This window comes from Candidatus Chloroploca sp. Khr17 (assembly GCF_004138165.1).
In the GTDB taxonomy this organism is placed as follows: Bacteria; Chloroflexota; Chloroflexia; order Chloroflexales; family Chloroflexaceae; genus Chloroploca.
In genome coordinates, this window is record NZ_RYFF01000045.1 from 1 (window position 1) to 43,224 (window position 43,224).

Genomic DNA, 43,224 nt, shown 5'->3' on the forward strand with positions numbered 1-43,224 from the left:
GTCGTGTCAGGTAACACTCCATGTACACCCTTCCGTGAAGGTTGGCAAGTTTATACCCAAGCAGAAACGGCGGTCAGGCCGGAATAACGAAGCGCCTTGGTGACGGGGTGCGTCCTAATGCCACTGCGTAGTCCCTAATGTGTATCGGTCTCTGGCGGCTAACGTCAGTGATCACCGGGCCGGCTTCGCCGGCTCCGGTGCATCACCTTGTTGGGCGTTTGTATTGTTTACAACAAAATGATTAACAATGACTATATCACCTAAATCTGCTCTGTATAGTGCGACGCCGCACGGTTGCCGCCTAGCCACGATCCTGGTCGGTGCGAGGCCCACTACTGTTCAAAGAAGCTCACGCGAAGGCATCGCCTGTGACGACCACCGCAGGTGTGGGTTGCGGTTCAGGCTGGGGCGGGGCGGCATCGGGTCCGCTGACCAGACGGTACTGGCTGGTGTCAGGATTCCAGCGCAGGCCAAAGCCCTGCGCGTAGCCCATGCCATCACCGTCGAGCGGGATGGCCGCCAGCGGGGTAGCCTCGTCGAGCGGCGTGGCGATGAAAAAAGCCGCTCGACGACCGCTGACTCCAGCCAGGGTCGCCAGCACCATGCGTTCCGAACGAACCTCGGTCGGGCTGATTGTTGCCAGGATGCGCAGGCTGCCATCCTGCGCCTGAATGATCATCGCCTCCTGGGCGACCCGATCGTAGGCATCGTAGCCTGGGCGATCAAACGTCGCCCGATCGGGCACAATGGTCGAAGGTAACACATAGACCTTCTCGTTCAGGCCGTCACCGTTGAAATCGCCCTCATAAGCCACTTGCCACGCGGGGCCAGGCCAGTTCGGCTGGACGCCAGGCGTCATCAATTCAGCCAGTTCGAAGCCGCCTTGGGCCGAGGCCGAGCGAATGATGAAGCCGATCGCCGACGGGCGACCCTGCGTATCGAGGGGCACCAGACGCAGTGGCGCCGACGGGTCATCGTGGGCCAGCGCAAAGCCCTGGGTATTGAAGGTAGGGCCGCCTGACACAAGGGTACTTTTACAAACCTGTTAGGTCTGCTATATAATCAACCCAACGTATCTCTACTACCGAGGTGAAAACAACATGTCTTTCAGTGTCACCCAAGCCAGGAAAATAGCTCTTCAGTACAGTGATGATCAAGGGGACGAAGCAGGTCTTGCCGGCGCCTTTGCTCAGATATGCAGCTTGTAGTCTGGGAACTACATTTCCCGGTCGCGCCGCCGACCACGAAGAACCCTCACGAAGAGACGAAGACTGGCTTTGTGACGCACGTATTCGTTGCTTCGTGGCCACAATTCGTGGACGGCTGAGGACCCCAGAAAAGTTAATTCACAAACTAATGAGTGCCGAAAATTGTGTCGGAGCACTGCTTGAACGATATATCGACTCGGTTCCCTGTTGTTCAAAACGCCCTCTCTGCATGCGCTCAAATTGCTGCATCCAGAGCGCGTCATTCGTGTTGCGATAGCGTGAATAGTTGAATGACGCAGGCTCCTGATACGGTTCACCTCGCAAGAGGCTGATCACCAGGTGCCCGATCGCCAACCCAAGACTGCTTGGCACAGCGTTGCCTATTTGCCGGTATTGCTCAAGCAGTGGGCCAGCAACCTGCCAATCATCGGGGAATTCTTGCAGCCGTTTGTATTCTTCGATCGAGAGCGGTCGGTCTTCTTCAGGATGCGCAAGATCAGTCGCCGGCATCGCCGGATGCGTCACGAGGGTCGGGGCCGGCTTGTCCCAGGCAATGCGCCGCAAAAAGCCGGTTTTGCCACCACCGGCAAAAAAGGCTTTGCCAAGTGCTTCGCGTTGCAGATCCTCAGGCAGCGCACGCCAGTTTTGCCCTTCCTTGAGCATGCGATAATAGACCAGACGTTTCTCGGGAAAATCAATATGATGGTGCTCAGCGAGATCCGCCGTCGCATCACGAAATGTGCGCCAGGGTGGTAAGTCCAGCGCCTTATTTTGCGCATGCGTCGGTTGGAGGTAGGGTGGCCGTTTGCCATCGCGACTACAGACAATGACAACCCGTTCGCGTATTTGAGGGGTGCCAAAATGGGCCGCATTGTACAGGGTAAATGAGTAGGCGTAGCCGGCTTTTTTGATCGTGTCGAGCACAAAGTAGAGCGCGCCGCCAGGCAGTTCATCCAGGGCTAAATCAGGATAGGCTGGCCCGCGCAAGGTGTGCGGTCGGTGCTTCATCGGGCTTGAAAGCAAACCACGCACATTCTCGATGACAAAGTATTTCGGCTTGAGGGTTAAGGCTAGATCTACATAGGTCAGAAAGACGTTTCCTCGCTGGTCATGAAACCCGTTCCGTCGCCCGGCTGTGCTGAACGCTTGACAGGGCGGTCCGCCTACAATGAGATCGATGTCATCACTGCGTGTCAAACCAGCATAGTGCAGGATCTGCTCGGCAGAATAGTCAGTAATATCACCAATCAGGGGGATGTCTGGCTTGTTCCGGCTGATGGTCTCACGACAGTATTTATCAACTTCGCATGCTAGTTTGATCTCAAATCCAGCCCGTTCGAGCCCAAGATCAAGCCCCATTGCGCCAGAAAAGAAGCTGAGCGCAACGGGTCGCTTGCTTGTGTCAATGTGCTCTGTTCCCTGCAAGGCCTTGTCCCCTCGTCCAGTGCCAGCCAACCTCTTCGAGCCTCACCGCGCAGCCACCCGCCTCCAGATGCGCTGCGCCCAATCTGCAATCTAAAATCTAAAACCCAAAATCTAAAACCCAACTTCTTCCAACGCCGCACCAACCTCCGGCCAGAGCACTCGATGATCGGCGACGTTCTGGTTCCGGTCGGTGCGGACTTCGATCAGATGCAGCCCTCGCCCGCTGATGCCGGTCCTCACGGCGCGGCGGAAGCCCTCCCAGTCCTCGGCGAGCGTGTACTGCGCACCGTAGATCGCGGCCAACGGGGCAAAGTTGAGCCCGTGGGGGGTGCCAAAGAGCAACTCGAAGCGGTCAGTCTCGCTTGTCTGGGGCAGGAAGGAGAAGATGCCGCCGCCGTCGTTGTTGATCAGGATGATCGTCGCGTCAAGCTGGTGCAGTTTCGCCGCCAGCAAGCCGTTGGCGTCGTGGTAGAGCGAGATGTCGCCCAGCACCAGCACCAGCGGCTTCGCCCCCGCTGCCGCCATGCCAAGCGCCGTCGAGACGAGGCCGTCAATGCCGTTGGCGCCGCGGTTGCCCAGGATCGCGATCTCGCGCTCGACGGCAGGAAAAAAGGTGTCGCAGTCGCGAACCGGCATCGAGTTGCCCACAAAAAGCGTTGCCCCGTCCGGTAACAGTTCGGCTAGCGCCGCAAAGATGCCCGGCTCGTTGATGGCGGCGCGCTGCCGCAGCGCCTCCCCAAGCACACGCTGCGTCACGGCCTCGGCGCTGCGCCACGCCGCCGCCCAAGGCTGCGTCGCCGCCGCATCGGTCGCCTCGTGGCCCAGCCGCTCAGTCAGCGTCTGGCACAGCGTGACACTGTCGCACGCCAGATGCGTCGCCGCCAGGCTCGTCGGTTCACGCCAGCCGGCACCTTCATCAATGACGATCTGGTGCGCCGTCGCGTGGCGTTGCAAAAATTGCAGCACCGGCTTGGCCGTGGGCATCGCGCCAAAACGCAGCACAAGCTCGGGCGCAAAACGCGCCGCGAACGCTTCGTCACGCACAAACGCATCATACCCCGCCAACACCATCGTCCGGTCGTGCCGCCCACACCGCACCCCCGAAAGCGGATCGGCCAGCACCGGATAGCCCAGCCGTGCCGCCAGGCGCGTCACCACCGGCGCAAGCCCGGGCGCACACTCGGGGCCACAGAGGATCAAACCTCGCTCGGTCGTCGCCAACCGTGACGCCAAGGTCGTCACGGTCGCCTCGTCAAGCTGACGCGCCCCAACTCGAGCCTGCACCGTCGCCCACCGGGATGGCTGCTCAGCCGACCCAGCCGCATCTTCGGGGAAAAACCGGGGAGGCAAAAAGGCCGCCTGCGCCGGCCCCAGGGGCGCCCCAGAGCCCGTCGCTTGCCCTGCAAACAGATCCGCAAGCAGTTCGCGATCAGGCACCAACGGCTCACGAAATGGCAGATTCAGATGCACTGGCCCCGCCGGCGCAGCAAGGCTTGTCGCGATGCTCCGGGCGACCGTACTCTGCAGATAGCGCCGCAACCCCGGGCTCGCATCAGGTGTCGGCAGATCAGTCGCCCAGCGTGTACGCGACCCAAAGAGACGCACCTGATCGATCGTCTGCGGTGCGCCATTATCGCGCAACTCGGGGGGACGGTCGGCGGTCAACACGATCAATGGAACCCGGGCGAGGTCAGCTTCGGCGACCGCCGGCAAAAAATTGGCCGCCGCCGTGCCCGACGTACAGAGCAGCGCCGCAGGCTGACCGCGCTGACGGGCAAGGCCCAGCGCAAAAAAGCCCGCCGAACGCTCATCGAGGTGCATCCAGATCTGCGCCTGTGGATGGCGCGCCGCCGCCAGCGCCAGCGGCGTACTGCGCGACCCTGGACAAATAACAATGTCACGCACGCCGCCGGCGATCAACTCGTCAATCAACGTACCCACCCAGAGGGTCAGGGCACGAATGTGGTCATGTGTTGTCATAGGTTCCCTGCCCCCAGCGCCCCGAGCATCGCACGCAGCTTGATCACCGTCTCTTGCTCTTCGCGAGCGGGCTCAGAATCGGCCACAATGCCCGCCCCGGCAAAGAGGCGGGCGGTATACTTGCCCACGAGCGCCGAGCGAATCGCGACCGCAAATTCACCCTGGCCGCGTGCATCAATCCAGCCGACCGGGGCACCATACCAGCCCCGGTCGAGCGCTTCACGTTCACGAATCCAGGCCAGCGCGGTTTCACGAGGCTGCCCACCCAGGGCCGGCGTCGGATGCAACCGCTCGACCAGATCAAGCACCCCCGCCTGATCAATAATCTGCCCGGTCAACGGCGTATAGAGGTGCTGCACATTGCGCACCCGCATCAGCGTTGGCTCATCCGGGGCCGAGACCTGAGTACAGACCGCTTCGAGGGCAGCGCGCAACATCCGCGTCACCACTGCGTGCTCGCCACGATCTTTGGCACTCGCCAGCAACGCCTGCCCGAGCGCCGCATCCTCTTCGGGAGTCGCCCCGCGCCGGATCGAACCCGCCAGCGAACTGGCGAGCACCGTGCGTCCCTGCAGACTCACCAGACGTTCCGGCGAAGCCCCCAGAAACGTCTGACCACCACGGGCCACCGCAAAAATAAAGGTCTCGGGATAATCACGCCGCAGCGCAGCAAGGGTCGCCGCAGGATCAAAAGGATTGGCGGTATGCGCAAGCACCTCACGGGCAAGCACCACCTTTTCGAGCTTGCCCGCACGCAGATCAGCCACCGCGTCAGCGACCATCGCCTGCCACTCACCCGCAGGCAACGCATCACGCAGCGTCACCGCCTCACCGATGCGCGGCGCACGCCAGGCACGCCCGAGCAAATCGCGCAAGCGCCGCACTGCCGAAAGATGCAGATTGATCGACGACGTCGAAGGCCCAACCAGACCATTGACCGTCAGACTTGCCCGGTTGCCATCAGTGGCAAGGATCAAACGGGGCAGCAGCAACAGACCATCGGGATAGCCATCCCACCCGCCATCGCTCGGGCGCAGCGGATCAAAGGCAAACCCTGCCGCCGCCATCGGCCCACTGAAAGGCAACGCCGGATCGGCATCAATCGCCGCCGTCGCCATCAGATCACGCCACGCCTCAGCCGCCTGCGCAAAACGGCCAGGCCCACTGGCAGCAAAACTCCAGGCCGACCCAAGCCCCGCCACCGCCAGACCACGCGACGGCACACTCCAAAAGAGACGATTATGCGTCACCCCGATGCCACGAGCAAAGAGCGCCAGCGGATCGCGCACCTTGACCTCAGCCGTCACACTCACCAACACCGGACGACCAAGGCGTCGCGCACGTCGCCGCGCAAGCTCAGCCTGCTCTTCTATCCTGGGCACCTTGCGCAGCGCCGTTGTCGCAACACTCATCCCAAGCATAAGCACAACCACATTTCTGCACAACCGACAAAAAAGGGTAGCGACCGCTACCCTTCTTCATTATACCAAATTAATTCCCCCGTCCCCCAGAAAGCTTCACTTAGCTGGTCGCAACAGCCAGCTACGCTGGCTGTTGCGACCAGCACAAACCTGGGGTTTTTATGGCAATGCCCCCTCCATCTGACTCCATGCATTCTCAAAATCTTCGGCCACAAAACGCACATCGCCGATCTCAACCACCTGGCCGGCCACAACCTTGACCGTCTGCTCACGGCCAACATTGCGATAGCCAACCACCACCACCTGATCACCGGCTGGCACGTCACTCAGCATAAACCGCCCCGCCTGATCTGATAAACCAGCAAGAGGCGTGCCAAAGACATAAATCTCGGCCACAATGGGTTGCCCACGCTCATCATAGACAGCCCCCGCAATGGTACCTGTGCCAGCAAGCAACGCCATATTGCCGCTACGCACGAAGGTGACGGTTATGAGCACAAGACTCAGCAGACTCAAGCCGATGATGACATACCAGATCTGGCGGCGCTTGCGCGACGGATCTGGCGGCAATTTCGGCGGCATCCCATCTTTATAGGACTCAAGTGAAGGATAATCTTCCATTGACATTATGGAACCTCCTCACAGGTGCTCGGCTTGGCCTGGAAATCGCTGAAATTGAGCTGGGTACCATCATTTGCCAGCACACCAACGCCGCCACTGGCATAGGTCGAGTCACTGGTTTGCAAGATCTGTTTGCCATCGAGGTAAGCGGTAAAGGTATCACCTTCGACGGCAATACTCATATCTGGCGGGTTGTTCCAATCAATGCCTGTCGGCAAACTTACGAGAGCCCCAGGTATTTTAATTTGCTTGCCATTCACCCACTTACTGAAGTAGAGCTCGGTATCAGAGTTTTTATTCTTGCGCTCGATTTCAAACATGTAGCCATTCAAACCCTTTGGCCCATACTCAGATCGAAAAGCGACACCATAACCATTCCAGGAAGTCTTTGTATTGGTGACCTGCACACCCGACAGATCCAGCCGATAATCGCTATCGGTATAGCCTGGCAGCATACCAATGCAGAGCGGGCACACCTGATAGCCATCGGCCTGCTGGGTAATCCCACCCTTCCAGAATGAATTGGTAGGCGACGGATCCCAGGCTGTTCCTGCGCTTGCCACGGGGGTACAGGCCGACTCTTGGTCTTGAAAGAGGCCAGCAATCCGCTCAAAGACATCGTCCACCGAATTGCCCGTGGCAGAGAGTGCCGCCGCCGCAACGATGGCAATCAACGCAATCAGCAGGGCATACTCAACCAGGCCTTGCCCATGTTCGGTCTTTTTCATGCTCCTTTGCATACGAGACCTCCTGAAATGATCAGTGCGTTGCTGGGAATGCAGGCGGGCCGCCCGCGCTCCCGGGTCGCCCAACTCTAGACCTATTTGCCAGCGAGTTGTCCTAGCCCCAATACTTGTCAAATAAGCTCACGCGAAGACGCGAAGACGCGAAGACGCGAAGGGTTACGCTCACCTACGCAAAAACCTTTGCGCCTTTGCGCCTTTGCGTCAAATCAGCCGCCTTCTTTGCAAGGCATTGACCCTAGCCCTCTTCGATCGTCGAAAGTACACGGTGGGCACGCAGGGCCAGCCAGAGAGCAAAGTGTTCTTCAGCATTGTCGAGATCCATGCCACTGATATCTTTGATGCGTTCGAGGCGATAGAGCAGCGTATTGCGATGGACATGCAAGGCCCCCGAGGTGGCCCGCAGGTTCCCAAGGTGATTGAAATAGGCGTCCAGGGTCTTGATCAGATCAGCGCCCTGACGCTGGTCATAGTCAGCAAGCCGGGAAAGCGTCTCGCGATAGAAGGTCCAGAGTTCAGGCGTTTCACGCAGCCGCACCAGCAACCGATAGACCCCGAGGTCAGAAAAAGCCAAGACGCGCCCGGGGCCAAAGAGTTGGCGACCAAGCACCATCGCCTGTTCCGCCTCTTCGAGGGAACGTCGCCACTCGGCAAGCGTCGCGACTGGCGTTCCCGAGGCCAACAAGACCTGCGGATAATCGATGAGCAAGCGCTCGCGCAACTGGTCAACCAGTTCACGAGGACGCGCACTGGTTGCGGTTGGCAGCATACAGAGCACACTGCTTTCACGGCGCGAGAGCGGTGCCGGAATGCCACGACGGGTCAACTCATTCTGGATTGTCCCACTGAGCCGGGCAAGGGCCGACGGCCCGGCATCATCGATCTTCACCAGCACGGCCATATGCGGCACGGTCAGCGTATAGCCCAACTCCTGACCACGCTGCAGCGCGGCGGCGAGATCGCCCGGTGGCCCACTGAGGATATTTGAAACAAAATCGCCCCGAAGGCGATCTTCGGCGGCCTGGACGGCCTGTTCTTTGGCGAGTTCAAGGGCGAGGGCTGCCGCGCCACGCTGGGCCGCCTCACGATCCCAGGTATCCAGCGCTGTCCCAGCCAACGCCAGATAGCCAGTGGGAAAATCACGCGGCCCGATCAATTCAACCCAGATCTGCTGATTGAGCATCGAGGCATCACCGGCTGCCGTGGGGCGCAATGCCTGCAACGCGACCCGCGCCGAGCCACGACCGCGCTGGGCGCGCAACTCACCATTGGGCGCATAACACGCCACACTCTGACCAGTCCGTTCGGCCATGAGATCAAGCAAGCCAGGCAAGCCGGCCCCGGCCAGCGAGCGTTGCGTAAGTAGATCGTACAACTGCGCCCCGCGTCGCTCGAACTGCGCCTCGTAGTCACTCACCAGACGCGTAATCTCGCGTTCAACCTCGCGCAGATCGGCACCTTCAGGCAATTGCAGCAGGGGGAGGCGCGCCTCTTCCGCCGCCGTGACATCGTCGTTGGTAATCGTGCCCAACGCCACCACCCCAGCGACCGGAATCGGAGCCTGCCCAAGGCGGCGCACCAGAACAGCCAGGCTCAAGCGGGTATCAAGGGTACGGATCGCATCAACCGCGAGCAACGCAAGCTCACCACCACGCAATTCAGCGAAGGCAGGCAGTGTCGAACGCAACGTCGCCACCCAGGTGACCTGCCGTCCAAGACCGGCGCTACCAGCGGAAATGGCAGTTCCCAAGGGAAGGGCGAGTCGGAGCACATCGCGTACAGTAACCGAGGGCATGGGCTTACTTTATCAAGCACTTATCACATTAGCGGCTATTATACCACCGTAGCGATACAATTAAATTATTTGTGAAGGTCTCAGCCCATATCAGGGTGAAGCCTGACGGCCCGGATGATCAGGGGCTTCCTGTAGCGCAATTCCAGCTTGTGGCGGGGGTGTTACGCAAGCCACAGCTTGTCGTTTTGCCCTTAACGGGGGTAGTTGAACGATAGGCCGAAACTGCGGTCAGCAGAATCCTGCAATCCGGGGTACAATCTAGGCAAGGCAGGATGGGCAAGAGGGGGGCAGGGAATGAAAATCCTCCACGATCTTTCGATGTTGATCAATGCGACCATGCCGGTCTATGCGGGCGACGCGCCGGTGTGCCTTGAACCGCACTGCACCATTGCTGCCGATGGCGTCAATATTACCGCGATCAAGAACGCAACCACCCACTTCGGGACGCACATCGATCTGCCACGGCACATTTTTGCCGATGGGGCGAGCCTCGATGAGGTGCCGCTCGCCGATCTGTGTGGGCCTGCGCAGATCATCGCGATCGAGCATCCAACCGCGATTACCGTTGAAGAGGTTGCCTGCCATCGCTTCAAGCCCGGCGAGATGGTACTCTTCCGTACGCGCAATACCAGGGATGGCTTGCTTGCGCAACCTGCGTTCCATCATGATTATGTCTACCTGACGCCTGAAGCCGCGAGCTATCTGGTAGAGCAGGCGGTGCGGCTTGTGGGCATTGATTATCTGTCGGTCGACCCTCCGTATACGCCGTCCCTGCCTGCGCATCATATCTTGCTGGGGCATGGCGTCCTGATCCTTGAAGGGATCATCTTGACTGACGTGCAACCGGGAAAAGCAACGCTTCTCTGCCTACCGCTCAAATTGCAAGGTGTTGATGGCGCACCAGTACGAGCTGTTCTGGTTGAGGGGTAATGTGATTTTAGATTTTAGATTGCAGATTGCAGATTTTAGATTGCAGATTGCAGATTTTAGATTTTAGCTTGCCGCGTATGGCGTTCCGGCGTGCGCTGGCAGCACGAGCGATGCGGATTGCTCAATTCCAATTGGTGTAAGAGGGCACCAGACCGCGTCGTTGTGGACAAAGAGGAGAGTCTTATGAGCAACACCATTTCTACTTCAACCCCTCACCACCTTGCAAAAACACCAACTGGCATCTATGGGATTGATGAAATCACGGCTGGTGGCCTACCGCAGGGACGCCCGACGCTGGTTGCTGGTAGCGCAGGATGCGGCAAAACGCTTCTGGCCATGGAATTTCTCGTCCGTGGAGCGACCCTCTACAACGAACCGGGGGTCTTTGTGACCTTTGAAGAGAGCCCCGATGAATTAATGGACAATGTGGCCTCGCTGGGTTTTGATCTCGACGATCTGCGCGAACGCGGCCTGCTGTGGATTGAGCATATCTACCTTGAGCGCAGTGAAATTGAAGAGGTCGGGGCATACACGCTTGATGGGCTCTTCATTCGGCTTGCGCATGCGTTTGAGCGAATTGGGGCCAAACGGGTCGCCCTCGACACCCTCGAAGTGCTCTTCAGCGGGCTCCGCGACGAAGCGTTGATCCGCGCCGAGTTGCGGCGGCTCTTTCGCTGGCTCAAAGAGCGCGGGGTAACTGCGGTGGTCACCGCCGAACGCGGTGACGGCACGATCACGCGGCACGGGCTCGAGGAATATGTTGCCGATTGTGTCATCGTGCTCGATCACCGGGTCACCTCGCAACTCTCGACCCGCCGGATACGCATTGTCAAATACCGGGGTACGATGCACGGCACCAATGAGTATCCCTTTTTAATTGATCAACACGGATTCACGGTCTTTCCAATCACGGCGCTCGGCCTTGACTATGATGTAGGCACCGAGCGGATCAGCACGGGGGTAGCCGGGCTTGACGAAATGCTCGGGGGGAGTGGTTATTATAAAGGGAGTACGGTTCTGATTTCAGGGACGGCCGGGACAGGCAAAACGAGTCTCTCTTCAGCGTTTGCGGCAGCGGCATGTGCTCGTGGCGAACACGCGCTCTTTGTTGCCTTTGAAGAGTCGCCCGCGCAGATTATGCGCAATGTGCGCTCGATTGGGATCGACCTACGGCCTGCGTTTACCGAGCAATATTTGCATTTCCACGCCGTACGCCCGACCCTCGCTGGCCTGGAATTGCATCTTGCGACCATTACCGACCAGATCGCCCGCATCAAACCGTCCGTCGTCATTATTGATCCGATCACCAGCTTGATCTCCCAAGGCTTCAATAGCGAAGTACGAGCACTCTTCACCCGGCTCATTGATTTCTGCAAACAGCATGGCATCACGCTCTTGCTGACCAGCCTGAGCGAGATGGGTCAGGATCCCGAGGGAACCGATATTGGCGTTTCGTCGCTCGTGGACTCATGGCTGCTCGTGCGCAACCTTGAGATGCACGGCAAACGCAACCGCGGGTTGTATATCCTGAAATCGCGGGGTATGGCGCATTCCAATCAAATCCGTAAACTTGTGCTTTCGTCGGAGGGGATCAGTCTGATCGAAATACCTTCTTCCAGCCTACAGCTAACATCATAGGGAGGATCGATGAGTGAGCAGAATGGGTCAAAGCATCTACCGGATCTTCCGAGCGACAAAAGCGAGTTCTGGATCCTCCGGCTCTATGTGGCGGGGCATACGATGCGCTCACTGACGGCGATTGCCAACTTGCAGGCAATTTGCGAAGAGCATCTGCCTGACAAGCATCATATCGAGGTGATCGATGTGATCGAGGATCCTGAGCGGGCCAGTACGGATCAGATCCTGGCCTTGCCAACCCTGATTCGGGCCTTGCCCCCGCCGATCCGGAAAATCATCGGCGATCTCTCCAATACCGAGCGGGTACTCGTGGGGCTTGAAATTGCGCAACGTTCACCTTGACGCGCATACGCGTCAAGGTGGGTGGGTGGTTTGACGCAAAGGCGCAAGCGCTGGGTTCCCGCGTACGCGGGAATGGCAGGGGGCGCTAGCCCTTCGCAAAGACGGGAGGTTGACGATGTCGAGACTCCACGCTCTTGTTGTTTGCTGCGTAAGTATTGGTTTGCTTGTGTTGGCTGATCCCCAAGTGCGGGCCGCACCGTTCGTCCAGGCGCTTGCTACGTTCACGCCCACCCCAGCGCCATCGTTTACCCCTTCACCAGATACGACACCAACGCCCTTTGCCACCATTCTCCCTAGCCCGCCGCTTCCCTCATCACCGCCTGCAACGGCGACGATCACCGCCTCGGTGACAGCTACGGTTCGCCCTACGATGACAATGCCGCCACCTGAGGCCACGCGTGGCACCGTGACGCCACTGCCGGCACCGGCACAGGAGGTAGGTCTTGAGATCAGCAAGACCCTGCTTGGTAGTGATGAAGTTCAGGTCGGCCAGTACCTCACTTTTACGATTCAAATTCGCAATACTGGTTCAACCGTGATCACGGAACTTCCGCTTGTTGATGAGTATCAGACTGAGATCCTTGATCCGGTCGTTGCGTTGATGGTGCCGCCGCCGACGAGTCAAGAACCAGGTATCTTACGCTGGGCAAATCTGAGCGATACCTTTGGTGATTTTGCTCCTGGTGAGACGATCGAGGTGATCGTCGTCTTTCGGGCGATCACGATCGAGGATGAGGTCATCAATCGGGTGCGCGTCGAGGCTGGCGAAGGACTGGGAGGCGAAGGAGGTGCGGCGGCTGAAGATAATGCCGGGGGTACGATCAAGGGCGGGCGCATTGTGATCGAGAAGGCCCTTGTCGAGAGTTTTGTGCAGCTTGATACGCCGGTGATTAGCTTTACACTTTCGCTGCGCAACGACGGGTTCGCCGATATTGTCCGTGCGCCGGTCGTGGATTTCTACCGCCCCGATCTGCTCACCTTCACCGGGGCGAGTGTGCCGCCCGATTTCCATAATCCGGTGACTGGTGAATTGCGCTGGGATGATCTGCTGGCAAGCCTGGGCATCGAACGTCTGGCCCCACAAGCGATGGTCTCGTTTACGACGGCCTATCGGGTCAACGGGCCGATTGAAGATGCCGTCGTCAATCGGGCCAATGCGGTCAATGTGGCCGACGAGTTTGGCAATGCGGTCGTCTCACCCCGCGAGGCCGAGGTACGCATTCGCCTGCGTGGCCCGGGTGGGGCCGAGTTGCCGACACCAACACCAGTCGTTGCGCCGATCGAAGACGAGCAGCCGACCCCGGCCCCGGCCAGCGCGACCGCGACGGTGACGAGCACGGTTGCCCCTACGCCGACCCTGGTGACGACGACCCCAACGCCAACAACGGGGCCAACGCAAGGCAGTGCCGAGGCACTGCCAACGGAAGCAGCGGGCCAGCCTGTGACGTTGCCGGTGACAGGGGGGCGCGGGTTGACGACGGTGCCGGTCTTCATTGCGGTGCTGATCATGATCGCCGGAATTGCCTTGCGCTATGCAATGCGGCAACAAGGGTAACCGGGCGCGCGAGCGCCTCGGCCTCGGGGTGCGAGACACCCTCGCGCCCAGGCTTGGGCAGGAAGGCTAGGGCGGAGGAGGGCAGTGATGAAGCAGCAAAACAGCTACCGATGGTTGCGTATGTGGCGCTATGGCACCCTCGTGATCCTCTTTGCTCTGCTAAGTAGGTATCAAGATGGCATGCTGAGCGCCAGCGAAACAGCGCTTCCGCGTCAGCAGAAGAGTGTTGGTTCCAGTGTCGCTTTGATGAACCTGCCGCTTGTCTGGCAGCGTCCGTTCCTTCCATCCACTGAACAACGCCCCTCGCTCCTGAGCACGACCCTAGAGCAAACCGCGCTACCTTCGTGGTCTGCCAGGGGTTCAGCGGGGCGAGGGTTGAACGGGCAACCCTTTCAGGTCTGGATCCCGGTAATAGCAGAGGCACCAGGGCCACGCGCGAATTTGCGTTTTGGTGCAGATCGCGATGGTGACGAACTGCTTGAAGAAGGCACAAGCTTCAGCTTTGGTCTGACGACCCTCTACTATGCGGTTCGCATCACCGACAGCAGCGAGGGCCACTTTCGCGAAGAATGGATCATCAACGGGCAACGCCAACCAACGCTTGAGCGGAGTGGCCTCTTGCCGCAACCGGAAGGGGGCAGTTATCTCAGTGGCATCACGCTCAGCACGGGAGCTCCGCTTCCCATTGGCGTGTATGAACTCCATATTTTCGTTGATGCGCGCCTGGCAGGTATTGGGCGCTTGCAGATTCTGCCGTTGCCGTAAAGAATGCTTTGGACAGAATGTGCTATCATATGCGGAAACATCAAGAAGGTGAGAGGCGATCATGACGCAGGGGTCAGCTGAATGCCCAGTTGTGCTGGTAGGGCTGAGCGGGGCGGGCAAGTCTACGGTCGGGCCGGTGCTGGCGGCACGCCTTGGGCGTCCGCTCTGTGATACCGATGCACTTGTGGCGCACGCAGCTGCGATGCCGGTGCCCATGATTTTTGCGACCCACGGCGAGGCGATCTTTCGTGAGCGCGAGGCTGAGGCGCTCGCCAAGGCCCTTGCGGGTGAACTGGCTGTGGTGGCAACGGGCGGCGGCATTGTGTTGCGACCCGCGAATCGTCAGTTGCTGCGCGAGCATGCGTTTGTCGTCTGGCTTGATGCGCCCGATGGGTTGCTGCTGGCGCGCCTGCGCACCGACGCTGAACAACGCCCGCTCCTTGGCGCTGAGGCGGCCACCCGCCTCGCCACGATGCGGGCGGCCCGGGCGCACTTGTATGCCGAGGTTGCCCATGTGACGGTTGAGACGAGTGGCCTCACGCCTGAGACGATTGCCGATCAGATTGTCGCTGCGTATACAGATGCACTGGTGCGTGAGAGACGGAGTTGACTTCATGGCGAGGATTGAGATTCATGCCTGGTATCGCCAGTATCGCAAGCTGAAGGATCAGGCGGCTGATGCGATTCTGCTCTTTCGGTTTGGCGATTTTTATGAGACTTTTGATGATGATGCCAAGCTGATCGCCGAGTTGCTTGATGTGACGCTGACCCGCAAAGATTATGCGGTTGATAAGAGCAAGCCCCGTGATCAGCAGAAGCTCTATGCGCCCATGGCCGGGATGCCCTACCACGCGGTTGAGCGCTATGTGACCGATCTGGTTGGGCGCGGTTATCGGGTGGCCATTGCCGAGCAGATGACGGAGACCGAGGCGTCGCGCAATGATACGCGCCCGCGTTCGGTCTTTGCCTCGGGCTTGCAACAGACGACGCCCACTGAACACGGCAGCAAGATGGTGCATCGCGAGATTGTCCGGGTGATTACGCCCGGCACCGTCGTTGATAGCTCGATGCTGGCTGCGACCACGAATAATTATCTTGCCGCCGCCCTGGTAGAAGGCGAAGCCATCGGGTTGGCCTATGCCGATCTGAGTACGGGTGAGTTTGCGGCGGTTGAATTTTATGGTGAGCGCAGCGCAGCCCAGTTGCACGGTGAGTTGTCGCGCCTCCAGGCTGCCGAGGTGTTGGTGCCCGATCTTGAGAATCTGCGCCTGCCCGAGTTTGCCCCGTCGCAGTCTCGTTTGACTCAGGATCTCGCGCCAATGACCAAAGATGAGCGCGACATGCTCTTGCCGCACGAGCGGGTCGCTCGGCGGCTTGACCAGGCGAGTGAGGCGCGCTGGACGCAGGGCCATGTGACGGCGTGGGCTGCCTGGCGCTGGGATCTGCGTGAGGCGACCGAGGTGTTGCTGCGTCAGTTGCGTGTCAGTTCGTTGGCCGCCTTTGGTCTCGATGCACACCCCCTGGCAACCCGCGCGGCTGGCGCGTTGCTCCAGTATGTCCACGAGACGCAACGCCACCATGCCGCTCAGCTCAATACGCTGCGCGTCTATGCAACGGGCAGTTTTATGCTGCTCGATCCACAGACGCGGCGTAACCTTGAGTTGCTTGAGCCACAGCGCCAGGGGGCGAAGACCGCGCTGATCAGCGTGCTCGACCGTACGCGTACGCCAATGGGGGCGCGCCTCTTGCGGCGCTGGCTCAATCAGCCGTTGCTGGAACTGGAGCCGCTGCTGGCCCGTCAGGCGGCCGTAGCGCGGTTGGTCGAAGAGACGGTGTTGCGGGCTACGTTGCGTGAGGCGCTTGGCCCGGTGGGTGACATGGAACGGGCGCTCAATCGCATTGCGCAGGGCAACAGCGTCGCGACCCCGCGTGACCTCGTGCAGCTGCGCAGTTCGCTGCGGGCGCTGCCGGCGGTGTTGGCAGCGGTTGGCGTTGTCCTCGCTGAGCTCTTGCCAGCGGAGGCAGCGCACAACGATGCGGTGGCGGCAGCGCCCTCCCGTGAGACCGATGAGGATCTCTTTGGGGACGCTGAAGACGCGGTGGTGGCGCAGCAGCCGCTGCTTGATCCATGTGGCGATCTGCTCGCCCTGCTCGAGGCGGGGCTTGATGATGATCCGCCAGCGCTGCTCGGGGCTTCCAATTATTTGCGCGCTGCCGAAGAGGGCGGCGAACGCCCGCGGCGCGTGATCCGCCCCGGTTTTGACCCACGGATGGATGCGCTGGTGCAGGCGAGCCGTCATGCGCAGGAATTTATTGATCGCCTGGAAGGCAAAGAGCGCGAGCGTACCGGGATCAAAGCGCTCAAGGTTGGGTATAACAATGTCTTTGGCTACTATATCGAGCTCTCGCGCAACGTGGATGAGCGGCTGATTCCAAAAGATTATGAGCGCAAACAGACGCTGGTCAGTGCCGAGCGCTATATTACGGCTGAACTGAAAGAGTACGAGCAGATCATTGATCGGGCCAGGTTGCAACTGACCGATCTCGAACGCGATGCCTTCGGGCGGCTCTGCGAGGCGCTGAGCAAAGGCATCGAGCGGCTGCGCAGAGCGGCGCGAGCGCTGGCGCACCTCGATGCGATGGCCTCGCTCGCCGAGGCTGCGGTGCGCGGGCGCTATGCCCGTCCAAACCTCGAAGCGAGTACGCGCCTCCAGATTACCGCCGGACGCCATCCCGTCGTCGAGCAAGTCCTCGAAGATGCGTTTGTCCCGAATGATCTGCGGCTCGATACCGACGAGGCGCAACTGCTGATCATCACTGGCCCCAACATGGCCGGCAAATGTGTCGTCGGCGCGACCCTGGTCTTTAGTGAGCACGGCCTGGTGCGGATCGCCGATCTGATGCCATCTGAGGCTGTCGAGGGCGCATTTGCGCCCCTCGGAAGGGTAGTGCAAGGCCTTGAGCAACCCCGTGAGGCGACCCATTTTTACTGCGGGGGCCGTCAGGCGACCATCAGGCTGACCACCCAGCACGGCTTTACGCTTGAGGGCACGCCCGAGCATCGCGTGCGCGTGCGGCAACCCGACGGCCACGAGGTGTGGCGTTGCCTCGGTGACCTGCAACCCGGTGACAGGGTTGCCCTCGTCTGCGGCGTCAATCTCTGGGGGCGTGATCCAACGATCGCCCCGGCCCAGGCCTATCAACTTGGGCATGACCTGGGGAGTCGAGGCAAGATCCTGTCGGTGACGGGTGGGCGCTGTGTGAAGTTTGGTGATACTTCGCGCCCTGGGTGCGCGGGCGTCCCGCCCGCTGGTGCTCCGGAAGCGGGCGGGACGCCCGCGTACCCAGGCATGCCAGCAAACATAGTTGACAGACTACGCAATGCTTCACAGGTGGATAAGACCTTGCCTACGGCGGCTGATGACAGCCTTGCGCAAGCCCATCCAGAGCGAGCTTGTTGCACGGCGACCTCCTCTGCCGATTGCGTATGCACCCTGCCAACCGCGCTGCTCGGAGCGCCTCGCGAGACCATTGTCGCCTTTTTGCAGGGTCTCTGTGCAAGCAAATTCGCCTCATTCCAGCCCTCCGGCATACTTCAGTGGCTCATGCCCTCAACGGCAATTGCGCAGCAGGTGCAACTCTTGTTGCTCAACCTGGGCCTCATTGCGACGGTTGAAGGTACGATGGTCGGGTTACCGCTCGATGCGTTGCCGAATGACGTGCTCTTGCATCCCAAGCGCAGCCTCCGCATGCCCAAGCAACGCCCGTTCGACGACCCGGTCGTCAGCCTGACCCCCGGCGAGGCCGAGGTGTATGATCTGTCGGTGGACCACGATCACGCCTATCTCGCCAACGGCCTGGTGAGCCACAACTCGACCTGTCTGCGCCAGGTAGCCTTGATCGTCCTGATGGCGCAGATAGGCTCATTTGTGCCCGCTGAAGCCGCAACGATTGGCCTAGTTGACCGGATCTTCACGCGGATCGGGGCGCAAGACGACATCGCGACCGGCCAGAGCACGTTTATGGTCGAGATGACCGAAACGGCAGCGTTGCTCTTGCAGAGCACCCGGCGGAGCCTGATCATTCTCGATGAGGTTGGGCGCGGGACTTCGACCTACGATGGCATGGCGATTGCGCGGGCGGTCGTCGAATACATTCACAACGAACCGCGCCTGCGTTGTCGCACGCTCTTTGCAACCCATTATCACGAACTGACCGCGCTGGAAGCGGTGTTGCCCCGCCTGCGCAACTATCATATGGCAGCGGTCGAAAAAGAGGGCCAGGTCGTCTTTTTGCACGAACTCCGCCGGGGCGGGGCCGATCGCTCCTACGGCATTCATGTCGCACAACTGGCGGGCATTCCCCAGGCCGTGATCGCACGGGCAAGCGCATTGCTGCGTGAACTCGAAGGAGAGCGGAGCAAGCAACTGGGGAAAGAGTCCGGAGAGCCTCTTGCCCCCGGCGAAGCAGGTACTGAACAGACGCCTCCCGACCCGGCAGAGGGCGTTGCGTTGCCATCACGCGGGCGCCGCGACGACGCGACCATGCCACGTAGCCCAGCGGATCACGGCGACAGTGCAGAGCCAGGCGACGAGCGCGCTGCCCACGACGAGACAGCAGCAGCGCCAAGAGCACGGCACACGCCACGGCCCGTTGCAGCAGAGACTCTGGTCGAACCAGCGCCGGTCGCGCTCAACGCACCGCCCTTTGAAGGGCAACTGAGCCTCTTTGACCTTGCGCCGAGTCCCGTGATCGCCTACCTCCGTCGGCTCAACATCAACGAACTGACCCCGCTCGACGCCCTGAACCGGCTCGCCGAGTTGCAGCGTCTGGCTGGTGACGAGCATCGTTGAGAGAAGCAGAAACATTATTCTATGTTGCATGTCAAAATCGCTGGTCTTGGATCCTATCTTCCCGAACGCATCGTCGCGAATGCGGAACTTGAAGCCGCTTACGGCCTGGAAACGGGCTGGATCGAGCGGGTCACAGGCATCAAAGAGCGACGCCGGGCGACCCACGAGACAACGGTGCGCATGGGATCCATCGCGGGGCAGCGTGCGCTTGCTGCCGCCGGGCTTGCCATCGACGACGTTGACCTGATCGTCGCGGCAGCGAGCGGGCGGCAGCAGGCGATCCCCTGCACCGCCGCCTATCTGCAGCGTGAACTTGGCGCACCCGACGGAGGCAGCACCTGTTTTGACATTGATGCCACGTGTCTCAGCTTTCTGGTGGCCCTGCAGAGCGTTGCGCACCTGGTAGCCGCCGGCAGTTACCGGACAGCGCTGATCATCACGAGTGAGCGCACGGGCTACGCACTCAACCCCAAGGAACCCGAAAGTGCCGTGCTCTTTGGCGACGCCGCCGCTGCCGCTGTGATCGTCCGCACGCCCGCCAACGAAGCGAGTGCGGTTGTCTGGGAGCAATTTGCGACCTACAGCAGCGGGGCCGACCTGACGGCGATCCTGGGCGGCGGCACCCTGCACCACCCGAACGACCCGACGACGACCCCAGAGATGAACACCTTTGCGATGAACGGGTCAGCGATCTACAAAAAAGCCGCACGGCTCTTTGAGCCCTTCTTCGACAGCTTTTGTGACCGCACTGGCTGGGCGCGCGAAGAGATAGACGCCGTCGTACCCCACCAGGCCAGCGGCCATGCCCTGGAAATCCTCGCCCGGCGTTACGGCTTTCGGCGCGAGCAACTGATCATCAACCTGCCCTCACGGGGCAACTGCATTGCCGCCTCGATCCCGCTGGCGCTCGCCGAAGCGGTTGCCGATGGACGGATCGACCGGGGCAACCGAGTGGTTCTGCTTGGCACGGGGGCGGGGCTCACGCTGGGGGCGATTGGGCTGATCTTTTAAGACGATTTCAGATTGCAGGCCGCCCAACGTGACCTTTAGCCGCCCCACTGGCAGCCGTGTGAAGCGCGACGAGCATCGGCACCAGGCAGCACCAGCAAAAACTTTCGCGATTCTTGCATTTTCTCGCTTCGTGACCGCATGCGGTAGTATATCACAGCGACTGCGCTTGGCGGCCGTATCACGCAGCCGTGAATTGTTCATCTGGCGTTTCGTCTATTGACCTTATAGGACCGTGTGCGGGATACACCCGGGTAGCACCCTTTTCTCGGAGGAGTCTCCAGGTTGCCAGCGTGACAGGGTTGTCGAAGGCGTAGACTTCCGGCGGGAGATCCCCGGTAAAGACTGCTCCGTCATCAAGGAGAAGCGAGACACAATGATCAGAGTGGCCGGGCGTATGAAGGATTTCTCCTGCAATTCCGATCCGACTGAGGATCTGGCGGCTCTGCGCAAATGAGATGGTGACGTTGCCATTCGCTGTAATATCAACGTAGTTGTCCCATGGCTTTGTCCAAGTTTTCATGATGGGGATGGCTTCAACCTGAACATTGAGTACGAGGAGGGGAACGCCTTCCCTCTTCAATTCCTCTGCAAGCCCTGCATGGTCAATGTGATAGTGGGTCGCGAGTGCGTAGCGAATCTCACGGAGGGGTATCCCCATCTTCTTGAGGTTCGCCTTCATGGTGCCGAGGGTCCCTGGCCAGCCGATGTCAACAAGCAAGCGAGAAGCGCCCGCGCTTACAACCCAATAGTTGGTTGAGCGATAACCAACGTTCACAATCGTCACGGGTGTTACTTTATCCATAGTTCGCTGCGTGCTGCCGAACGCCCTGCCGTTCGGCGGCACGCCATTGCTGGCAGCCGCTTCTATTGGCGCAAAGGCAGATAGAGCATGTGTCCCTGCCACTCATCTTCGGTACTCGCCTCTGCTACCAGGAGCAAGTCCTCTATAACCTGACCAATCGGAATAAGATGTGTCCATGAGCTGTGGGAGCATTCCGGTCCAGAAGCTCTCGGGCAGCTCGGTATCGATCACCGACTCGGCGTAGGCCATCAGCCCGCGCGCCTCGACCTGGCGGATGTCAAAGTCGAAGGCCGTCTCGGGGCTGGCGGTATAGCGCCCGCGCAGGATCGACATAGCGTACCAGCGCCGCACCAACTGTTCGAGGTCCGCGGCGGGTACGTTCTCGGCGCGGCCGCGCAGGTACAGGATATAAGCGAAGTTGACGGCGTTCTGGCCACCGATCAGGTCGCTCGTGACGAATCCCGCCGAACGCAGGATCATCGTGATGCGGTCGAAGTGCGTCTTGTTGATGAAGCGCAGGACACCCTGCTTGAGCCGCCCGAACGACGCCTCGGCGATGGCGTCTTCGTACTGCTTGGTCTCGAAGTTACGACCCGAGAGCAACGCGACGAGGTCCGCCAGTTTGCCGCGCCCGAACTCCGAGGTGAATGCCACACGCAGCATGTCGGTATAGGTCGGGTCGTAGATGTCGTCGTTGACATCCTTCAACCAGCGCATGTGCGGCAGGAACTCGGAGGCGGCGAAGGCCTTGTCGCCCTTCTCAATGCGCCCCAGGAAGTCGGGGGCCACGGCGAGGTGGCAGAAGTAGTCGATCGCCTTGCGCAGCATGTTGCCACCGTAAGTCTCGTTGGCGGCGATCTTCGACATGGCGAAGTCGGCCTGGGAAAGCTCGGCCCCGGCGGAGTTCACGCGGATAAAGATTTCGGTGACCGGTTCGATGTCGAATTTCTCCGTCTGCGGGTTAAAGGCGATGCGGATACGGACGGTCTCGTAGTCCTTTGTCAGGACTTCACGCCCGAGCAGCCCAGCCATCAGCGCAGTGACTCGCTGCTGGCCGTCGATCAGAATACGCTTGCCCGCCGAAGGCGTGCCGTCCTTGAGCTTCACCGTCGGATTGCGCCAGGCGATGAGGTAGCCGATCGGATAGCCCTGATAGAGCGAGTCGAGGAGGTTCCGAACCTTGGTCGGCTCCCATACAAACGGTCGCTGGATCTCGGGGATAGCGATCTCGCCCGACTTGACCCAAGTCAGGAGCGTTTCGATTGGGTGCGGCGTGACGGAATAGCGTTGTGTGGACATGCTCAACGTCTCGTTTTCAGGAAGTCGTCCAGTTCACTCACAGCGTTTCTCTGGAGGCCTAACATGAAGTAGCCAGCGATTCTGCAGCCTCGATCAGCCTTACCCGTGCTCTGCCGCGATGATACCACCTAAACCCGCCCTGCATCGCCTTACGCCGCACGTTTGTCGCCTATCCACGATCCTGGTCGCTGCGAGGCCGCTTCTTCTGTGCCTAGGATACGACATGCCGTATCATTCAAGCTGATCAAATGGTATGCATCAGAGAAGTTTTTGTACACGTAGATTCATCTCTAAGCAAGAAGTACGAATGAATTTATTACCGAAAACACCCCGGCTTGCTCAATCAGGTATGCACCGCTGTCCACCGGAAACCCGATGCATTCCGCACCGACGAGGCCTCATCTCAATGCGGTTCAAAGATACTGTTGGCAAACTCGGTTTTTAACCATGTTGTCCCCTCTGAGGAGGCAAAACAGGCGTTGTGGCGCTGTCACTCCCCACTCAGGCCCGCAAATGGCCTGGCTGAGGAGCTTGCTTCCCCACCGACGCTCGTTTGCCAACAGTATCTTGCAAAGAAGCTCACGCGAAGGCGCGAAGAGTTCGCTCACGTACGCGAAAAACGTTGCGCCTTTGCGCCTTTGCGTCAAAACAAGCGCCTTCTTTGCGAGGTTTTCCATATCTTTGCGCCTCTGCGCCTTTGCGTCAAAACAACCAGTCTTTTTTGTGGCGAAGTGGCCCAGCGCGGTTCTTTACACCGGCGTGTTCAACAATTCGCCAAGGTGATGATCAACCTGCTGGATAAAGGTTGGGGCAACCCCGAACAGCCCCAGGTGGCCAAGCAGATCGTCAATCACGCGTAATTCACTGCCCGGAATCAGTGCTTGCTCAGCCTGACAATCGCGTACCGGGAAAAACATATCTTCGTTGATTGGCATCACGAAGGTTCGCGCCGTAATCCGCCCCAGGGCCGCAGCCAGATCACCGTTCGTATGACGTGCCACATCGCCGTGCTGCCATTTCCAGGCCATACACAGCAGCGCGTTGGGATCCATCGCCGTAAAGTACGGCTCGAGAAAGCCCGTCAGAAAGGCCTCCTTCGAGTCAAAGTCCATGCCGCGCCAGATTTCCTGCTTCCAAAACTCGGTCGAGAAGCCCATGACCGCCCAGAGGCGGGCCTGGCGCTTCAAACCGGTGATGACCTCGGTGTGTGCGCGATAGTTCCCCCCATTCCAGCCTGGATCAGACCAGATCGCCTCGTTGAGGGTCGCGGTAAACAGGTAGTCGTGGGGCGTATTTTGGGCTGTTCCGGCAATCGGCGCCGCACGCAGCACCTGGTCGGGAAAGCGTACCGCCCACTCGTAGGTCTGCTGTGCGCCCATCGATCCGCCAACGACCAACTGGAGCCGTTCGATGCCAAAGTGTTGACGCAACAGACGCTCTTGCGCCACCACGTCATCGCCAATCCGCACGCGGGGAAAGTTCGCCATGGCGATCGCCGCATTGGGGCCGGTCGCCGTATGCGGCGAGGTCGACAGGCCATTGCCAATTTGGTTGATCGCAACGATGAAATACTTTTCCGGGTTCAGGGCATGCTGGGGGCCAACATACACATCGCGCCAGATCTGATGGGTGCCGGAATACCAGGTGGGGATCAGAATGGCGTTATCCTTGGCGGCATTCAGCGTCCCCCAGGTCGTGATCGCGAGCTGACAGTCGGGAATGCTGCCACCTTCTTCGAGCTCAAGCCGACCAATGCTGACGAGTTCATACTCGCCGTGAAACTCCGGGCTATAGTACGCATTCTCAATCATGCTGCTCCTCCTTCGGCGCAATGGGAACGCGCACCTTGCTCGTCCCACCTGGCGACTCCCTCGTCATCCCGCGTGCGATAGCCATCCATCATCATACGTGCGTTCTCCTCATTGAGATGCAAAGAATCCCCCTTTGACAACCAAGAACCCCCTCGGTCGCACCACCTGCCGCCCCACCCACCGTCTTTTGAGCGAGGCAAAGAGCCTGGCCCTCAAGCAGGGCACAGAAACCATCCCCACGAGCGGGGAAAACCAACAACGCTTGCTTCGCACAGACTTGGTATTTTTAGTATACCATGATGTAGTGCCAAACGCCCTGCCTTCGTGCATAGGGCGCAGGGCGATTGCATCATACGAAACCGGATACAAAGAGACACTCTATCAGGGCACCCGCCAGGGGTGCCCCTACCGGCCGGGGGCTGGGCACCCGCAAGGGGTGCCCCTGCCGGCCGGGGGCCGGGTCCGGGGGATGCCCTGGCGGGGTGCATACTCAACGGTAATTGATAGAAGAGGCTATCTGAAACGTCGACGGGTTGCTCTGGGGTGCAGGCTTATGGTTTTCAAGCAATGAATCCGCTCAAGTGAGGCACTGCGTATGCCTATTTTCACCAACTCTACCGGCTGGATCTTGGCAACGAGGTCAACTGCGTATGCGCTCGGCTTGAATGACGCTGGGGCGCTCACGCATTGCTATTGGGGGCCACGCCTCCCCGATCTGGCTGACTATCCGCCGCCGCCGAGTCCTGGCGGTTGGAGTTCGTTTAACCTTCCGGCTCAATTGACGCCTGAAGAGTTCCCCGGCTATACCGGGAACACCTTCATTGAGCCATGCCTGAAAGTGACGTTTGCCGACGGTGTCCGCAATGTGGTGCTCGGTTATGTGGGGGCGACCATCCTGCCAGGGCCGGTGCCCACGTTGGCGATCACGCTCGAAGATGGGTTCTACCCGTTGCGCGTCACGCTCTTGTATCGGCTCTATGAAGCCTATGATCTGCTTGAGCGAGCGGTGCGCATCGAGAATCTCGGGACAGAACCGATGCTGATCGAGCGGATCTGGTCGGCACTCTGGCATCTGCCGCAGGACGGGCGTTACCGGCTGCGCCATATGGTCGGTCGCCATCTGGACGAAGCGATCCTGCGGCACGAGCCGCTCAGCGAAGGGGTCAAGCGCCTGGAGAGCCGTCGGCTGGCGAGTAGTCACCACCATAGCCCCTGGTTCGCGGTCGATCGCGATCCGGCCATCGATCTGGGGCAAGGGGCCGATGAAGGCACGGGGGAGGTCTGGTTCGGGGCGCTCGCCTGGAGCGGCAACTGGCAGATCGCGGCTGAAGTGACCGATTTCGGTTCGACACGCATCGGCCTTGGCCTGAATGATTGGGATTTTGCCTGGCGCCTCGGTGCCGGCGAAACCTTCACGACACCCGTGAGCTACGCAGGCTACACCGCGGCTGGCTTTGGCGCCATGAGCCGCTGCTGGCATACCTTTATCCGTGAGGTGATCTTGCCCGGTGCGCGGCAGGTGCAGAAGGTCTTTTACAACTCGTGGGAGGCAACCCACTTTGACGTTGATGAAGCGTCGCAGATCGATCTGGCCGCAATCGCTGCGTCCCTCGGCGTAGAATTGTTCGTGCTCGACGACGGCTGGTTTGCGGGGCGCAACGATGACACGGCGGCGCTGGGTGATTGGCGCCCTGATCCGCACAAGTTTCCGCACGGACTGACGCCACTGATCAGGCGGGTGCATGAACTGGGCATGGCGTTTGGCCTCTGGATCGAGCCCGAGATGGTCAGCCCGAAGAGTGAGCTCTACCGCACGCATCCCGACTGGGTGCTCCACTTTCCCACGCGCGCCCGCACCGAGAGCCGCCATCAACTGATCCTTAACCTGGCTCGGCCCGACGTGCAGGATCACCTGATTGCCCAATTTGATCGCCTGCTGACTGAGCAGAGCATCGACTTCATCAAATGGGATATGAACCGCAACGTCAGCGAGCCAGGCTGGCCTGCTGCGCCGGGCGAGCCACGCGAGGTCTGGGTACGCTACATCGAAGGCGTCTATCGGGTCTGGGGAACACTGCGTGAGCGACACCCACACGTTGTCTGGCAGAACTGCTCAGGCGGTGGCGGGCGGGTCGATCTCGGCTTGATGCGGTTGGCCGATCAGTTCCAACTGAGCGACAACATCGATCCGACGCGCTTCCTGGCGATGCAGGAAGGATTTTCGCAGATCTTTCCCGCGAATACGATGCACGCCTGGGTCGCCGATCTGCCTGCCTCGCATCTCTCACTGCGGTTCCGCTTCCATGTCAGCATGTGCGGCATCCTGGGCCTTGGTGGGCACCTGGCGCAGTGGACACCAGAGGAGCGGGACGAAGCGGCAGCATTGATCGCCCAGTACAAAACGATCCGCACGCTCGTCCAGTTCGGTGCATTATACCGACTACGCTCACCGCAGCGCCATGCCTTCGCGGCGGTACTGTACGTCGCACCTGATCGCTCCGAAGCAGTGCTGTTTGCCTTTCGCACCCACCTGCCGGCGCAGACGCGGCTACCACCGTTGCGCTTGCAAGGGCTTGACCCGCAGCGGCACTACACAATTGAAGGCCAACCCGAAGTACGCTCGGGCGCGGCATGGATGCACCTCGGGCTGCATCTGCATCTCGACGATTTTGCGAGTTGCGTGGTGCAGATACGTCAGGTGTGAACGACATAACCGTCGGCTCATGGTCATCCAGTACATCATCCGGTATGCGCGACACGGGCGAGACCGCACAGGTCTGCGAGACCTCATCGGGGCGGGAAGACCTGTGAGGTCTTTTCCTTGCAATCCTTGATCGGCACGGCGAGGCAAAGCAAGACCTCACAGGTCTGGACGAGACGTCACCAGGGCTGGAAGACCTGTGAGGTCTTTTCCTTGCAATCCTTGATCGGCACGGCGAGGCAAGGCGAGACCTCACAGGTCTGGACGAGACCTCACCGGGGCGGGAAGACCTGTGAGGTCTTTTCTTTGCAATCCTTGATCGGCACGGCGAGGCACGGCGAGGCAAAGCAAGACCTCACAGGTCTGGACGAGACGTCACCGGGGCGGGAAGACCTGTGAGGTCTTTTCCTTGGAATCCTTGATCGGCACGGCGAGGCAAAGCAAGACCTCACAGGTCTGGACGAGACGTCATCGGGGCGGGAAGACCTGTGAGGTCTTTTCCTTGCAATCCTTGATCGGCACGGCGAGACAAGGCAAGACCTCACAGGTCTGGACGAGACGTCACCGGGGCTGGAAGACCTGTGAGGTCTTTTCCTTGCGGTGATCCTTGATCGGCACGGCGAGGCACGGCAAGACCTCACAGGTCTGGACGAGACGTCACCGGGGCTGGAAGACCTGTGAGGTCTTTTCCTTGCGGTGATCCTTGATCGGCACGGCGAGGCAAGGCGAGACCTCACAGGTCTGGACGAGACTTCATCGGGGCGGGAAGACCTGTGAGGTCTTTTCCTTGCAATCCTTGATCGGCACGGCGAGACAAGGCGAGGCAAAGCAAGACCTCACAGGTCTGGACGAGACGTCACCGGGGCGGGAAGACCTGTGAGGTCTTTTCCTTGCGGTGATCCTTGATCGGCACGGCGAGGCAAGGCGAGACCTCACAGGTCTGCTCGTCCGCATTGGAATGCCCTCATCAAGACCTGTGAGGTCGCTTCTCGTCCTTCTTTGACGAGACCTGTGAGGTCTGGTAGAGCTAGCACAAGCAATTTTTCTCGCCGCTCGTTACTAAGAGAGTGAGTTCGATTGTCTTTCCAAGAAAGCGGCAGTGAAGGAAAATTCTTATGTCTACCCGTCGTGTTAGCACGCGCAGTCCACTCCTTATGATCATTATCGCCGTACTCGTGCTTGCCGGGCTAGGCGGCGGTGCATACTGGTATATTGCCCAGCAGCAAGCGACTGAGGCTGCGGCGACGGCAACCGAGGTTGCGCAGACAAGCGTAGCGCAACAGGCATCCCTGGCGGCGCAGCAGGCGACGAGTGAGGCGGAAACGCAAGCAACCGCGACAACCCAAGCCCTTGCCGCCGCCCGCGATGCCGATCTGGAGCGCCAGTACCAGGCGGGGGTGGACTACCAGAACGCGCAGGACTTCAGCCAGGCCCGAGTCGCCTTCCAGTCAGTGATCGCGATTAGCCCCGGCTACCAAGACACCGCCGAGCGCCTGCGCCAGATCAACGAAACAGAGGCCGACGCCTACTACCAGCAAGGGCTCGCCTCGTACCGTGCGGCGCAATGGGCCGACGCTATCGAGCAGTTTGACCGCGCACTGACGATCATCCCCAACTACAAAGACGCCGCAACCCAACGCGCCGAAGCGCGCCGTCGCTTCAACGCCACCCCGACCCCGACGCTCGCCCCGACACTGGCCCCGACTGCGACACCTAACCCCGATGCCACGCCAACCCCCGAGCCTCCCAGCGCGAGTGCGGAAGAAACAGCAACGACGGATCCTGCGCGCAGTGTGGCCTTCCGTGATGACTTCAATGCGACCATGCGCGAGGAGTGGGAGCCTATTCACAGTGGGTTGGCGGTTGTAGACGGCAAGCTCGTCGGCAGTGAGGGTTTACTCATCTACAAACCGAGCGGTGACAATCACATCATTACGACAAATGTTACGGGGAAGATGTTTGCCGTGATCTTTCGCTTTACTGACAACGAGGGCTATGCATTTTTCTGCGATCAGGGAGACTGCGAGTGGCGCAAGTTTATAAAAGCAGAACCTAATGTTCGGAATGTTTATCTTACCAGTTTCACTTCTCTTTCTAGTGTGGTTAGCAGTGCCGCACTCAAAGAAACCAAACCGCATACCCTGACGATTGAGGTTCGTGGCAACAACTTCCTTGCTTTAGTTGACGGCGAGCCGTTCAGCAGCATCCTGGATAACACCCACGCCACTGGCGGTGCCGGGCTGTGGGCTGGGCAGCCGAGTGTGTTTGACAGTTTCGAGGTCGAGTTACTGCCGTAAGCCTACGCAGATCTTCTGCACAGGCACCGACGCCGACACCATTTGTCATCCTGAGTACCACATGGCCCGTGGGCCCGCAGTGCCGCGAGCAACAGGGTGAGCACCCGTCAGACCGCACAGGTCTTGAAGACCTGTGCGGTCTCAGGCGGGTTTGTTGTTTCGACAAGATTTCAGCGTGCTGTACCGTTGACGCTCATTCGGAGTGCCGACTTATGGTTTTACAGGAAATGATCCGCTATGAACCCGATGCCGTGAGGCTGAAGCCCTCGGCTAGGGGAAGCGAAGCCCGCCTGCGCGGGCGAGAGCGGATTCATTTCTGGAAGACCATCAGTCGGCTGAGCGGGAAGTCGACTGAAGTCGGAACTCCGAGTCTAAGGTAAAGCTGATCCGGCCCTTCGGAAACCATGGCTTGGGAGCAGAGCCGGAGGCGGAGCGAAAGGTCGCGGGCGGCCCCACGCCCGTGATGCTTCGCGGCGCTCGTAATGCGGTGAAAAACGGAACCGTGGCCGAGTGAGTGTCTAAATTATTGGGTCTATTGTACTATCTGCAAAAAGCTGGGGTGGAGGCAAAGGGTGTGTTAGAATGCGTTCTGTTCGACTAACACGAGTGGCTTGTTGGGTGGGAAGTAATCCGCTATGGTTGATGTGAATATTGATCATCGTGTGCGCCTGGTACGGCTGAGAAGCCAGGTGCTCGGGGTGGTACGCTCGCTGTATGTCTATCTGCCACCTGAGTATGCATCCGAGCCGCGCCGTCGCTTCCCGACGCTCTATTTGCTACGGGGGCACGAGCGCGAATGGGTTAATGCGACCGAGGATGCAAGTCGCGGATCATCAACCGCGGTTGATATCTATGAGCGTCTGCGTGCTGAAGCACAGATTGGCCCAATGATCCTGGTGATGCCCGGGATGGCCAGCGATGATAATGCTGTGCCTGGGATGTTGACTGATTTTCATAGTCCCGAACGGGCACGGTCTGTGCCCGGCGTTGGCACCGGTCGTTTTCAGCGCTTTTTCTTTGAAGAGTTGGTGCCTACCGTTGACCGCCGCTTTCGGACACTGCCGCCCGCACGGAGCATCGTCGGCTTTTCGCTCGGTGGGTATATGGCGGTCAAGGCGGCGGCGTTGCACCCGGAACGGTTTGTCAGCGTGGGAGCATTTGACGGCTCATTTCCGTATGCTTCTGATGGAGGAACTACCGCCCGCAGCGCCGACGGCCTCTTTGCGCAACCAATGTTCGCCCCGGTCTTTGGGGCACCGCCCGATCTTGCCCATCTCAGCAGCAATAATCCGATCTGCTTACTCTTGCGCGCCGATCGGGCCGCCCTTCAGCGGCTGACCTGGGTGATCCAGTATGGCCCACAAACGCTTGAGCCGTGGGGTTCCAATTTTTACCGTGGTGAGTATCTGGGGCGAGTGTTGCAGAGCCTCGGGATTGCCAATGCGGTCGCGTCACCGGTACTCGAGGGCGGCGATCATACGTGGCATAGTGCCGACCGCTATCTAGCCGCGACGTTGCCTTTGCACTGGCACGCCATGAACTAGCTACCTATGCCAACAAAATCACAACCTCCCGATATGATTGTCGCCCTGCGCAGTTTGCGCTGGCCGCTGGCTGGGGTGGGCGGCCTGATCTTTGCGCTCACCCGTCTGGCCGAATCGCTCTTGATTGATCTACGCCCAATGCCGCCCGTTGTCCAGACGCTTGAGGCTCTCTTCTGGGGCGCTATGGCGGCGGGCGCAATCTATGCGGTTCTGAGTTGGGCCGCCCGTCAGGAGCAGCGCCGCCTGACGAGCGAGGCGAATATGCTTGACGAGTTGCGCTCGGCCAATGCCCGCCTCGAGTTGCTCTATGAGTTGAATCAGCGGGTCGCCAGTAGTGACTCACTTGATGCGGTGCTTGATTATGCGATGACCCTGCCGCCGCGCCTGCTGGGGGCACGTGCGATGGCGCTGGTACTCGAAGATGATCAAGGTGTCGCCCTGACAGCGCGTTGTGTCGGCCTTTCTGAGGATCAACTGACCCTGGCCCGTACGGCGTTTGGTGTGATGAGTGAGCCAGGACGGGTACGTACGCCCACGGTGCTGCTCCCACGGAGCAAACCCCCTCAAGGGCTGACCGGATGTGTGCTGGTGCCGCTTGCCGAACGCGATGATGAGCCGATCGGCTGGATCGAGGGGTATATCGTTGATGTCCAGCGCATTACCGGCGCGGCTCCCACTAGCATAGACCTCACGGCCCAGGCACAACGCGAACTTGAGCCAACCGTGACGACCCTGTTAATCACCGTGGCTGGTGAATTAACTGAAGGCATCAAGGGGAGTCGCCGCCGTGCGCGTGAGTTAGCCAGTATCGCCGCCCTCGAGCAGGCCATCACCGAAGAACGGACCCGAATTGCCCGCGATCTCCACGATGGTGTCGCCCAGAGCCTCGCCTTTCTCCGGATGCGCATTGCCCTCTGGGAAGACTGGCTTGACCAGGAACCCGAGCGCCTCGCCGAAGAGTTTGCTTCGGTCAAGGCGACGCTGCGCCGTCAGATCGAGGAATTGCGCCGGGCCATCTTTGCGCTGCGTCCAATGGAGTTGAGCCAATTAGGTTTTGTCGCGGCTTTGCGTCGCTTTGTCGCCGATTTTGCCGGCCAGCAGGATTGGGAACTGCAACTTGAACTGAGCAATCTGCCGCCCGATCTCCCCCATGTGCTCGAGCTCGCCGCGTTTCGGTTTGTGCAGGAAGCCTTGAACAATGCCGCCAAACATGCCGCCGCCCAGCACATTGCGGTCATGCTCAAAATCGTGGATAACGGTCTCCAAATTGTCGTGCGTGATGATGGCGTCGGCTTTGATCCGGGTGCGCAGGCCGAGCAGAGTGGGCCACACCTGGGCCTGCGCCAGATGCGCGAGCGGGCCGCCGTGCTCGACGGGCGCCTGACGATCCTCTCGCGCCCCGGCGAAGGTACCGAAATCCGCGCCTGGCTGCCAATGCGTTATGTTAACTAAATATATTTCTTTGCCGCTGAAAAACCAGCATAGCTGGTTTTTCAGCGGCAAAGAAATATATTAATGCACGAGTTCGGGATGCTCTTCGAGCGTCCCTGCAAGCAATGCCTGTACGGCGAACTCGATGGGAACGATGTCGGTAAGCACCGTACGCAGGTTGGCGCGTTGCAAGTTGTTGTACATTCCACGTCCCATCCCCCGCGAGAGCACGACATCGCAGTCGGCAATCATGCTCACCGCTGACGTATGCTGGTCAACGGGTGGCGCGGCGACCTTGCCAGGTTCACTCAGGTCAATTGTTTGGTTGGCGTGGTCGTGGTCGTTCCCGTGGTCGTGGTCATGCCCGTGATCATGATCATGGTCGTGATGATGCCCATGCCCGTGATGGCTATGGTCACAGGCGGTCTTATCGCGCACCTCGCGGGCAACAACGGCCCCATCCTCGACGGTCACAACAAGATACTGGCGTGCGCGGCCAAAATGGGCACTGATGGTACGACCATCATTCGTTACGGCGGCAATTTTCACCTTTGAGACTCCGTTCTAGATCTGTTGAGCACTGAGCTAATTATACCAGCAGGGACGCTTCTTTTGCTGGCCCCTGCGAGCGTGGGGCAGTGCCTCATCGGGCGGCTATCTTGTGCCAAGCCTAGGGCTGAGGCAACGTCAGCTCTCCGGGGTCGCCGTCAACGGCTCGGCTCCCGTCGACGAAGCCGGCCTTCGCCGACTGGATGAGGCCGCGCAGGCGGCCTTCGCGACCCGTAGCCGAGGGCTTCAGCCCGACGGTGCTCCGGTCAGGTGGACGTTGCCTCAGCCCTGAGTGCCAAGCCAAGCACAAGTTTTCGCGGCCATACCCTGTGGTATCATAGAAGCTATGCTGGATGATCAAACCACGTTGCATTTTCCACCGAGCGGCATCGCTGAACTGCCGTTGCTCTTTGCACCTCAGGTGATCCGCTGTGTGGCCGCCGGGCCAGGCGGGCATCCGCTGACGGTGCTCCTTGATACGGGCACTGATCCGTCGGCGATTGACCTGAGTCTGGCGCGTCGCCTCGATCTGCGCCTCGGTGATTTTGCCCTGGGTTCCGATGCAGCCAGTGATGCCGTGCATTTCACCGAAAGCGTCTTGCCCTGGCTGCGCCTCGGTGAGCTTGAGTTGCGCGATCTCTATGCGGTTGCGCTCGATCTGCGCCAGGCTCCGTTTAAGGTCGATCTTGTGCTGGGCTATAATGTCTTGAGCCAATTGACGCTGACCATCGATTATGCCGCAGGCCGGTTGCGCCTGTGCCATCCAGATCTCGAACCTCCAGCGCCGGGGCCGGGCGGGGCGGTTCTGCCGTTGCGCTTTTTTGAACATTTTCCGGCGCTTGATGGGGCTGCGTTGCTCTGCTTGAACCAGCCAGACCAGGCACATCCGGTGCCCCTTCCGCTGCCTCTGCTCACGATTGATACTGGTTCAAACGGGGCGCTCACACTGAGCCCGGATCTGGCAGATTTGGCTGGCTTGCGCCGCGGCACAGCCGAGGTGGACGAAGGGCGTGGGTTTGTCGAACGGGTGACGACGTTGCACGGGGTGGCCTCGGCCCTCCGCCTTGGTCCGTTTGAATTGAAAGCGATTGAACTTGATGCCCCCGAGAGCGGTCGCGGCGATTTTGGACGTGGGGGACGGGCGAATCTTGGCAATCGCTTGCTTGCCCGTTTCCAACGGATGACCCTTGATTATCGGCGGGCTGTCTGTGTGCTTGAGTCATCTAGCTAGCCGTCTAGGCGGGACCTCACAGGCCTCGCCCGTGTCATGCATAGCGGATTATGGAGTTGAAGAGTAATACGTAGTGTGTGAAGGAAGTTTCCTGGCGGCCTCAGCCGTCCACGAATACTGATCACAAATAAACGAAGATGGGCGTTGCGGTGCGGTATTCGTTTATTCGTGGCCCCCATTCGTGGTCAGCGGTGCTACCGGAAAACGTAGGTTACAGACGAATAAGCCCCGGGCTGCGTTGCCCACAGGCAAGCATCCGTGAAGAAGTTGAGCGATCCATTGTTACGCCTGACGATCATCATGACACTCTGCATGGTGTTAGCCGGGTCAGTGTTGCCCATAGCAGAGGCCCCTATGCATCAGCCACCAATCTATACACCATCTTGCCCCGAAGCAAGTTACCCTGATACGGCGGCCCTTCTGGCGGCTTTGTCAGGGGCGAATTATGCCTGTACGGAAGAACTCGCCAAGGCCCTGCAAACCCGCATTGGCGTCAATGACATTGATGTGCTGCTCACGATGATTCAGCGTGGAAGCCATGAACTTGAGCGCCGCAATGCCGTACGAGTGCTCGGGCGGCTAGCGGCGAGTCCACAGGCGAGCCGGGCGAGCGATCTAGTCTTGCGGGTACGGGCGGCCAGGGTTCAGTCGGTCTTGCATGAGTTGCTGGCGCACGCTGATGACAATTTTTTGTTGCAAGATGCGATCTGGGTGCTCGATAGCTATTTTTACCCAAATTTCAGTGCTGCGCCGGTTTTCGAGCGTATTGCCAATGCGCCAACCCTCGCCCCCGCCTTGCGCTATCGGGCAGCCGCAGCTCGCGGGAGGCTGACCCTCGCCCGTTCGGGGGTGCTTCACCCCGATGATCAGGCCTTTATGCTCCGCGGCCTTCGCTCGGATGATCCAGGGGTGCGGGCGGCTGCGGCCCATGTGATTGCCCGCCTGCGCACGGATCAGCTCGGCTTAGACTTGATCGCAACGCTGACACACGAACTTGCCGAAGCGTGGAGGGTCGAACCCCCACTCACGCTGATTGACGATGTGCCCGACCCGCGTGATCGCGGGTTGCTCGCAACGTACGAGAGCAGTCCGAGTAGCCTGACGGCCCGTGCCTCCCTCGCCCGTGCCCGTGACCGGCTCGAGGGCGGTACCACACACCTGACAAGCCTGCGGCAACAGTATGAGTTTTTGACCCTGACCGAGCGGAGCGAACACGAGGGGGTGAGCATTCGTGCCGGGCTTGCCGCTGATGAGATCGCAGCCTTGCTACGCGAAGTGACGTATGTGCGCGAGACCTTGCTGCACCTCTTTGGGCCAGACCTGGCCGAGCCAATGGACGATAAAGGTACACGGACGCTGCAGATTAAGATCTTTGCCCGTCAGGGCATCTATCGTGATTATGTGCGGGCCTTTACCCCCTTCACCGTTGAGGTAGATGGGCTCTATGACGATGCCAATAGCATCATCTATACGCATCAGCGCACCAGTGAGCAAAGTGCGAATAGCTTGGTCGAGAGCCTGCGTCACGAAGTGGCGCATCACTATGCGGCAACCCACCTCTTTCCGGGGCAGTGGCGCACGCCAGGCTATCATCGCGAGCCAAAAGGATGGGCTGATGAGGGCCTGGCCGAAGTGATGGCCGGGCTCACCGCCTCAGGGCCAGCGCCTCGTCCGGCCCAGTTGCGCCGCCTCTGTGAACGCACCCCACGGCCACGGCTCAAGGTGTTGCTCGCCCAGCGCGAAGGCTATGATCGTTTTGGCACCTTCGACTATGATGCGGCCTGGGCCTTTACCTACTATCTTGTGACCGAACAACCCGAGACGTTGCAGCGCCTCTATGCAGCCTATCGCGAAAATCAGTATCATCTGCGCGACTGGTCGCATCTTGCGGGGCTAAAGCTTGAAGAGACTGAACGCGGATGGCATCGGGCGATTGAGACCTGGTGTGTCGCGCAGCGAACAGGATCAGGCTAGAGTTAGGAGGAGTGAGGAGTATGGATACATTGCTTCCCGGTTCACCCTACCCACTCGGGGCGACCTGGGATGGGAGTGGCGTCAATTTTGCGCTCTTTGCCGAGCAAGCAACGGGGGTTGAACTCTGTCTTTTTGAACATGCGCATGCACCACGTGAGGCGGTGCGGATTCCGCTCGCGATGCAGACCGACCATGTCTGGCATCTGTATGTGCGCAACCTTCGTCCCGGTCAGCTCTATGGCTACCGGGTTTATGGGCCTTACCAACCCGAGCATGGCCTACGCTTTAACCCGCACAAATTTGTGCTTGATCCCTATGCCAAGGCGCTGCACGGATCGATCCGCTGGCACGATGCGACCCACGGCTACACGATTCTCCATCCTGACGAAGATCTTTCGTATGACGAGCGCGATAGTGCCCCGTATCTGCCACGCTGTGTGGTTATCGATCCACGTTTCGATTGGGAAGATGATCAACATCCGAATATTCCATTGCATGACAGTGTGATCTACGAAGCCCACGTCAAGGGCTTGACGATGCAGCACCCTGACATTCCCGAGGAACTGCGGGGTACCTATCTGGGAATTGCGCACCCGGCCATGATCGCGTACCTGCGCGATCTGGGCATTACCGCGCTTGAGTTGCTGCCGGTACACCAATTTGCCAATGATCGCCACCTTGAAGAGCAGGGCTTGAGCAACTATTGGGGCTACAATACGCTCAACTTCTTTGCGCCAGCGACCCAGTATACGCGCTGCGAAAAACCAGGTGGGCATGTCCGCGAATTCAAACAGATGGTCAAGGCCTTACATGCCGCCGGGATCGAAGTCATTCTCGATGTCGTCTACAATCACACGGCTGAAGGCAATCACCTCGGGCCAACCCTGAGCTTTCGCGGCATTGACAACCCGGCCTACTATCGCCTGGTGAACGACGATGCGCGTTACTGCATGGACTACACCGGCACAGGCAATACGCTCAACATGGTTCACCAGCGTTCGCTGCAACTCGTGATGGACAGCCTGCGCTACTGGGTGACCGAGATGCGGGTCGACGGCTTTCGGTTTGACCTCGCCGCCGCGTTGGCGCGGGGCCTCTACGAAGGTGGGCAGCTCTCATCCTTTCTCGATACCATCCATCAAGACCCGCTGCTCTCGCAGGTCAAACTCATTGCCGAACCGTGGGACGTTGGGCCAGGCGGCTACCAGGTCGGCAACTTCCCGGTACTCTGGGCCGAATGGAACGGCAAATACCGCGATACCGTGCGCCGCTTCTGGAAAGGTGACGAAGCGCAGGTCGCCGAACTTGCGTACCGCCTCGCTGGTTCATCCGATCTCTACGAGCGGAACGGACGCGCACCGGCGGCCTCGATCAACTTTATCACGGCGCACGATGGCTTTACCTTGCGTGACTTGGTGAGCTACAACGAAAAGCACAACGAAGCCAATGGTGAAGGCAACAACGACGGTGATAGCCACAACAATAGCTGGAACTGCGGAGCCGAGGGTGCGACCGATGATGAGGGGATCAATGCCTTGCGTGCCCAGCAACAACGCAACTTGCTCGCCACGCTGCTCTTCTCGCAGGGGGTGCCAATGTTGCTACACGGCGACGAATACGGGCGTACCCAGGGTGGCAACAACAACGTCTATTGTCAGGACAACCCGATCAGTTGGATGGACTGGGAACTGACTGACGAACAAAAAGCTCTTTATGACTGGACACGTCGCCTGATTGCCTTTCGCCAGGCGCACCCGGTCTTGCATCGCGGAACCTTCTTCCAGGGGCGCGAAATTCACGGCGAAGGCATCAAAGACATCGAATGGTACCGACCAGATGGCGCCTTGATGGGTGACAGCGAATGGGACGACGGCATGGTGCGCTGCCTTGGCATGTTGCTCAACGGCCAGTTGATTGCTGAACGCACGCCAGATGGCGAGATTATCCGTGACGATGTCTTGCTGATCTTGTTCAACGCATACCACGAAACCATCCCCTTCACCCTGCCAGGGAATGAAGGCGGCCCAGACTGGCGGCTTGAACTTGATACCAGTCACCCAGAGAGCCAAGAAGCCGAACCAATGCCCGTCGGGAGCCTCTACGCCCTTGAAGGACGCTCGCTGGTCATCTTGAGTCAGGATGGCGAAACGTGGGCCGCGCAGTACGGACGGTACGAAAGCAACCTCCGCCATGCCGCACTAGCTCCGCTTATCGGCGGACCGCCCCTGGCCAAGCGCACCATCACCGGCAACTTCGTCACCATTGCTGGGTTCTTTAGCCCAGAACTAAACAACTACCGCGACATTCTCGTCTACCTGCCACCGAGCTACGACAACGGTGGCCTTGAGCGTTACCCGGTGGTCTATATGCACGACGGGCAGAACATCTTTGACGCCACAACGAGTTACATCGGGGTCGAATGGAGGGTTGACGAAACGATGGAAGCCCTCGCCCAACAGGGCCTCGAGGCGATCGTCGTAGGCATACCCAACATTGGGGAACGGCGAAGTGACGAGTACAGCCCGTTTGTTGATGAAGCGAGCGGGGGTGGAGGCCGTGGCGACGCTTATGTCGACTTTCTCGCCAACACGCTCAAACCGCACATTGACCGTGCGTTTCGGACGAAACCAGAAGCCGAGTTTACGACGATCATGGGTTCATCAATGGGTGGCCTGATCAGCCTCTACGCCCTCCTTCAGCATCCTGAGAGTTTTGGCAACGCCGGATTGATGAGCGGGGCCTTCTGGTTTGGCGAACGGGCCATGTTTGACTACGTACGCCAGTACAAAGGTGTACCGGGGCGGGTCTACCTTGATGTCGGCACGGCTGAAGAGACCCAACTAAAAAAAGACGTCCGCAACATGGGCCAGTTGCTGATGGACAAAGGCTACACCTTTGGCCGCAAGCTGCGGTATGTTGAAGAGCATGGCGGCGAGCACAACGAAGAAGCCTGGGGACGACGGTTTGGCAAAGCGATCCAGTGGCTGTTGCTCCGCAGGTAGGCTTGGGGGCGGCTACGCCGCCCCCAACGATTTTGCTTCGTTGCGTTGTGGCGGCAAAGCCGCCACAACGCAACGAAGCAAAGATCATGGTGGGGCCGCAGGCCCCATGGAACAAGGCGCTCCTAGCGGACGCTGGCGGCTTTATCGCCAGCGTCCGCTAGAAAAAGAGAAATCCAGATGGAAATCAACAAACACACCTTTCTCATTGCCGGGGGCGGTTCGGGGTTAGGGGCGGCGGCGGCCCGCGAACTGGTCGGAGCGGGCGGGCGCGTGATCATCGCCGACATCAACGCTGCGGTGGGCGAGGCGACGGCGGCCAGCCTGGGCGAACAGGCCCATTTTGTGGCAACCGACGTCACCAGTGAAGCCGAGGTTAAACGTGCGCTGGCCGCCGCAACCACGCATACTGGCCGCCTGGATGGCGTGATCAACTGTGCTGGCATTGCCGGGGGCGCACGGGTACTGGGCAAAGACGGCCCAATGAGCCTGGAGCATTTCAGCCGGGTCGTGAACATCAACCTGGTTGGCACCTTCAACGTATTGCGCCTGGCCGCCGAAGTCATGGCCCAGAACGAGCCAGGCGAGAGTGGCGAACGCGGCATCATCATCAACACCTCCTCAATTGCCGCCTTTGACGGGCAGATCGGTCAGGCCGCCTATGCAGCCACGAAAGGCGGCATTGTCGCGATGGCCCTGCCAATCGCCCGCGAACTAGCCCGTTTTGGCATCCGGGTCATGACGATCGCGCCGGGCACCTTTGACACCCCACTGCTCGCGGGCTTGCCCGAAGAGACACGCACCTCGCTCGCGCAGCAAATCCCCTTCCCGGCGCGCCTGGGGCGTCCCGACGAATATGCCCGGCTCGCCCGGCACATCATCGAAAACCAGATGCTGAATGGTGAAGTGATCCGGCTTGACGGAGCGATCAGAATGCAAGCAAGGTAGCATAGACGGCAGGGTAGTTGGCCTCGCCCACCGCGTGGACAGCACCCTGCCGCACGATGCCCTCGCCAGTGTCGAGGCGGGCGTGAACCAGGCCGATGTCGCCCACCGCTACCTGGAGCCGATCTCAGCGCTTCAGGACGACGACCTGGAGTTCCCTGGACACATTGAGCTCGCCTACTAATAGTCTCACCGTCAGACCTGGCTCATGCCTCAGGGCGATGGCATCTTCGGTTAGTGCGGGTCGCGAGACCGGTGGATCGCCCCTCGCCGCCGCTCCCGTCGGCGTCAACGCCTCGGCTCCCGCATGCAAAGCCGGCCTGCGTCGGCTCGATCAGGCCACGCAGGTGGCCTTCGCTCCCAGGAGCCGAGCCGTTCACGGCCACGGCAGGAAGATGCGCTGGCCCTCCTTCCGTACGTTTCGGGGCTTGACAAACCACGGTTGAGCGATCTATCATGTAAAAATGAGGCATGGCTAAAGAGTGATTTCGTATAAGGTAAATAATTGAACACTTCGCCTCCAATTGGTGCCACAACCCTTGACCAGCTTTCGCTCGGAGCGACCGGACGGGTGCTAGCGCTCGGCAACCAGGGTGCTGAGCGTCGGCGACTCTTCGACCTCGGGATCACACCCGGCACCCTCATCCAGAGCGAGGTGCGCAGCCCGCTGGGTGACCCCGTGGCCTATCGGGTGCGCAATACCTTGATCGCTCTTCGGCGCGAACAGTCACAGATGATCATGATCACGCTCGATCTTGAGGAGACCATCGTATGAGTGATGAGCTTGTTACACCGCAGGCATCCTCACTGCCGCATGCAGCCTGCAACACCTGTCCAGCGTATACCAACGCCCAGCTCCGCAAGCTCGGCCTTGACGTGAGCGGCTGGGACTACACGGTTGCTCTAGCGGGCAATCCCAATACCGGCAAGAGCACCGTCTTCAATGCGCTCACCGGGCTCCGTCAACATACTGGGAACTGGGCTGGCAAGACGGTGACCCGGGCCGAGGGCGGGTTCCGCTTTCAGGGGAAGCGCTACAAGCTTGTTGATCTTCCCGGCACGTATTCTCTGCTCTCGACCAGCGCCGACGAGGAGGTCGCCCGCGATTTCCTCCTGTTTGGCCAGCCGCACGTCACCGTCATCGTTGCCGATGCAACGCGCCTAGAGCGCAATTTGAACCTGGTGTTACAGATCCTAGCGATCACAGACAGTGTCGTGGTTGCGGTGAACCTGATCGATGAGGCGCGACGGCACGGCATCATGATTGACGAGCGGGGCCTCGCCCGCGATCTTGGCGTGCCGGTTGTCCCGATCGTCGCCAGGCGTGGCGAAGGTCTGCCAGAGTTGCTGAGCACGATTGCCCAGGTTGCGAGTGGCGCGATCCGGCCCCGGCCAAGGCATGTGCCGCTGCGCGACGCCGCCCTTGAGCGTGCGGTGAAGCAGCTTGTAGCCCAGATCGAGGCGGTCTTTCCCAACCTGCCGCAGGCGTACTGGGTGGCCCTCCGCCTGCTTGACGGCGATGCGAGCATTGCGCAGGCGGTGCGCGAAGGCACCATCGGCGACCTGACACGGGGGCAGGCGGTTGCGCCGATTGCCCTGGAGGCTGCATAATGACTCCGGCACCCCAAGAGCAACTGCTTAACGCCGCTGCCGCGCTGCGCCGCGATCTTGGCCCCGATCTGCACGACCGTGTGAGCGAGGCAATCTACACCGAGGCCACGCAGATCGCGAACCGCACTATCTCGACCGATAGCCGCCAAGCCGCGTTTCGGCTCGACCGCACGGTCGATCAACTGGTGACGAGCCGCCTCTGGGGCTTTCCGCTTATGCTGCTGCTGCTCATGGCGGTGTTCTGGGCCACGATCGCCGGCGCGAATGTTCCATCGAGAATGCTCGCCGACCTGCTGCTTGGCACGGTCTACAATGCGCTGCACGCCGGTGCGGCCGCTATTGGCACGCCGGTTTGGCTCTCTGGGCTGCTGATTGATGGCGTCTATCTTGCCACCGCCTGGGTGGTAAGTGTCATGTTGCCCCCGATGGCGATCTTCTTCCCACTCTTCACGCTGCTGGAAGACCTGGGCTACCTGCCGCGCGTGGCCTTCAACCTCGACCGGCTCTTCAAAGGAGCGGGCGCACACGGCAAGCAGTCGCTCTCGATGATGATGGGTTGGGGCTGCAACGCCGCCGGGGTTGTCGCGACACGGATCATTGACAGCCCTCGTGAGCGCCTGATCGCCATCATTACGAACAACTTCAGCATCTGCAACGGGCGCTGGCCGACCCTGATCCTGATGGGCACGCTCTTCATCGGTGCCACAGCCCCACCAGCCTTGGCCAGTTTCGTTGCCGCCGCAAGCGTCGTTACCGTCGCCGTGATTGGCATCTTCACCACGCTGCTCGTGTCCGCGCTGCTCTCACGCACAGTGCTCACCGGCGAGGCGTCTACCTTCAGTCTAGAGTTGCCGCCCTACCGTCCACCTCAGGTGCTGCGCACGCTCTATACGTCGCTGATCGGCCGAACCCTGATCGTGCTCTGGCGAGCGATAACGATGGCTGCCCCGGCCGGCGCGGTGATCTGGCTCAGCAGCAACATCATGATCGGCGATGCCAGCATCGCTGCACACCTCGTCAATGCGCTCAACCCGTTCGGCTGGTGGCTCGGGCTGAACGGGGTTATTCTGCTGGCTTATCTGGTGGCAATCCCGGCTAACGAGATCATCATTCCGACAATTCTGATGCTGACCCTGACCCTCAACCGTTCGCAGCTGGCGCAGGCCGGCGTGATGCTCGAGCTCGACAACAACCTGGTCTATCAGACGCTGACCCAGTTCGGCGGGTGGACAATGCTCACTGCCGTCAACCTGATGCTGTTCAGTCTGCTGCACAATCCGTGCGGTACGACCATCCTCACCATCTGGAACGAGACAAAGAGCGCCAAGTGGACGGCCGTGTCCACCCTGCTGCCACTCTTGCTCGGCATCATCGTGACGTTTGTCACCGCAGCCGTTGCCCGTCTCGTCGGCTGGGTCTAGCCGCAATACTTTTCAAAGAAGCTCACGCCAAGCCGCGAAGGGTGAGCGCACCTAGCTTTTCCAAGAAACTTCCAAACGATTCGATCTATACTGAACAAACAACGCCGGATGCAGACGCGCTCATAAGCCGAGTGCGCTCGCCCGGCCCGCTTGATGAAAGGTTTTGCAATGGCTTCGTCTTCCACCACCTCGCCCGCCGCAGGAACGCCCCGCCGCTGGTCGCCGCGCAGGATCGGCACGTGGGCTCTCGGCACCCTGCTGGTGCTTCTGCTCGCCATCCAACTCGTGCCCTATGGCCGCGATCACACCAATCCGCCGGTGG

At 60.0% G+C, this 43,224-nt stretch carries 29 protein-coding genes and 2 pseudogenes; 20 read left to right on the plus strand and 11 right to left on the minus strand.

Features of this window, described 5'->3' with window-relative positions; translation table 11 throughout:
* Positions 1–349 precede the first annotated feature (349 nt).
* Positions 350–1,024, minus strand: a complete 675-nt coding sequence (locus EKD05_RS20060; protein ID WP_129676476.1) for a hypothetical protein — start codon at positions 1,022–1,024, stop codon at positions 350–352.
* A gap of 125 nt (positions 1,025–1,149) precedes the next feature.
* Here EKD05_RS20060 and EKD05_RS27275 point away from each other — a divergent pair.
* Positions 1,150–1,380 (plus strand): annotated as a pseudogene (locus EKD05_RS27275) (hypothetical protein); the annotation flags it as partial.
* On the opposite strand, the gene EKD05_RS20065 reads toward EKD05_RS27275, so the two are convergent.
* The 6 genes from EKD05_RS20065 to EKD05_RS20090 form a co-directional block, all read right to left on the minus strand.
* Positions 1,347–2,633: a DNA cytosine methyltransferase gene (locus EKD05_RS20065; RefSeq protein ID WP_205703995.1), complete on the minus strand. Its 1,287-nt coding sequence runs from the start codon at positions 2,631–2,633 to the stop codon at positions 1,347–1,349. The pseudogene EKD05_RS27275 and the gene EKD05_RS20065 sit on opposite strands and share 34 nt — an antisense overlap.
* 111 nt (positions 2,634–2,744) lie before the next feature.
* Complete coding sequence (menD, locus tag EKD05_RS20070; protein ID WP_129676478.1) at positions 2,745–4,613, minus strand: 2-succinyl-5-enolpyruvyl-6-hydroxy-3-cyclohexene-1-carboxylic-acid synthase; 1,869 nt, start codon at positions 4,611–4,613, stop codon at positions 2,745–2,747.
* On the minus strand, positions 4,610–6,034 hold the full coding sequence (locus EKD05_RS20075) for an isochorismate synthase MenF (protein ID WP_129676480.1): 1,425 nt from the start codon (positions 6,032–6,034) through the stop codon (positions 4,610–4,612). Before EKD05_RS20075 ends, menD begins: the two co-directional genes overlap by 4 nt.
* A 159-nt stretch (positions 6,035–6,193) precedes the next feature.
* Positions 6,194–6,661: a carboxypeptidase-like regulatory domain-containing protein gene (locus EKD05_RS20080; protein WP_129676482.1), complete on the minus strand. Its 468-nt coding sequence runs from the start codon at positions 6,659–6,661 to the stop codon at positions 6,194–6,196.
* A complete protein-coding gene (locus EKD05_RS26430; protein WP_205703996.1) occupies positions 6,661–7,395 on the minus strand; it encodes a hypothetical protein in 735 nt (244 codons plus the stop codon). The genes EKD05_RS20080 and EKD05_RS26430 overlap by 1 nt, the downstream gene beginning before the upstream one ends.
* A 241-nt stretch (positions 7,396–7,636) precedes the next feature.
* Positions 7,637–9,193 carry a helix-turn-helix domain-containing protein gene (locus EKD05_RS20090; protein ID WP_129676484.1) on the minus strand — a complete coding sequence of 519 codons (1,557 nt, stop codon included), beginning with the start codon at positions 9,191–9,193 and terminating at the stop codon, positions 7,637–7,639.
* 294 nt (positions 9,194–9,487) lie between these two features.
* Between EKD05_RS20090 and EKD05_RS20095 the strand changes: the two genes are divergently transcribed.
* The 8 genes from EKD05_RS20095 to EKD05_RS20135 all read left to right on the plus strand — a co-directional run bounded on the left by EKD05_RS20095 (position 9,488) and on the right by EKD05_RS20135 (position 20,287).
* Positions 9,488–10,123, plus strand: a complete 636-nt coding sequence (locus EKD05_RS20095) for a cyclase family protein (RefSeq protein WP_129676486.1) — start codon at positions 9,488–9,490, stop codon at positions 10,121–10,123.
* A gap of 183 nt (positions 10,124–10,306) precedes the next feature.
* Positions 10,307–11,761, plus strand: a complete 1,455-nt coding sequence (kaiC, locus tag EKD05_RS20100; RefSeq protein WP_129676488.1) for a circadian clock protein KaiC — start codon at positions 10,307–10,309, stop codon at positions 11,759–11,761.
* Positions 11,762–11,770: 9 nt separating this feature from the next.
* Positions 11,771–12,103, plus strand: coding sequence for a circadian clock KaiB family protein (locus EKD05_RS20105; RefSeq protein ID WP_129676490.1), 333 nt, complete (start codon positions 11,771–11,773; stop codon positions 12,101–12,103).
* A gap of 115 nt (positions 12,104–12,218) precedes the next feature.
* Entirely contained in the window at positions 12,219–13,658 is a 1,440-nt protein-coding gene (locus EKD05_RS20110; RefSeq protein ID WP_129676492.1) for a hypothetical protein, read from the plus strand.
* An 87-nt stretch (positions 13,659–13,745) separates the two neighbouring features.
* Positions 13,746–14,423: a hypothetical protein gene (locus EKD05_RS20115; RefSeq protein ID WP_129676494.1), complete on the plus strand. Its 678-nt coding sequence runs from the start codon at positions 13,746–13,748 to the stop codon at positions 14,421–14,423.
* A 61-nt stretch (positions 14,424–14,484) separates the two neighbouring features.
* Positions 14,485–15,033: a shikimate kinase gene (locus EKD05_RS20120; RefSeq protein WP_129676496.1), complete on the plus strand. Its 549-nt coding sequence runs from the start codon at positions 14,485–14,487 to the stop codon at positions 15,031–15,033.
* 4 nt (positions 15,034–15,037) lie between these two features.
* Positions 15,038–19,276, plus strand: coding sequence for a DNA mismatch repair protein MutS (gene mutS / locus EKD05_RS26850; RefSeq protein WP_165360845.1), 4,239 nt, complete (start codon positions 15,038–15,040; stop codon positions 19,274–19,276).
* Positions 19,277–19,297: 21 nt separating this feature from the next.
* Positions 19,298–20,287 (plus strand): 3-oxoacyl-ACP synthase III family protein, encoded by a 990-nt coding sequence (locus EKD05_RS20135; protein WP_129676498.1) that lies wholly within the window; start codon positions 19,298–19,300, stop codon positions 20,285–20,287.
* 178 nt (positions 20,288–20,465) lie between these two features.
* Here the strand turns inward: EKD05_RS20135 and EKD05_RS20140 are convergent, their stop codons facing one another.
* The 3 genes and pseudogenes from EKD05_RS20140 to EKD05_RS20150 form a co-directional block, all read right to left on the minus strand.
* Positions 20,466–21,089: an MBL fold metallo-hydrolase gene (locus tag EKD05_RS20140; RefSeq protein WP_129676500.1), complete on the minus strand. Its 624-nt coding sequence runs from the start codon at positions 21,087–21,089 to the stop codon at positions 20,466–20,468.
* Between the two features lie 165 nt (positions 21,090–21,254).
* A pseudogene (locus tag EKD05_RS20145) lies at positions 21,255–22,388 on the minus strand (DUF262 domain-containing protein); the annotation flags it as partial.
* A gap of 749 nt (positions 22,389–23,137) precedes the next feature.
* Positions 23,138–24,199 carry an alpha/beta fold hydrolase gene (locus EKD05_RS20150; RefSeq protein ID WP_129676502.1) on the minus strand — a complete coding sequence of 354 codons (1,062 nt, stop codon included), beginning with the start codon at positions 24,197–24,199 and terminating at the stop codon, positions 23,138–23,140.
* A gap of 595 nt (positions 24,200–24,794) precedes the next feature.
* On the opposite strand from EKD05_RS20150, the gene EKD05_RS20155 reads away from it, so the two are divergent.
* The 4 genes from EKD05_RS20155 (at position 24,795) to EKD05_RS20170 (ending at position 32,193) form a co-directional block, all read left to right on the plus strand.
* The gene (locus EKD05_RS20155) at positions 24,795–26,903 is read left to right on the plus strand and encodes an alpha-galactosidase (RefSeq protein ID WP_129676504.1); all 2,109 of its coding nucleotides are present in this window, start codon (positions 24,795–24,797) and stop codon (positions 26,901–26,903) included.
* 1,112 nt (positions 26,904–28,015) lie between these two features.
* On the plus strand, positions 28,016–29,197 hold the full coding sequence (locus EKD05_RS20160) for a tetratricopeptide repeat protein (protein ID WP_129676506.1): 1,182 nt from the start codon (positions 28,016–28,018) through the stop codon (positions 29,195–29,197).
* 635 nt (positions 29,198–29,832) lie between these two features.
* The gene (locus tag EKD05_RS20165; protein WP_240695870.1) at positions 29,833–30,741 is read left to right on the plus strand and encodes an esterase family protein; all 909 of its coding nucleotides are present in this window, start codon (positions 29,833–29,835) and stop codon (positions 30,739–30,741) included.
* A gap of 6 nt (positions 30,742–30,747) precedes the next feature.
* Positions 30,748–32,193 carry a sensor histidine kinase gene (locus EKD05_RS20170; protein WP_240695871.1) on the plus strand — a complete coding sequence of 482 codons (1,446 nt, stop codon included), beginning with the start codon at positions 30,748–30,750 and terminating at the stop codon, positions 32,191–32,193.
* A 60-nt stretch (positions 32,194–32,253) separates the two neighbouring features.
* Here the strand turns inward: EKD05_RS20170 and EKD05_RS20175 are convergent, their stop codons facing one another.
* A complete protein-coding gene (locus EKD05_RS20175) occupies positions 32,254–32,721 on the minus strand; it encodes a NifB/NifX family molybdenum-iron cluster-binding protein (protein ID WP_129676508.1) in 468 nt (155 codons plus the stop codon).
* Positions 32,722–33,067: 346 nt separating this feature from the next.
* Between EKD05_RS20175 and EKD05_RS20180 the strand changes: the two genes are divergently transcribed.
* From EKD05_RS20180 to EKD05_RS25965, 7 genes are all read left to right on the plus strand, one after another.
* Positions 33,068–33,952 (plus strand): retropepsin-like aspartic protease, encoded by an 885-nt coding sequence (locus EKD05_RS20180; RefSeq protein ID WP_129676510.1) that lies wholly within the window; start codon positions 33,068–33,070, stop codon positions 33,950–33,952.
* Between the two features lie 354 nt (positions 33,953–34,306).
* Positions 34,307–35,926: a collagenase gene (locus EKD05_RS20185; protein WP_165360846.1), complete on the plus strand. Its 1,620-nt coding sequence runs from the start codon at positions 34,307–34,309 to the stop codon at positions 35,924–35,926.
* A gap of 20 nt (positions 35,927–35,946) precedes the next feature.
* On the plus strand, positions 35,947–38,928 hold the full coding sequence (gene glgX, locus EKD05_RS20190) for a glycogen debranching protein GlgX (protein WP_165360847.1): 2,982 nt from the start codon (positions 35,947–35,949) through the stop codon (positions 38,926–38,928).
* A 177-nt stretch (positions 38,929–39,105) separates the two neighbouring features.
* On the plus strand, positions 39,106–39,873 hold the full coding sequence (locus EKD05_RS20195; RefSeq protein ID WP_129676514.1) for an SDR family NAD(P)-dependent oxidoreductase: 768 nt from the start codon (positions 39,106–39,108) through the stop codon (positions 39,871–39,873).
* Between the two features lie 502 nt (positions 39,874–40,375).
* The gene (locus EKD05_RS20200; protein WP_205703998.1) at positions 40,376–40,645 is read left to right on the plus strand and encodes a FeoA family protein; all 270 of its coding nucleotides are present in this window, start codon (positions 40,376–40,378) and stop codon (positions 40,643–40,645) included.
* Positions 40,642–41,481, plus strand: coding sequence for a FeoB small GTPase domain-containing protein (locus tag EKD05_RS25960; protein WP_165360848.1), 840 nt, complete (start codon positions 40,642–40,644; stop codon positions 41,479–41,481). Before EKD05_RS20200 ends, EKD05_RS25960 begins: the two co-directional genes overlap by 4 nt.
* A complete protein-coding gene (locus EKD05_RS25965; RefSeq protein WP_165360849.1) occupies positions 41,481–42,902 on the plus strand; it encodes a ferrous iron transporter B in 1,422 nt (473 codons plus the stop codon). Before EKD05_RS25960 ends, EKD05_RS25965 begins: the two co-directional genes overlap by 1 nt.
* Positions 42,903–43,224: the final 322 nt, after the last annotated feature.

What these genes read in the sequence shown, in the direction of transcription:
- EKD05_RS20180 (WP_129676510.1), top strand. Translation starts at nt 33,068, where the DNA reads ATGCTGGATGATCAAACCACGTTGCATTTTCCACCGAGCGGCATCGCT.
- EKD05_RS20150 (WP_129676502.1), bottom strand. Translation starts at nt 24,199, where the DNA reads ATGATTGAGAATGCGTACTATAGCCCGGAGTTTCACGGCGAGTATGAA.
- EKD05_RS20185 (WP_165360846.1), top strand. Translation starts at nt 34,307, where the DNA reads ATGCATCAGCCACCAATCTATACACCATCTTGCCCCGAAGCAAGTTAC.
- EKD05_RS20075 (WP_129676480.1), bottom strand. Translation starts at nt 6,034, where the DNA reads ATGCTTGGGATGAGTGTTGCGACAACGGCGCTGCGCAAGGTGCCCAGG.
- EKD05_RS26430 (WP_205703996.1), bottom strand. Translation starts at nt 7,395, where the DNA reads ATGCAAAGGAGCATGAAAAAGACCGAACATGGGCAAGGCCTGGTTGAG.
- EKD05_RS25965 (WP_165360849.1), top strand. Translation starts at nt 41,481, where the DNA reads ATGACTCCGGCACCCCAAGAGCAACTGCTTAACGCCGCTGCCGCGCTG.
- kaiC (WP_129676488.1), top strand. Translation starts at nt 10,307, where the DNA reads ATGAGCAACACCATTTCTACTTCAACCCCTCACCACCTTGCAAAAACA.
- EKD05_RS20160 (WP_129676506.1), top strand. Translation starts at nt 28,016, where the DNA reads ATGTCTACCCGTCGTGTTAGCACGCGCAGTCCACTCCTTATGATCATT.
- EKD05_RS20115 (WP_129676494.1), top strand. Translation starts at nt 13,746, where the DNA reads ATGAAGCAGCAAAACAGCTACCGATGGTTGCGTATGTGGCGCTATGGC.
- EKD05_RS20165 (WP_240695870.1), top strand. Translation starts at nt 29,833, where the DNA reads ATGGTTGATGTGAATATTGATCATCGTGTGCGCCTGGTACGGCTGAGA.
- EKD05_RS20110 (WP_129676492.1), top strand. Translation starts at nt 12,219, where the DNA reads ATGTCGAGACTCCACGCTCTTGTTGTTTGCTGCGTAAGTATTGGTTTG.
- EKD05_RS25960 (WP_165360848.1), top strand. Translation starts at nt 40,642, where the DNA reads ATGAGTGATGAGCTTGTTACACCGCAGGCATCCTCACTGCCGCATGCA.
- EKD05_RS20080 (WP_129676482.1), bottom strand. Translation starts at nt 6,661, where the DNA reads ATGTCAATGGAAGATTATCCTTCACTTGAGTCCTATAAAGATGGGATG.
- EKD05_RS20170 (WP_240695871.1), top strand. Translation starts at nt 30,748, where the DNA reads ATGCCAACAAAATCACAACCTCCCGATATGATTGTCGCCCTGCGCAGT.
- mutS (WP_165360845.1), top strand. Translation starts at nt 15,038, where the DNA reads ATGGCGAGGATTGAGATTCATGCCTGGTATCGCCAGTATCGCAAGCTG.
- EKD05_RS20155 (WP_129676504.1), top strand. Translation starts at nt 24,795, where the DNA reads ATGCCTATTTTCACCAACTCTACCGGCTGGATCTTGGCAACGAGGTCA.
- glgX (WP_165360847.1), top strand. Translation starts at nt 35,947, where the DNA reads ATGGATACATTGCTTCCCGGTTCACCCTACCCACTCGGGGCGACCTGG.
- EKD05_RS20120 (WP_129676496.1), top strand. Translation starts at nt 14,485, where the DNA reads ATGACGCAGGGGTCAGCTGAATGCCCAGTTGTGCTGGTAGGGCTGAGC.
- EKD05_RS20105 (WP_129676490.1), top strand. Translation starts at nt 11,771, where the DNA reads ATGAGTGAGCAGAATGGGTCAAAGCATCTACCGGATCTTCCGAGCGAC.
- EKD05_RS20195 (WP_129676514.1), top strand. Translation starts at nt 39,106, where the DNA reads ATGGAAATCAACAAACACACCTTTCTCATTGCCGGGGGCGGTTCGGGG.
- menD (WP_129676478.1), bottom strand. Translation starts at nt 4,613, where the DNA reads ATGACAACACATGACCACATTCGTGCCCTGACCCTCTGGGTGGGTACG.
- EKD05_RS20095 (WP_129676486.1), top strand. Translation starts at nt 9,488, where the DNA reads ATGAAAATCCTCCACGATCTTTCGATGTTGATCAATGCGACCATGCCG.
- EKD05_RS20140 (WP_129676500.1), bottom strand. Translation starts at nt 21,089, where the DNA reads ATGGATAAAGTAACACCCGTGACGATTGTGAACGTTGGTTATCGCTCA.
- EKD05_RS20090 (WP_129676484.1), bottom strand. Translation starts at nt 9,193, where the DNA reads ATGCCCTCGGTTACTGTACGCGATGTGCTCCGACTCGCCCTTCCCTTG.
- EKD05_RS20135 (WP_129676498.1), top strand. Translation starts at nt 19,298, where the DNA reads ATGTTGCATGTCAAAATCGCTGGTCTTGGATCCTATCTTCCCGAACGC.